The sequence below is a fragment of the Streptomyces sp. NPDC046881 genome (genome assembly GCF_040645015.1).
In the GTDB taxonomy this organism is placed as follows: Bacteria; Actinomycetota; Actinomycetes; order Streptomycetales; family Streptomycetaceae; genus Streptomyces.
This window is the reverse complement of the sequence record NZ_JBEYXJ010000081.1, coordinates 1-40,716: the sequence shown is the minus strand read 5'-3', so window position 1 is coordinate 40,716 and position 40,716 is coordinate 1. Positions and strand designations below refer to the sequence as shown.

Genomic DNA, 40,716 nt, shown 5'->3' with positions numbered 1-40,716 from the left:
GGAACCGGTGAAGCCCTCCTCGCGCAGTGTCTCCGCCGCACGTAGCCCGGCCAGCGAGGCACCCACGATGACGATCCGTCCGCTCGCCCGGAACTCGCGCACCAACTCCGCGACCGTCGCCCTCAAGGTCATGACGTCGTGTTCCCCTCCGCGCCGTCCACACGGGCGATCACGATCGCCTGCACCGGGCACGCCGCGGCTGCTCGCTCGACCTGCAGGCGCCGCTCGTCATCGGGGTTCGGCTCATAGGTGAGCGCCTCCTGAGCGTTCAACCGGAAGACCTCGTGCGCCAGGTACACGCACTGGGCGTATCCCTGACACCGGTTCAGGTCCACGACGATTCGCATGGGCAGACTCCTTCGGGCAGGCGCGCTTCTCGGGGCAGGAGGGGCCCGGGACGTGCGGCCCCGTGATGGACCGCACGTCGACACGCTCAGTGGATTCCTCGATCAGTGGCCGCCACCACCGCCGTAGCCGCCATGGTCTCCACCGCCGTAGCCGCCGTGGTCTCCGCCGTAGCCGTCGTCATCGTCGTCGCCTCACCAGCCGTGACCGCTGCTGTAGGAGCACCGAACACTTGCGCGCGGCGTACAAGACCGCCGCGGCACAGCCACTTGGCGCCCTCTACGAACGGGGATCTGTACGCAGGTGCAGCCACGGAAGACACCAAGCACCAGCCGAGACAGCGTATTCCTCGCCCGGGATCACGGTCCTACTCAGACGCTCCGTCAGCAGAGACCGCCGATAAGCCGAACTGACAGGATTTCACCGTCGTGCGGGCCGGACACAACCTTCGAACTCCCAGGTGTGCGACTGCTCGTGGTCGTCGCTGACGTCCACCAGCATGGTCGTGGCAGTGGGCACCGGCGGGGGCGGCGGTTCGGCTTCGTGCGCTTCAAGGAGTCGGACCACGTGTCGCGGCAGCCGGCTTGGGCCATCACGCAGGATGCCGCCAACGGGCTCGGCCTGTTCCTCGTTCGGGCTGCTTGCGGGCATACCCGGCCGTATCAGCGCTTTCACTGCGTCGGCCACCCCAGTAAGAACCTGATGACTGGTACCGCTGACGGCTCGACCGTCACACAACACCCTGTTCCAGGGTAGCGATTCACGCCAAAGGGCGCGGTGACGCAGGTTGTGACCGTTCCGCTTCCGCTGGATCTCGCTCGCAACCCGGTAGGCCGACAGCAGCGTCGCGCCATGGCGAGCCGGGTCATCTACTCCGTGACCGCATAGAAGACCCGCCTGCTCCGCTTCTGCTTCGGCCTCGAGATCCGCACTGTCCCGTTCCCAGTGGTTGTACAGCAGGTAGACAGGCACGCATCGGACCTTCAGAGCGTGCTGGAGCAACAGCGCACACTGGTCGGCATTCGTACCCTTGACCACGTGCGCGAAGGGGTATCTTCCCTGCTTGCTCGCCTTTTTGGCCTGGATGCGTAGGCCAACTCCATGAGACCGGTTGTGGATCCACAGCTCCCAGTCCGCTCCGTTCTGCCGCTCCTGATCCTTGTTGAACTGAAAGATCTTGACGCGGTCGCCGAGGAACTGGCGCAGGTGGCGGATGTGCATGTCGGTGAGGCTCTCCTCACCGGGCGCGGGAGGGTAGTGGTGGTGGCCGTTGTACAACCAGTGGAAGGTGTCGCCAGCCATCCACAGCAGTACGTCACACAGCGACGGCTGCTGAACCGTTCTGGCGGCATTGGCCGATATGAGAGCGCGTCCGATCACGCCCATCAGCTAACCAGAGGCCACCGACAGACGGAGCCGAACAACCGCGCGGGCTCACGCCGTTAGGCACCGCTGCCGCATCTCGCACATCCGTTCGTGAAACGGAGCCGCCCGCTGAGCCAGTATCTGCAGTGGACGACGAACGCATCGCCGCCCAGACCGCGATCCGGGACCGGCTCAAGACCGCACTGCGCCGCGCAACCGGCGACCGGATCCGGCCGGTGGCCTGACCGCCCGCCTCACTGCAGAGATTCGGAAGAGCCGGCCCCTCTTCGCTCCGGTGGACACACGTGCCCGAACTGCTCCGCCGGGTCAAGTTCTCCCGGCTGCTCGAGGACCCGCCGCCGTACCGCGCCAACGCCGTACTGCGTGGCCCCCGCCACCTTCCCGTGGCGATCGAGGGACTGAGCCATGCGGCCGGTGCCGACCTGAAGGCGGCCCCGGACGAGGAGTCCGAGGCCGAACAGAGCGCCTGCCCGGGGAAGAAACCCCAGATCAGAGCGGTAACGCGCGGTGCCCCCGGCAGCATTCGAACCGGCGGCACCCGCTTGGGACGCTTTCCCTGGGTGGGGTCGTGGCCTGCGGAAACAGGGAAAGTGGTCGGTCAGGGCGCGTCCGCCAGAGCCTGCGCATCCGCCTCGGGCCCCTTCGACGCGGTGGACGCCGTCTGGTCCGGGCCGCCGCCACGGCTGAGGTGCACACCGATCGCTGACGTCGCCAGGCTCAGTACGGCGGCTGCGCCCCAGGCGATCCGGAAGTCGTGACGTGCGGTCTCAACGACGTGAGAGCCACCGACCACGGTAACCAGGACCGCGACGCCGACCGTGGCCGAGATCTGGCGGACAGAGTTGACCAGCGCCGACCCGGTCGCCGCACGGTGCCCCGGCAGGGCGTGCACACCGGCGGCCACCAGAGTGCCCAGGGCCAGACCGACGCCCGTACCGGTCAACAGCTGGCTGGGCAGCAGGTCACGCACATAGTCCGGCGTGACGGACGCGAAGCAGGCGCGCCAGACCATGCCGCCGGTGAACAGCAACCCGCCGACGGTGACCAGCGGACCGTGCCCGAAGCGCTGCGCGGCGCGGGCGGTCAGAAGGGTGACGACCGGCACGAGTGCGGGACCCGGGACCAGGGCGACACCGGTGCGCAGAGCGCTCCAGTGCCAGATTTCCTGGCACCACAGCACGTTCGAGAGCAGCATGATCGCGAAGGCGATGCCGAACACGAGGCTGCCCGCGTTCGCCGCTCCGAAGCGCGGCAGCCGCAGCAGGTCCAGCTCGAACAGCGGGCGGGGGTGCCGCAGGGACCTGGCGACGAACGCGGTGCCGCTGATCACGGCAACGGCCAGGAGCAGCACGGTCCTGCCGCTCGTCCAGCCCCAGTCCGGCGCCTGCACCAGCGCCCCGGACAGTGCCGCGATCGACGAGATGAGCAGCGGGGCGCCGAGGAGGTCGGGCAGCGGCCCGGCCTCCCGGGTGGCCGGCTTCGGCAGCACCGCTCGGCCGGCGAGGATCGCCGCGATACCGATGGGCACGTTGACGGCGAAGACCCATCTCCAGTCCACCTCGACCAGGAGGCCGCCGGCGACGGGCCCGGCGGCCGCGGCGAGTCCGCCAACCGCAGCCCAGCTCCGGGTAGCGTGGGTACGGCGCTCGGCCGGCACCGTCGCCAGCAGCAGGGCCAGGGATGTGGGGATCTGGGCGGCCGCCCCGGCGGCCTGCACCACCCGGGCCGCGACGAGGGTCCCCAGGTTCGGGGCCAGGGCACAGCCCAGCGACGCGAGGGTGAAGACGGCGATTCCGGTGAGGAACACCGGCCGCTGGCCCATGCGGTCACCCGCACGCCCGGCCACCACCAGCAGCGCGGCGAAGGTGATCGCGTAGGCGTTGAGGACCCAGGAGAGCGAACCGAGGCTCGCGCCCCTGCCGCCCTCGGAGAAGCTCGCTCCGATGGCCGGAAGTGCGACGTTGACGATCCACAGATCCAGGTTGGTCATGAAGACGGCCACCAGGACGACCGCGGTGGCCGTTCGAGGGCGGTTTGAAAGTCCAAGCATCGTGGGCATGGAGCAAGCCAAGCACGGGGTGGTTTGGAAATCAAACCCTGACGGGGTGATACTGGGGCCGTGACCAAGCGCATCGATCCTGAGGGCATGACCGGACGCCCCTGCTCGCTCGCAGCCGCCCTGCAGGTCATCGGCGACCGATGGGCTCTGCCGGCGATTCGCGAGGTGATGCTCGGCAACCACCGGTTCCGGCAGATCGCCAGGAACACCGGTGCCCCCACGGACCGTCTGGCGGCGCGCCTGAAGGCGCTGGTGGAGAGCGGTGTCCTCGAACGGCGCCCGCTGCCGGACGACGCACGCCACAGCGGCTACTACCTGACCGAGGCCGGACGCGACCTGGCGGGCATCACCCGCGAGCTCATCGGCTGGGGCGACCGCTGGGCCGTCACCACGCCGCCCGTTCGGCTCCTTCACCAGAACCACGAACTGGTCACCCGCACCGTCTGCGAGACCTGCGGCGAACAGGTCCACGCCGAGGACGTCCACCGGGAGGAGATGATCCCCGGCTGGGACCGCTCCGGTCCGGTGCAAGCCCCGTAGACCGTGCGGTGGTCGTCGATCGCGCACCGGAACGGGCGTGTGATCGCCCCGGAATGGCGCGCGAGGGAGCAGTGAGATCTAATGCCGTACTTGAAGGAGATGTGATGCAGGTAGCCGTGGTCACCTTCGACGGGTTCAACGAACTCGACAGTTTCATCGCATCCGCGCTGATCAACCGATGCCGTAAGGATGGCTTGGAAGCCTTCATCACGACGCCGACACCGGTGGTCACATCGATGAACGGTGTAGAGGTGACAGGGCAGCGCCCGATGGAGTTCGTGACCGACGCCGAGGTCGTGCTGATCGGTAGTGGCGTGAAGACACGAGACGTGGTCGCCGACGACCGGCTGATCTCCCGGCTGCCGCTCGACCCTTCGCGACAGCTCGTCGGTGCGCAATGCTCCGGTGCGCTGGTCCTCGCCCGGCTGGGGTTGCTGGACGGCATGCCGGCTTGCACCGACCTGAAGAGTCGGCCCTTTGTCGAAGCCTGCGACGTGACCGTGCTGGACGCGCCCTTCCACGCTGCGGGGAACATCGCCACGGCAGGGGGCTGCCTGGCGTCCCAGTACCTCGCCACCTGGGTGATCACCCGCATGCTCGGGGAGGACGCCGCGCGCGACGTGATCGACTACGTGGCTCCGGTCGGCGAAAACCAGGAGACCATCGAGCGCGCCATGCGCGCCGTCCACACGGGCGAGGTCGCACTGCGCTGACGCCCGGCGATCAGTCTCGGCACAATGAGATCCACCAGCTTCGGTGATCACGGGTCCACGGATTCCCCTGGCGTGAGGCACCTGTCCGTGGACTTGGGCGGGAGAGCGTTTCGCCTCTTTCCCCGTGCACCTGCTCATCGCCCCCGTGATCGGCGCCCTCGCCGCGGGCAACGCAATCGTCGCCAAGCCCAGCGAGCCGGCCCCAGCGACCTCCGCGCTGATGGCCCGGCTCATCCCGGCCTATCTCGACACGGGCTTTTGGTCAGCACAGAACCAGCACGGGAGTCAGCACGGCGGCCATCAGATCACCCCGAAATACGCCTTTCGGACAGCGCTCGTTTCGACCGCTTCGAGCGGCCCATCCGCGCTTCTTTAAGCTGGCATGGTGGCCGCACGCATAGCCGGCCCTCCAACTATGTTGCCCCACCACATGTGCGCCTGACCTGCGTGTTTCTACGGTGTGCCGAAACGTACCCGTCCCCACCGCACACGAGGAAGTGGCGCACATGGCCTCCGGAACCACCGCTCCCCCACCCCCCGCCAGCCTCCCCAGAATCGTCGCCGCCAGCCTCATCGGGACCACCATCGAGTGGTACGACTTCTTTCTCTACGGCTCGGCCGCCGCGCTGGTGTTCAACAAGTTGTTCTTTCCGGACTCCGACCCGCTCGTCGGGACACTGCTGTCGTTCCTGACGTACGCCGTGGGATTCGCGGCGCGGCCGTTGGGGGCGCTCGTGTTCGGGCACTACGGTGACCGGCTGGGGCGGAAGAAGCTGCTGGTGCTGAGCCTGGTGCTGATGGGCGGCGCCACGTTCGCCATCGGGCTGCTGCCCACGCACGCCACGGTCGGTACCGCCGCGCCCGTACTGCTCACCCTGCTGCGGCTGGTGCAGGGCTTCGCGCTCGGCGGTGAGTGGGGTGGTGCCGTCCTGCTGGTGTCGGAGCACGGTGACGCGCGGCGGCGCGGCTTCTGGGCCTCGTGGCCGCAGACCGGCGCGCCGGCCGGGCAGTTGCTCGCGACCGGTGTGCTGTCGCTGCTGACCGCCGTGCTGTCCGACGACGCCTTCGGGTCGTGGGGGTGGCGGATTCCGTTCCTGCTCTCCGGGGTGCTCGTCGTCGTCGGGCTGTGGATTCGGCTGTCGGTCGACGAGTCGCCCGTGTTCAAGGAGGCGTTGGAGCGGGCCGAGGCGCGCCGGGCCGACGCGGAGGAGAAGCTGCCGCTCGTCTCCGTGCTGCGGCACCACTGGCGGGACGTGCTCGTGGCGATGGGCGCCCGGATGGCGGAGAACATCAGCTACTACGTCATCACCGCCTTCATCCTCGTCTACGCCACCACCTCGGCCGGTGTCTCCAAGCAGACCGCCCTCAACGCCGTGCTCATCGGCTCCGCCGTGCACTTCGCCGTCATCCCGGCCTGGGGCGCGCTGTCCGACCGGGTCGGCCGGCGGCCCGTGTACCTGCTGGGTGCGGCCGGTGTCGGGCTGTGGATGTTCCCGTTCTTCGCACTGGTCGACAAGGGGTCGTTCGGGTACCTGGTCCTCGCCGTGACCGTCGGCCTGGTGCTGCACGGCGCGATGTACGCGCCGCAGGCCGCGTTCTTCGCCGAGATGTTCGCGACCCGGATGCGGTACTCGGGCGCGTCCATCGGCGCCCAGTTCGCCTCCGTGGCGGCCGGTGCGCCCGCCCCGCTCATCGCCACCGCGCTGCTCTCGGACTACGGCAGCTCCACCCCGATCGCGCTGTACGTGATCGCCGCCGCCGTGCTGACCCTGGTCGCCGTGGGTGTCGCGCGCGAGACGCGGTACCGGGATCTCGCCCGGGTCGAGGAGGACGGCGGCGAGTCCGCTGCCGCGGCTCCGGCCGAGGCACGGACCGTCTGACCGGCCGCCCCCGACGGCCTCCGTACCGACCGGCCCCGCGCGGGGCCGGTCAGTGCCGTCCCGGCGCGGACAACCGGTGCAGTCTCAGGGCGAGTTGGATCTCCAGGGCCCGGGCGGGGGTCTGCCAGTCGGCGCCGAGCAGGCGGCCCACGCGCTCCAGCCGCTGCGCCACCGTGTTCACATGCACGTGCAGCGCGTCCTTGGTGCGCGCCGGGCTCATCCCGCCCTCGAAGTACGCGTCCAGGGTGCGCAGCAGTTCCGTGCCGCGCCGCTCGTCGTAGGACACCACCGGGCCGATGGTCCGCACGACGAAGCCGGCGATGTCCCGTTCACCGGCGAGGAGCAGGCCGAGGAAGCCGAAGTCCTCGGCCGCCGCGCCGTCCCCGGCCCGGCCCAGCAGGTGCAGCGCGTCCAGGCAGCGGCGGCCCTCGGCGTAGGCGGCGGCCACGGTTTCGGGGTTCCCTGCGAGGTCCGTGACGGGTGCCGAGGCGCCGACCGTGACCGGCTGGTGGACGGCCGTACCCAGATGGCGGGCGGTGCGCCGGGCCGTCTCGGTGGCCGTGTCGCCGGCGCGGAGCGGCAGCAGCAGGACGGTGCCGCCGTCGCGGGCCGCGGCCAGTCCGTGCCGGGTGGCCGCGAGGTGGGAGGCGGCGGACCACAGCCGGCGGCGGGCCGCGGCCTCCTCGTCGGCGTCGGCCGCCGGGCCGTCGAGGCGGGCGGCGAGGACGACATGCGTGGCGTCCAGGTCCGCCTGGAGGCGGCTGGCGCGCTCGCGCAGCAGGCGCGGATCGCGGTCGCGCGCGTCGAGCAGGTCGTCCAGCAGCTCGCCGCGCACGCGCTGTTCGGCCTCGGCGGCGGAACGGCGGGCGAGCAGCAGCAGGGACGTGACCATCGCGGCGCGCTCCAGGGTGCGCTGGTCGACCGGGTCGAGGCCGGGATGGCCGCGCAGGACCAGGGCGCCGAGGAGTTCGCCACCGGCGGCCACCGCGGCGATCCAGTCGCTGCCGTGCCGTACGGCGTGTCCCTCGGCCCGGGACGCCTCCAGTGCACCGGCCGGTGCCGCCGCGGCCTCGGTGAACTCGACGGTGCCGTCGAGGACCTGGGAGACGGCGGCGGCCACGTCGTGGACCCCGCCGCCACGCAGGACGAGCTCGGCGAGCCGGTCGTGGACCTCGGAGGCGCGCTCGATGACGGCGCTGCGGTCCCGGATGATCTCGTTGGCGCGCTCCAGGCCGGCCAGCGCGGCCCGGGTCTCGGCGAGCAGGTTGGCGGTGTCGATGGCCGCCGCTGCGAGCGCGGCGAAGGAGCCGAGCAGGGCGATCTGCTCGCGTTCGAAGACCCGCGCGCGCCGGTCGGCCGCGAAGAGGACGCCGATCACGTTCGGGCCCAGCATCAGCGGGACGCCGAGGATGGCGACCAGGCCCTCGTCGCGGACGCCGGCGTCGATGGAGTGTGTGTGCTGGAAGCGGCCGTCCTGGAAGTAGTCGTCGGTGACGTACGGCCGCGCGGTCTGGGCGACGAGTCCGCCGAGCCCTTCCCCCATGCCGAGGCGCAGCTGCTGGAAGCGGGCGGAGACGGAGCCCTCCGTGACCCGCATGTAGGTGTCGCCGCGGGCGGGGTCGTTGAGGCTGAGGTAGGCGATGTCCGTGCCGAGCAGGGAGCGGGCGCGCTGCACGATCGCCTGCAGGACGGCGTCCAGGTCGCGCAGTCCGGCGAGGTCGTGGGCGGTCTCGAAGAGCGCCGACAGCTCCGCCTCCCGCCGCCGGCGGCCTTCGAGCTCCGCGCGGACGCGCAGGGCGAGCAGTCTGGCCTCTTCCAGCGCGGCGATCCGGCCGGCCGGCTCGCCCGCGGCTCGGGCGAGCAGCACGGGACGCTCGTAGGCCTCCACGGAGGCGTGGCGGGCCAGCAGGTCGAGGTACGGGGCCTCGGCGCTGCCGCTGGGTGGCGACTGCAGGTGATCGCGGGACATGGTCACAGGATTCCGTATCGGCCGGCCGGCCCGGCAGGCCTGTGGAAAACTCCCCGAGCCAGAGCCAGAGCCAGAGCCAGAGCCAGAGCCGGAGCCGGAGCCGCCCGGCCGGTCAGTGAGCCGTCCACCCGCCGTCCAGGACGAGCGAGGTGCCGGTGACGAAGGACGCCTGCGGGCTGCACAGGTAGGCCACGGCCTCGGCGACCTCCTCGGGTTCGATGAGCCGTCGTACGGCGCTGTCCTTCAGCAGGACCTCGGAGAGCACCTGTTCCTCGGGGATGCCGTGCGCCTGTGCCTGGTCGGCGATCTGCTTCTCGACCAGTGGGGTGCGCACATAGGCCGGGTTCACACAGTTCGAGGTCACACCGTGGGCGGCGCCTTCCAGTGCGGCCGTCTTTGACAGGCCTTCGAGGCCGTGTTTGGCGGCCACATAGGCGGACTTGAAGGCTGAGGCGCGCAGACCATGGACGGAGGACACGTTCACGATCCGGCCCCAGCCTTGCGCGTACATGTGCGGGAGGGCGCCGCGGATGAGGCGGAAGGGTGCCTCCAGCATCACGGTCAGCACCGTGTGGAACACCTCGGGCGGGAACTCCTCCAGGGGCCGCACCAGTTGCAGTCCGGCGTTGTTGACCAGCACATCGGTGCCGGCGGCGGCGCGTTCGGCGGCGTCCAGGTCGGTGAGGTCGACGACCAGCGGTAGGACGGTGCCCGCGAGGCCGTCGGTCCGCTCCGCCTGCTGGGCCAGCTCGGCCAGGCCGGCCGCGTCCCGGTCGACGGCGCGCACCTCGGCCCCGGCGGCGGCCAGCCGCAGCGCGCAGGCGCGGCCGATGCCGCTGGCGGCGCCGGTGACGAGCGCGGTGCGGCCGTCGAGGTCGAGCGCGAGGGCCTGGGGTCGGGCGTCGGGACCGGGCAGGGGGGTGGGCGAGGTCATGTGCCGACCCTAAGCGGAGCCCAATGGTCACCACATGTGGTGACCACCCATACTTCAGCTGGCAGCCATAGGGTCAAACCATGTGGGTGCATCCGACAGGGCTTGCTTGATCCGGAAGAGCCCGAACTCGTGCAGTTCGGGCAGCGCGTCCACCTCGAACCAGCCGACGTCCAGCGACTCGTCGTCGTTGACCCGGGCCTCGCCGCCCACGGCCCGGCAGCGGATGGTGATGTCCATGTACTGGCAGACGTCACCGTTGGGGTAGGTCACCGGATCCAGGGCCTGGACCAGAACGATCCGCTCGGCGACGCAGTGCACCGCCGTCTCCTCGAAGACCTCCCGCACGGCGCACGCCGCGGGCTGCTCGCCCGGATCCGGGATGCCGCCGATCACCGACCACTTGCGCGTGTCGGACCGGCGGCCGAGCAGCACCCTGCCCTCGTCGTCGAAGACGATCGCGGAGACCCCGGGGAGCCACAGCAACTGTCGGCCGGCGGTGGCCCTGAGCGTGCGGATGAATTCGGGAGTAGCCATGGGCCGACCCTAACGGGCCGTCGCACCACGTCCCGGCCGGTTCGGGGGTAGTACGACGGTCGTACGGCGGTCGCACGAAGGTCGTACGAAAGTGGTACGGCTATGCGTCACCGGCGCGCCGGGCGCGCAGTCCGGACCCGATCGCCCAGCCGATCCCGCCCGCGGCGACCAGCACCAGGGCGATCTCCGGGAGGAGGCCCAGCTCGGTGGCGGGCGTGGTGGACGTGCGCAGCGGCACCTTCTGGACGAGATAGGCGGGCACGAACATGCCGGTCCGCTGGGTGATCCGGCCGTCCGGCATGATGACCGCGCTGACGCCGCTGGTCACCGGCACGGTCACGGTACGGCTGTGCTCGACCGCGCGGATCCGGGACATGGCGAGCTGCTGGTACGTCATCTCGCTGCGGTCGAAGGTGGCGTTGTTGCTCGGCACGGAGATCATCTCCGCCCCGTGCGTCACCGTGTCCCGCACGGCCCAGTCGAAGGCGGCCTCGTAGCAGGTGGCCAGGCCGACCTTGGCGCCGTCGATGTCGAACACGCCCGGCTCGGTGCCCCGGTCGAAGTCCTGGTGGGCCATGTCGGTCCAGCTCTTGTTGATGGCTCCGACGAGCGAACGGAGCGGGAGGAACTCGCCGAAGGGCTGGATCTGCCGCTTGTCGTAGGTCTGCGTCGGCCCTTTGGCCGGGTCCCACAGGATCTGCTCGTTGAGCAGCTTGCCGTCCCTCTCCACCACCGCGCCGACGGAGACGGGCGCACCGATGTCCTTGGCCGCCTGCTCGATGACGAGGGAGGCGTCGGCGTACTCGAACGGGTCGATGTCGGAGGAGTTCTCCGGCCACAGGACGTAGTCCGGCTTGGGGACCTTGCCCGCCCTGACGTCGGCGGCGAGCTTGTGCGTCTCGCGCGCGTGGTAGTCGAGCACGGCCCGCCGCTGGGCGTTGAACTCCAGTCCGGAGCGCGGCACGTTGCCCTGGATGAGCGCCACGGTGGCGGTGCCGTCCTCCGCCTTGTCGCTGACCAGCGCGCGGGCCCCGAGGGCGCCGCCCAGCGGTACGGCCACGCTCAGCAGCGCGGCGGTCGCGGCGGCCGGCCGCACGGTGTGCGTCCGGCGCCGCTCGGCGATCAGCCGCCCGGCCTCGTACAGGCCGAAGCCGCAGAGGACGACCGCGAAGCCGAGCACCGGGGTGCCGCCCACCGCGGCGAGCGGCAGGAAGACGCCGTCCGCCTGACCGAACGCGATCTTGCCCCAGGGGAAGCCCCGGAAGGGCACGCGCGCGCGTACCGCTTCGCCCGCGATCCACAGGGCTGCGGCCCACACCGGCCACGCGGGCAGCCGGGAGACGGCGGCGACGCCGACGCCGGCCAGCGCGACGAAGACCGCCTCGATGGCGACCAGGGCCAGCCAGGGCCCCGGGCCGACCTCCACGCCGGTCCACACCAGCAGCGGCAGCAGGAAGCCCAGCCCGAAGAGGTAGCCGAGGCCGAGCGCCGCCTTCCAGCTCCGGCCGCGCAGCACCCAGGCGAAGCCTGCGAAGGCGGGCAGGGCCAGCCACCACAGGGTGCGCGGCGGGAAGCTGACGTAGAGCAGCACTCCGCTCAGTGCGGAGGCGGCGGCCGGGACCAGGCGCAGGATCCGGCCGCGGCGCGCGCCGGTGGCGGGGCGCGGCTCGAGCTGGTCCGGCTGGTCCACGGAAGTTGCGGTGACGGTCACCCGGGTGAGTGTACGGCGGTCGGCAGCACCGCCGACAGCACGGCCGGGCACCTGACACCGGCGGTTGTCGCTGGTGGGACGCGTGGAAGACGGCCGAGCGCCCCGGCCGGGGGGATCGCCGGTATGGGGCGGAATCACAGCGTTTCCCCGCGCCTCATCCCCAAACCGCCCATGAGCCGTTACGGTGTGGCCAGCTTCGGCGGCGCGGCCGGAACCGGTACGCCGCCGTGGCCTGCCACAGGTCGGGGGACCGGGTACGAGGGGCGACGGGTGGGGTCGACGGGGACGGGATCCGTGACCGGTGCGTACGGTGCGGACCTCTACAGCACGCGAAGAAACGTTTCCGACGGGACGGGCATGCTCCTGTTGGGGGCCTGCGCCGGGTGGTCGCTGATCACCGCGGCGGCCCACGACGGACGGCCCGAGGGCATGCTGCTCGCGGTGCTCGCCGTGGCCGCCGGCTACGCCGCGGGCCGGGTCTCCGGTGCGCTGCTGCCGGTGGCCGCGCCCTGCGCCGGCGCGGTGGCGGGGCTCGCCCTGACCGTGGCACGGCCCGGGCTCTCCCCCGGTCCCTGGTACACCGCCCCGCTCGGGCACGCCGGCGCCACGGCCGCGCTGCTGGCACTGGCCACCGGGGCCGCGTGCTGTGCCGCCTGGGCGACGCCCGTACCGGCCCTCCGGCACGGGCTGCGGGCGCTGGCCTGCGCCGTCGTGGCCGCCGGGGCCGTCCTGGGATCGACGGCCGGGTGCGCGGCCAGCGCAGCCGTCCTGCTGTGCTCGCTCGCCGCGGGCGCGGCGCGCGGCCGGGGCGCGTGGCTCGCCGGACCGGCCCTGGCGGCGGGCCTGGCCGCGACCGTGATCTGGGCACTCGCCGCGGACGCACTGCCCGGCGGCCTCACCGGGGCGCTCGACGACCGGTTCGCCGCGCGCCGGGCAGGGCTGTGGCGGGACGCCCTGGGGCTGGCCGGCCGGCACAGCGGCCTGGGGGTCGGCCCCGGCCGGTTCGGCGAGCTGAGCACGGCGGCGCCACGGACCCTGATGTCCGACGGCAGACCGCACTCGGCCCCGCTGCAGCAGGCCGCCGAGCAGGGGCTGGTCGGGGTGTTCCTGCTGGTAGCCGTGTTCTGCTGGGTCCTGTACGCGCTGTGGCGCACCCCCCGCTCCACACCGGTGGCGCTCACGGCGGGCGCGGCCCTGACCGCTGTGGCCGCCCTCGCCTCGGTGAGCAACGCCCTGAGCTTCACGGCGGTGACGGCGGGCGCGGCGCTGCTGGCCGGCTGGGCCACGGCCCGGCCCTGGGCGGGCGTCGGCACGGCACCGGGGCGCTGAGCGGGAACCCGGACGGGCCTGATCAGCCGGCCGTGCCCGGGGGGATCGTCCGCAGGCGGTCCCTGATGATCCTGACCGCCGACTCCGCGTTGTCCACGGTGATGGTGAACGTGTGGCCGTCCCACAGGCGCAGCACGATGCCCTCGCCACGGCGTACGACGACGGCGGTGCCCTTCTCGGGGCGCCAGCGGTAGCCCCAGCCGCCCCACTGGCGGGGGGTGACCAGGGCGGTGAAGTCGGCGCCGGCCACGTGGGAGAGCGGGATGCGGCGGCGCGGCAGCCCGACGTGCCCGCACCGCACCTCGACGCACTCCCTGTCGAGTCTGAGGTCGACGTGCACGAAGGCGAGCGTGCCGAAGAGGACCAGCAAACCGGCCGCGATGCAGCCCACGACGGACATCACCAGCGGGGCGGTGCCGGAGGTCCAGGCCGAGTCGACGGCCAGTTCGATACCGAGTGCCATACAGGCGGCACCGACCAGGGCCAGCAGCCACTGGACCCGGTTGGTGGCGCGTCCCGTCCAGACGTCCGGGGGCGGAGTGTCGTCGGCGTCGGGGTGGTCCCTCATGTTTACGAGGTTACTCAGGTTTCGCTGCGCGGGGGGCCGCTCGCGGTGGGTGACTGCTCCGTGCGGCCCAGACCGGGGCCGGGCCGCCCCGGACGGGCGCCGGAGCGGTGCGGGTCAGCTGCGGTCGGCGAGCGGGCCGGTGGCCGGCAGCAGCCGTCCCTCGGCGTAGTGCAGCGCGGGCGCGGGCAGCGGGCCCGGCCGGCCGCTCAGCAGGACCGTCAGCGTACCCTCGGCGGGGGCCTCGGGGGCGGGGAGTTCGCCGAGCCGGCGCAGGGCCTGGGCGGCCACCGCTCCGGCGGAGCCGTGCAGCACGAGCGGGGCCGTGCCGGGGCGCTGGACGGCGGCGCGGATACGTTCCGCCACCAGCTCGTAATGGGTGCAGCCCAGGACGACGGTCGTTACATCCTCGGGCGTGAGTGCGGCCGCCGCGGCGACGGCCGCGTCGATGGCCGCCTCGTCCGCCTGCTCGACCGCCTCGGCCAGCCCCCAGCACGGCACCTCGGCCACCCGCACGCCGTCGGCGAACTCCTCGATCAGGCCGCGCTGGTAGGCGCTGCCCGTGGTGGCGGGGGTCGCCCAGATGGCGACGGGTCCGCCGCCGGCCGCGGCCGGCTTGATCGCCGGGACCGTGCCGATGACCGGGATGCCGGGTTCCAGGCGGGCGCGCAGCGCGGGCAGGGAGTGCACGGTGGCCGTGTTGCAGCCGATGATCAACGCGTCGGGCTCGTGCGCCGCGGCGGCCTCGGCGACGTCCAGCGCACGCCGGGTGACGTCCTCGGAGGTACGCGGCCCCCAGGGCATGCCGTCCGGGTCCAGGGAGAGCACGAGATCCGCGTCGGGCCGCAGGCGCCGCACCGCGGCGGTGGCCGCCAGCAGGCCGATTCCGGAGTCCATGAGCGCGATCTTCACCCGGCCACGATAGACGATGCCGCCTTGGAAGCCGGACGGGTGGGGCAGACTGCGGCCGTGAGCGCCTTCCTGTGGATCACCGTCGTGTCCCTGGCCGCCTGGTGCTGGCTGCTGCTCTGCCAGGGCTTCTTCTGGCGCACCGACGTCCGGCTGCCACCGCGCCGGGAGCCTGACGAGTGGCCCGCGGTCTGCGTGGTCGTACCGGCCCGCGACGAGGCCGCCGTGCTGCCCGCCAGTCTGCCGTCGCTGCTGGCGCAGGACTATCCGGGGCGGGCGGAGGTCTTCCTGGTGGACGACGGGAGCACGGACGGCACCGGGGAGCTGGCCCGGGAGCTGTCCCGGCGGCACGGCGGGCTGCCGCTCACGGTGGGCTCGCCCGGTGAGCCGCCGGCGGGCTGGACGGGCAAGCTGTGGGCGGTGCGGTACGGCGTCGAGGCGGCACGCGCGCGTGATCCCGAATACCTGCTGCTGACGGACGCGGACATCGCGCACGCGCCGGACAGCCTGCGCGAGCTGGTGGCGGCGGCCCGCACCGGGGGCTTCGACGTCGTCTCGCAGATGGCGCGGCTGCGGGTGGCGAGCCTGTGGGAACGGCTGGTGGTCCCGGCTTTCGTGTACTTCTTCGCGCAGCTGTACCCCTTCCGCCGGATCGGCCGCCAGGGGGCGCGCACGGCCGCGGCGGCGGGTGGCTGCGTCCTGCTGCGCGCGGACACGGCCGAAAAGGCACGCATCCCGGAGGCGATCCGGCACGCCGTCATCGACGACGTGGCGCTCGCGCGCGCGGTGAAGGACACCGGCGGTCACGTCTGGCTGGGGCTGGCCGACCGGGTGGACAGCGTGCGCCCCTATCCGCGGCTGCGCGACCTGTGGCGGATGGTCTCGCGCAGCGCCTACGCCCAGCTGCGGCACCACCCGCTGCTGCTCGTCGGTACGGTCGCCGGGCTCGCGCTGGTCTACCTGGTGCCGCCGGCCGCCGTGGCCGTGGGCGCGGCCGGCGGCGGTACGGCGGCCGCGCTCGTCGGGGCGGCGGCGTGGGCGGTGATGGCCGGCACCTACCTGCCGATGCTGCGCTACTACCGGCAGCCGGTGTGGCTCGCGCCGCTCCTGCCGTTCACCGCGTTCCTGTACCTGCTGATGACGGTCGACTCCGCCGTGCAGCACTACCGCGGGCGCGGGGCCGCCTGGAAGGGCCGCACCTACGCCCGCCCGGGCGCCGTGCCCGACGAGGGCTGAGCCCGGCTCACTTGCGGCCGGGCGTCCAGTTCATGCCCCAGCCGTAGGCGCGGTCTATGGTGCGCTGCGGGCTCGATCCGCGTTCCGGCACCAGGTAGCGCGCCTCGCGCTGGACGAGGAGGTCGCCGCCGGTATTGGTGATCAGCGCGAGCGCGCACACCGGGGAGGCGACGGTGCACTCGTCCAGCGAGAACTCGATGGGCGCGCCGTGCTGGGGCTGGAGGGTGACGGTGGCGTGCAGGTCGGCGAAGGAGCGGGCGCCCTCGTAGATGGTGACGAAGACCAGGATGCGCTGGAAGTCGTGCCGGTGGTCGAGGTTGATGGTGAGGTTCTCGCCGCTCGCCACGGCGCCGGTGCGGTCGTCGCCGTCGAGATGGATGTACGGCGGCCGGTGCAGCGAACCGAAGGAGTTGCCGAGGGCCTGGACGACTCCCTTGCGGCCGTCGGTGAGTTCGTACAGTGCGCACAGGTCGAGGTCGACCTCGCCCTGGCCGCCCCACCGGCTGCCCCAGCCCGGGAACTGTTTGCGCATCTGCCAGTTGAGGTTCACCCGCATGGCACCGGAGGTGCCGCCCTGCTTGGCCAGCGAGACGGACGGGGCCGCCTTGGTGAGGGTGACCTTGGACAGGCGGACCGGCTGGGGCGCGGGGGCGGGCGCGGGCGGCGGTGGCGGGGTCGCGGCCGCGCGGGCCGGTGCGGCCGGAGCGGCGGCGGGGCGGGGCGGCGGGGTGGCCCGGGCCGGTGCCGTGGGCGGTGCGGTGTGCTGCGGCTCGTCCACGGTGATGCCGAAGTCCGTTGCCAGGCCCTCCAGTCCGCTGCTGTAGCCCTGGCCGACGGCGCGGAACTTCCAGCCTCCCTGGCGGCGGTAGAACTCGCCGAGCACGAAGGCCGTCTCCACGGTCGCGCCGGGGCTGTCGAAGCGGGCGACGACCTGACGGCCGGCCGCGTCGGTCACCTCGATGTAGAGGTCCGGGACCTGCCCGAACGTCCCGCCGTCCGCGGAGGCGGCCAGCACGATCCGGTCGATGCCGCCCTCCACGCGCGTGAGGTCGGCCAGCAGGGTGTCGGTGACGCGTCCGCCGGCCGCCCGCTTGCCCTCGTGGCGCACCGCGCCGGAGGAGTGGGCGGGCTGGTTGTAGAAGACGAAGTCCCCGTCGGAGCGGACCTTTCCGGCCGCGAGCAGCAGAGCCGAGGCGTCGGCGTCCGGCACCCCGGGGCCGGAGCGCCAGCCCAGTTCGACGCGCAGCGCCGTGGTCGGCACCGGCGTGTTCGATCCTTTCGGCATTGACATGTCCGCCCCCATCACCTGTCGGCTTCCGGTTTTCGCCCTTCGGGCCGTGTCGTCTCCGCCCGCGCGTCCCGGTACCTGCCATCCCTACCCGCCCAACCTATTCCCGGGGACCGCGGGCGGCCACGAACGGCACAGCAAGATCGACGGCCAACCGCCGGTAACCCCGAAGGAACTCGGCTTTTACACGATCCAAACGTTGATCTGCGTCCCTTTTTGCCGAGTTCGCTCGGATTGGGGATACCAGACCACTGGCGACACGGAAAACAACCCTCTTATCGGTCTCCCCAACCAGCACATCGTGGGCTTAACTTATGTGCCATGACCTCCCCCCGCTCCACTTATGGCGGCGGCTACTACTCCGCCTCCTTCCCGGACACCCCGATCTACGACTCGCTCGTCGCCGAGCGTGGCACCCCGCAGATCGCCCCGATCCGGGTCCCCGCCGCCTACGACACGGGCAGCAGCCTGCCCGCCCTGCCGTCGGCCCTCCCCGCCCTCCCGGCGGCTCCGTCGCAACAGCAGCCTCCCGCCTACGGCTACCCGCAGCAGCAGCCCGCGCCGCTGCAGCACGCGCCCACGGCGTACATCCCGCAGCAGGCGAGCGCCCCGCGCGGCTATCCCGGCCAGCAGGCCCCGCAGCAGCAGCGGCCGATGGCGCCGGGCAACGGGTACGAGGCCATGCGCCCGGCCGCTCCGCGCCCGGCGCCGACGCCCTACCAGGACCCGTACAACAACCAGCAGTACCGCGGCTACTGACGGCGCGCCCCGGCTGTCGGTGCCGCCTGGCACGATGGACGGCATGGGAAACGCCGAAGTGGAGTCGCTCCACATCCATCCGGTCAAGGCGTTCCGGGGCATCTCGCCCCGGGAGGCCGTGGTGGAGCCCTGGGGCCTGGCCGGAGACCGACGCTGGACGCTGATCGACCACGGGGGAAAGGTCGTCACGCAGCGGGAGCAGCCGCGCCTCGCACTGGCCGCCGCCCAGCCACTGGCCGGCGGCGGCATTCGTCTGTCCGCGCCCGGCGCGGACCCGTTGACGGTCGAGGTGCCGGAACCGACGGCGACCGTGCCGATGAGCGTGTTCGGCACGAAGGTGGAGGGGGTCCCGGCCGACGCGGCCGCACACGCCTGGTGCAGCGCCTGGCTGGGGAGCGAGGTCCGTCTGGTCCACATGGACGATCCGGCCACCCGCCGTCCCGTCGACCCTGCGTACGCACGGCCCGGCGAGACGGTGAGCTTCGCCGACGGCTACCCCCTGCTGGTCACCGCGTCGGCCTCGCTCGAGGCCCTGAACTCCCGGATCGCCGAGGGCCCCAACGCCCACGAGGGACCGCTGCCGATGAACCGCTTCCGGCCCAACGTCGTCGTGGCCGGCACCGAGCCCTGGGCCGAGGACGGCTGGACGCGCATCGCCATCGGTGAGGTGGTCTTCCGGGCCCCGAAGCCCAGCGGACGGTGCGTCGTGACCACCACCGACCAGACCACCGGCGTACGGGGCAGGGAACCGCTGCTCACGCTGGCACGCCACCGCCGGATCGGCGGGAAGCTGCTGTTCGGCCAGAACCTGGTACCCCTCTCCCCCGGCACGATCCGGGTCGGCGACCCGGTGCGGGTGCTGGAGTAGCCGCCAGCGCGCGGGCGGCGGGCCCGGAGCGCTCCGGTGGTGATCCGCCGGACCGGGAACCCGGCAGCACCCCCCGGTCGTTGGATGTCTGAGAGATTCATGAGACGCCGCGTGCTCCGGGTCCGCGGCTGACGTGACGTCGCCCTCTCCCGTCCGGTCCGGGAGTCGGGCGCCGACGCCGGGGGTTGTGACGGACCGGAAGGGGGTGGGGACATGCGAGCACTCACCGGGCTGTGGCGCTGGCGGCACAATCCGCTGCGCCGTACGACCGATCTGGCCGAGGCGTGGGTGGCCCTCGTGGCGCTGCTGCTGGTCGCGGTGGGCGCACCCGTGGCCGGCTGTCTGGTCGGTGCCGCCGCCCAGGACTCGCTCCAGCGGTCCGCGCGGCAGCAGCAGCACGCGCGCCACCTGGTCACGGCCACCGTGGTCCGCGACCTGGGCCAGGCCATGCCGGAGACCGACCCCGACACCACATCCGCACGCGGGGCCCACAGCCGCGTCCTCGCGAGCTGGACCGGGCCGGACGGCACCGCGCGGCACGGCGCGGTCCTCGCGGACCTCAAGTCACCGCACCGCGGGGACCGCTTCGGCCTCTGGACCGACCCGCACGGCCGAATAACGACCCGCCCGTTGGACTCCGCCACGGCGACGACGCACGCGGTGCTCGCCGGGCTCGGCACGGCCCTGCTGACGGCGGGCCTGGTCGAGGTCGGCCACCGCCTGACCGTGTGGCGCCTGGTCCGCCGGCGGTACGCGCGCTGGGACCAGGCATGGGACCGGGCGGGCCCGGACTGGGGCAAGGCGGGCACCGGCAGCTGACGGCCTTGCAGCTCTGGTCAACCGGGCGTGCACGCACACGCTACGGTGGACCGGCCGAAGCGCTTTCGGCGACGAACCGCGGGTGCGTGAACCCCGGGGCGCGCAGGTGACCGGGGGCGCGAACGCGCTCACGCCCCTGGGGCCGAGCACGGTCGCCGCCCGGGCACCGGCGGCAGCGAGCCATCAGTACGACGAGGTGGGGGCACGGCAACGCCATGGCACAGGGCACGGTCCAGGTGACGCACACCGGTACTTCGCGGTGGCGGCGCCGCACGGGTGAGTACGCTTCGCTCGCCGCCGCCCTGGAGGCCGCCGCCGACGGCGACGTCCTCACGATCGCCCCCGGCACCTACCGGGAGAACCTCGTCGTCGAGCGGACCGTGACGCTCCGTGGGCCCGAGGGCTCCCCCGGCTCGGTGCGGCTCGCGCCCCTGGACGGGGTGCCGCTCACCGTGCGGGCCTCGGCCGTCGTGCAGGACGTGCACGTGGAGGGCCAGGACGCGGCGGCGCCCGCGGTACTGATCGAGGACGGCACACCCGAACTGAGGGATCTGCGGATCGTCACCCGGTCCGCCGCCGGCATCGAGGTGCGCGGCGGCGCCCGCCCGACCGTGCGCCGGTGCACCGTCGACAACCCGGCCGGCATCGGTGTCGCCGTGCTCGACGGCGGGAGCGGGGTGTTCGAGGAGTGCGAGGTCGTCGCGGCCGGGCAGGCGGGCGTGGCGGTGCACGGCGGTGCCCACCCGCGGCTGGAGCGCTGCCGGGTGCACCACGCCTCCGGCACCGGGCTGACCGTCACCGGCGAGAACTCCGCACTGGAGGCGGTGGGGTGCGAGGTGTACGAGGTGCGCGGCTCCGGGGTGCAGGTCACCCAGCGGGCCACCGCGCACCTGACCGACTGCGACGTGCACCGCACCACCGCCGACGGCATCACCCTGGACACCGACGCGGTGCTCACCCTCGCCGACTGCCGCATCCACGACATCCCGGAGAACGCGGTCGACCTGCGCTCCCGCTCGGTGCTCACGCTGACCCGGACGACGGTCCGTCGGTTCGGGCGCAACGGCCTGTCGGTGTGGGACCCGGGGACCCGGGTGGACGCCAACCAGTGCGAGATCTTCGACAGCACCGGTGACTACCCGGCGGTGTGGGTGAGCGACGGGGCCACCGCCGTACTCGACTCCTGCCGGGTGCACGACGTGCCGGACGCGCTGTTCGTGCTGGACCGCGGTTCCCGCGCGGACGTGGTGGACAGCGACCTGTCGCAGGTGCGCAACACGGCCGTGTCGGTGAGCGACGGGGCGACCGCGCAGCTGGACGACTGCCGGATCAGGGAGGCGGCCACCGGTGCCTGGTTCCGCGACCACGGCAGCGGCGGCACGCTCGACAACTGCACGCTGGACGGCACCCAGACCGGCGTGATCGTCACCAAGGGCGCCGACCCGACCATCGAGCGCTGCACGGTCGACTCCCCCGCCGAGGCCGGTTTCTACGTCTCGGCGGGCGGCCGGGGCAGCTTCCTGAACTGCCGGGTGACCGGCAGCGGCGGGTACGGCTTCCATGTGATCGACGGCTGCCGTACGACGCTGCGCAAGTGCCGCACGGAGCGGTGTGCGCGCGGCGGGTACGAGTTCGCCGACGGCGGCCCGGACGCGGGGGCCGGCACCGGGCCGGTCGTGGAGGACTGCACCAGCGACGAGAGCGGCGGTCTGCGGGCGCCCGCGGCCCGCGAGGCGGCCGTGCAGACGGTGCCGCAGTCCGCCGGCCTGCTGGGCGCGCTCCCCGGGCAGCGGGCGGCGGAACAGCAGCCGCCGGTCGCCGCCGTGGCGCAGGACAAGCCGCAGCGCACGCCGAAGGACGTGCTCGGCGAACTCGACGCGCTGGTGGGCCTGGAGAGCGTCAAGCGCGAGGTGCGGGCGCTCACCGACATGATCGAGGTGGGCCGGCGCCGGCAGCAGGCGGGGCTGAAGGCGGCCTCCGTCAAGCGGCACCTGGTCTTCACCGGCTCCCCCGGCACCGGCAAGACGACGGTCGCCCGGCTCTACGGCGAGATCCTCGCCTCGCTGGACGTGCTGGAGAAGGGCCACCTGGTGGAGGTGTCCCGGGTCGACCTGGTCGGCGAGCACATCGGGTCCACGGCGATCCGCACCCAGGAGGCCTTCGAACGGGCCCGCGGCGGCGTGCTGTTCATCGACGAGGCGTACGCGCTCTCCCCGGAGGACGCCGGACGGGACTTCGGCAAGGAGGCCATCGACACGCTGGTGAAGCTGATGGAGGACCACCGGGACGCGGTTGTGGTGATCGTCGCCGGGTACACCGCGGAGATGGAGCGCTTCCTGTCCGTCAACCCGGGCGTGGCCTCCCGCTTCTCCCGCACCATCACCTTCGGCGACTACGGCCCCGAGGAGTTGCTGCGGATCGTGGAGCAGCAGGCCGACGAGCACGAGTACCGGCTGGCGCCGGGGGCGTCCGAGGCGCTGCTGAAGTACTTCACGGAGCTCCCGAAGGGCCCGGCGTTCGGCAACGGCCGGACCGCCCGGCAGACGTTCGAGGCGATGGTGGAGCGCCACGCGGGCCGGGTCGCCCAGCTGGCCGACCCGACCACCGACGACCTGACCCTGCTGTACGCGGAGGACCTCCCGGAGCTGCCCTGAACGGTCCACGGTCTCAGCCCCGGTCTCCCGGGTCCGGGCGCTGGCCGGGCAGCCGCGGGCGCAGGCGGGTCAGGAGGCGGGCCCGTTCCCGGGTGAAGACGGGGTCCGACTGGTAGTCGGAGTGGCCGAGGATCGGGGCCGGGAGCGGGTGGTCGGGGCTGCGGCCGTAGGCGAGCGGGTCCCGCAGCGGCTCGTGGTCCACCGCGGGGACGGTGTCGTCGGGGACCCGGGCCGGGACGCGGACGGGGCCTCCGATGGGGTCGGTGCGGCGGTAGAGGTTGCGCCAGCAGGCGATGTCGTGGTGCAGGGCGGCGAGCGCGGGCGGGCCGAAGTGGGCCGGGAACCAGCGGCCGTACAGGCGCTCCAGCGGGGAGCCGTAGGTGAGCAGGGCGACCCGGGCGCGTACGGGCGGCGGCAGCTGCCAGGCCGCCGCGGCGGCGAGGACGCTGCCCTGGGAGTGGCCGGACAGGACCAGCCGGCCGCCGGTGCGCCGGGTCCAGGTGGCCATGCGCCAGGTCAGGTCCGGAACGGCGCGTTCGGCGTAGCAGGGCGGGGCGAAGGGGTGGGCGGCGCGGGGCCAGAAGGTGCCGACGTCCCAGAGGATGCCGATGGTGCGCCGTGCCGAGGCGTCCTTGTAGGCGCGCCGGCCCCAGGTCACGAACAGCAGGAAGCCGAGGCCGACCAGCCAGGAGCCCAGCGCCTGCGAGGTCTCGGCCGCGGCCTGGACGAGGTGGTGGGCGTGGCGGGCCGCCCCGTCGGGCGTCTCCCTGGTGGTCAGGGCTCCGGTCAGCGCCGCGCTGCCCAGGACGAGGGTGGTGGCGGTGAGCACGGCGACGACGAGGGGCGCCCGGTCGGTCAGGGTGGCCATGGCCCGGGCGTGGGCGATGGCGCGGGTGCGGGGCTGGTCCTCAGGTTCGCCCGGGTGCTCGCGGCGGATCCGGCCGCGTTCGGCGCGGGCGAGCCGGGCGGTGCGCGTCGCGAGCGCGGCGGTCAGGAGGAGCAGGACCGCGAGGAGCGGCGGGATGGCGGACGCCTGCCAGGTCAGCAGGACCGGCGGCCCGGTGAGCAGGGCGCGGGTGCCGTCGAGCCAGTCGGCGACCCGTTGCGCGACCCCGCCGGAGATCACTCCGCCGAGCGCGCAGGCGAGCAGCGCGACGGCGGGGCCGCCGAGGCCGCGCATTCCGGCGCGGGGGTCGGGGCGGCGCCGGTGCAGGTACCCGGCCACGGCGGCGAGGGCGAGGACGAGCACTCCCTGGGCCAGCATGAGAGCGCCGAAGGCCGGGTCGCCGGGGAGCCGGCCCGCGGACTGCCAGCCGGGCCGGGACCAGCCGGCGTAGACCAGGCCGAGCGCCAGCAGGGCCGACGCGGCGAGCGGCAGACCCCGTACGAGGTGCCGGTCGAGCCGCTGGTCCAGTCGGCGCTCGCTGCGGCCCCGGCGGCACACCACGCCCACGACCGCGGCCCCGCAGGCGAGCAGGGCCACGGCCAGCAGCCGGCCGAGCAGGTCCAGCACGCCGGACCCGCCGCCCCGGTGATCGAAACGCACCGCCGGCGTGACGACGGCACCGGCCACGGTGAGCAGCCCCGCCGCGGTGTGCGCCGCCCGCAACCGTGCGACCAACCGCCGCCCGTACCAGAACCCGGGCCGAGCGAGCGCACTGCCGTGCGGGGTTTGGTCATCGGCGTCCTGCTCGGGGCTGTGAGCGCCAGGCACGGGGCTGGGGGCCTCCCGCTCGGGGTCGGGGGCGTGGGGCAGGGGGGCGGGGGCACTGCGCTCGGGGCCGTGAGTGCCGGCCACCGGCCCGTGGGCGCCTGACACCGGGGTGTCGGTGTCCGGGCCGAGGCCATGGGCGCCCGCCATGTCGCCCTGAGTCTCCCGCTCGGGATCGGGGGCGTCGGTCTTGGCGGCCGGCTCGTGGCCGTGAGCGCCCGCCACCGGCCCGTGGGCACCCGGCACGGGAATGTCGCTGTCCAGGTCGAGACCGTGGGCGCCCGGCACGGCGATGTCGGCGTCGGGGTCGAGGCCGCCCGGCACGGGGCCATGCGTCTCCCGCTCGCGACCGCCCGTGTCCGGCAGGGCTCCGTCGGCTCCCGGCAGGGGTTCAGCACCCAGCGCAGGACCCTGAGTCTCCCGCTCAAACCCGCCGGCGTCCGGTAGGACTCCGTCGGCTCCCGGCAGGGGTTCAGCGCCCGGCACGGGCCCCTGAGTCTCCCGCTCAAGACCGCCGGCGTCCGGTAAGGCTCCGTCCGCTCCCGGCAGGGGTTCGGCGGACAGTGGCTGGTGGGATTCGTAGGCGCGCCAGGTGCGGTGTGAGAGGTACCAGAGCAGGGCCGTCAGGGCGGTCGGCAGGACCGCGGCGAGGGCGAGCCGGCGGCCCGGGGCGCTCCACCAGCCGCCGGATCCGGCCGGCGCCGCGGGGCCCGCGGGCTCCAGGAAGCCCAGCCAGGAGTGGCGGCGGGCGCAGGCGTGGGTGCCGGCGCACTGCCAGGCGACCAGGTCGAGAGCCACCTCGCAGGCCGCGGCCACCAGCAGCACGGTCAGGGTGAGGGCGGCCAGGCGCACCAGGAGGCCGTAGAGCCGGACCATGCGGGGCCGGGCGGGCGCGGCGGGCCGCATCCAGTGGGCCAGGTTGACCACCATGAACGGCAGCAGCAACAGCCACAGGGCGCGGCTTCCGTCCCCGGACGTGAGGTTGCACCAGACGTACGCCTCGCGGACCGGTCCGCCACGGGGGTGCCGCCCGGCCGGCCCGGGCTCGGTGTCCTCGGCGCGCCGGAAGACGGCGGCCGTGTCGTCGCCGGTGACCCGCACCGTGCGCGGATCGCCGAGCATCTTCTGCGGCGTGGTGCCGCCGACCCCGTGCACCAGCAGTTCCAGCTCGTTCTCCGGCTCCGCTGGCCGCTCCGCGCGCTCCCGGCGGCCGTCCGGACACGGCCGGGCACACCCTTGGCACCGCCCGGCCAGCCGGTTCGCGTGCTCTCCGGAACCCTCCGAGTACGCCCCGGCATGCGCCTCGCACCGCCCGGCCGACCGCTCCCCACACGCCCCGGAACCCTCTGGACACGTCCCGGCCCGGCGCTCTGCGGGGCGTCCGGCCGGCAGGCCCCCGGGCCCCCCGGAATCCGTCGGCCCGGTGTCGCTCTCGCACCGCCCAGCCGGCCGGTCCGCGTGCTCGCCGGAGCCGTCCGGGCACGCCCCGGCATGATCCTCGTGCTCGCCGGCCCGCTGGTCCGCGCGCTGCCCGGCGGCGCCGTCCCGTGTGCGTTTCACTGGTCGCGCACTCCCCCGTGACGCCCTGACGTCTGTGTCGTGCGGGCTTCAGGATCCCGCCTCCGGCGGGCGTGTACAGCTCTCGTCACGGAATCTCCCCGAACCGGGTCACGGCGGACGCTCCGGGAGGCGGTGGCGCAACCGTGGCCGACCCGTGAAAAGATGGGACGCCCGTGCACTGCCGGACGGCTGGAACGTCCTGGTCGGAGCCGGTGCACCGGGCGTGTCGGACGGATGGCGGCGAAAGGACCGGAGCGTACGTGAGTGAGAATCAGAACCTCCTCGCGGAGCAGCGCCGCGCCTTGATCCTGGACGAGGTCCGGCGCCGGGGCGGGGTACGGGTCAACGAGCTGACCCGCAAGCTCGGCGTCTCGGACATGACCGTGCGCCGCGATCTGGACGCGCTCGCCCGCCAGGGCGTGCTGGAGAAGGTGCACGGCGGTGCGGTGCCCGTCGTCGAGGCGAGCACGCACGAGCCGGGGTTCGAGGCGAAGTCGGGTCTGGAGCTGACCGCCAAGGAGGACATCGCGCGCGCCGCGGCCCGCCTGGTCGGCCCGGGTGCGGCGATCGCCCTGTCCGGCGGTACGACGACGTACGCGCTCGCCCAGCACCTGCTGGAGGTGCCCGAGCTGACCGTGGTGACGAACTCGGTGCGGGTCGCGGACGTCTTCCACGCGGCGCAGCGCACCTCGGGGCAGCGGCAGGGTTCGGCCACGGTGGTGCTGACCGGCGGGGTCCGCACCCCCTCGGACTCGCTGGTGGGGCCGGTGGCCGACCAGGCGATCGCCTCGCTCCACTTCGATCTGCTCTTCCTCGGGGTGCACGGCATATCGGTGGAGGCCGGCCTGTCCACGCCGAACCTCGCGGAGGCGGAGACCAACCGGCGGCTGGTGCAGTCCGCGCGCCGGGTCGTGGTGGTCGCCGACCACACCAAGTGGGGTGTGGTGGGGCTGAGTTCGTTCGCCGCGCTGGAGCAGGTCGACTCGCTGGTGACCGACGCGGGCCTGCCCGCCGAGGCGCGGTCGGAGATGTCGGAGCACCTGCGCGTGGTGGTGGCGGGCGAGCCCGAGGACGAGGACGCCGCAGACATCTGAGGACCCCTCAGCTAAGGTGACGGGGCCCGGTCAATCACCCTGCCGTAGCGTCACGAGGGGGAATCGTCCATGGCTCGTCGTCTGCGTCCGGTGGGGGTCGACTTCGTCGGGGCCGCGCCCGTACGTCTGGTCTTCGCGCGGAACATCTCGGCGCCCCCCGAGCAGGTCTTCCGCGCGCTCGCCGAGGACGTGCCCGGCTGGACGGAGTGGTTCTCGGCGGTGACGTCCGCCCGGGCCACCGACGGCGGCGCCGGGCGGGAGATCGGGCTCCGGGGCGGGACGCGGTTCGCGGAGACGGTGCTCGTGGCGAAGGCGCCCGAGGTGTACGCCTACCGGGTCGACACCACCAACGCGCCGGGCGCCCGTGCCCTGGCCGAGGAGTGGCATCTGGTTCCGCAGGGCACCGGCACCCGGGTGCGGTGGACCTTCGCCGCCGACGGGACGGCGCCGTTCCGGTTCGCCCTCGTGCTGGCCCGGCCCGGACTCAAGCGGGCCTTCCGCGACGCGGTGACGTCCCTGGACCGGCGGCTGTCCACGCGCTGATCAGTCGCGGGCGTGGTGCGCCTCGGTGACGACCGCTGCCATCAGTTCCGCGTCCAGCAGGGATACGTCCGCCAGGCGGGAGGCGGCGGACAGCGAGTTGAGCAGGGTCTTCGTGACGCGCAGGGCCGCCGGGGGACGGCGGACGACGGGTCTGGCCCAGGCGGCGACGGCCGCGTCCAGCTCCTGCGCCGGGACGACCTTCTGCAGGATGGACAGGGACTCGGCCTCCGCCGCGGTGAAGGCCCGGCCGGTGAGGACGAGTTCGCGGACCCGGGCGGCGCCGACCTCGTTGACGAGGCGGGGCAGCAGGCCGCCCCACGCGGTGGGCAGCCCGAGGGCCAGCTCGGGCAGCCGGAAGGTCGCGTCCTCGGCTCCCACCCGCAGATCGCAGGCGAGTGCCAGGGCCATGCCCGCCCCGATGACCTTGCCGTGGACGCGGGCGATGGTGACGGCCGGGTTCCCGGTCAGGGCGTCGCAGACGCGCCGCGCCTTGGTCCCCGACATCCGGATGCCGCTGCCGGCGGGGTCGTCGGCGAGGTGCCGGGTGTACTCGCCGCGGTCCCCGCCGAGGCAGAAGTCGTCCCCGCTCCCGGTGAGCACCAGGACCCGGACGTCCGGGTCCTGGTGCTGGAGGACCGCCAGGAGGTCGTCGAGCAGGGCGTCGGTGACGGTGTTGCCGTGCTCGGGGGTGTTCAGCTCGATGGTGAGGACGGGGCCGTCCCGGTGGGTTCGCAGGGTCTGCTGTGCGGGGCCGGCCGCGAGGGCCTCGAAGGAGAGGGCGGTCATGTGGTCACTTTCAGGGAGGTGACGCGCCGGAAGACCATCCGGGGCGCGTAGGTCGGGGCCGAGGTCGGCCGCAGGGTGGGGAATCGTTCCAGCAGCTGGGTGAGCAGCAGGCGGGCCTCCAGGCGGGCCAGGGCCGAGCCCAGGCAGTAGTGGGCGCCGCCGCCGAAGGTGAGGTGGCCGCCTCTGCGGCGGATGTCGAAGACGTGCGGGTCGTCGTTGCGGCGCGGGTCGTGGTTGGCGGCGCCGTACAGGACGTGGACGGTGGTGTCCCTGGCAACGGGTACGCCGGCGAGCACGGTGTCCTCGGCCGCGTAACGGGAGTTGAGGTGGATGGGCGGGTCGTAGCGCAGCGTCTCGTCGATCGCGTCGTCGATGTGCTCGGGGTGCCGGCGCAGCCAGTCGGCCCGGGCGGGGTCCCGGGTCAGGAACCACACCGCGTTGGCGAGCAGGGTGGCGGTGGTCTCCAGGGAGGCGATGGTGATGAACATCGTCAGGTCGTAGAGCGTCTGGTCCGCCGCCGCGCGGTCGTCGGGGTAGCAGGCGTCCCAGTGGCGGATCCAGCCGGAGAGGACATCGTTGCCAGGGCGCGCGCGCCGGTCGGCGATCAGGCGGGTGAAGAAGTCCCTCATCTCGGCGGTGGCCTGGGCGGAGGTCGCCAGTTCGCTCTTGGTGGGGAGCAGTTCCTGGGCGTGGACCTGCCGGTGGGTGAAGTCCAGGATGCACGGGTAGTGCTCGGCCGGGACGGCGAGCCAGTGGCCGACGGTGTGGATCGGGAGCTGGTCGCCGACCAGGGGGACGAAGTCGGCGGTGCCGTCGGTGCGCAGGTGTGACGCGAGGCGGTCGAGGAGCCCGGTGACGTGGGCGGCGATCCGGGGCCGCAGGTTCTCCAGGGTGCCGCGGTCGAAGAGGTTGCCCAGAGCGCGGCGCTGGAAGGTGTGCACGGGCGGGTTGAGGCGGGAGAGCGTCCGGGTCATCTCCAGGGTCGCCGGTTCCCGCCAGCGCGCGGTGTCGGCCTGGCGCTGCTGCCAGTCGAAGTCGGGGACGAGCCAGTTCCTGCCGCGCAGGACCTGGCTGCACGCCTCGAACCCGGTCACGAAGTAGCCGCCCCAGGGGGCCGGCACCACGTCGCCCAGCGCGCGCAGCTCGTCCCAGACGGGAAGCGGGTCGGCCTGTCCCTCGGCGGACCGCAGGCGACGGAGGAGGGGGATGACGGCTCGGCGGTCGGTGGTGGTACCGCTGATGACGCCAACGGCGGTCACGCGAAGCTCCTTTGTGGCTGGGCGCTACCGTTACCGCCGGAACCTACCCTTCCCCTCTCCTTCGTCATGCGCCTGACAGTGTTGCTCCCGTCACATGCCGCACATCAGACCCGGAAGATGTCCAGGAAGCTGCTCCAGAAGCCCTTCTTCCTGGCCGGTTCCTGACGCGCGGCGGCGAGCGGAGCCATGGCCGGCGGCTGGTCCGGCGCCGTGACGGTACGGTTCTGCAGCGCGGAGACCATGCGGGTGGCCGGGGTCGGGCTGAAGGCCACGGGCAGCGCGACGAGCGCCCGGTGGAACGGCCCGGGCCGCCACTCCAGCTCCTTCTCGTGGACCGCCAGCGTCAGGTCCGGCAGCGCGTTGAGGATCTTCTCGATCGCGGTGACGGCGATGACCTGCGCCGGGTCCTTGGCGGGGCAGGCGTGCGGACCGGCTCCCCAGGCCAGGTGGGCGCCCTTGCTGTGCATGCGGCGCGCCTCGGCCAGCGCGGGGTCGCTGTTGGCCGCGGCGAAGCTGATGACGACCGGGGTGTTGGCCTGCGCCACCACTCCCCCCAGGTCGACGTCCTGGACCGGGTAGTGGGTGGCGTAGTTGGCGATCGGCGTCTGGTTCCACAGCACGTGGTCGATCGCCTCCTCGATCAGCAGGCCGGAGTCGCGTCCGCTGCTGCCGGGCGACAGCAGCAGGAGCAGGGCGTTGCCGATGAGGTTGCGCTCGGGCTCCACGCCGGCGCCCATCAGCATGACCAGCTGGTCCTTGAGTTCCTCGTCGGTGAGGCCCGCGGGGTGCTGGATCAGCCAGGAGGTGACGTCGTCGCCGGGCCGGCGGCGCTTGAGCGCGATCAGCTCCATGAGGCAGGCGGTGAGCTCCTCGTTGGCGCGCAGGGCGTCCTGGCCGTCGAAGATCGCCGACATGGCGCTGGTGAGGGTGTCGCCGATGTCCGCCGGGCAGCCGAAGAGCTTGTTGAACAGCAGCAGCGGCAGCAGTTTGGCGTAGTCGTTGAGCAGGTCGGCCCGGCCCCGCTCGCTGAACTGGTCGATCAGGTAGTCGGCGAGGGGCTCGACGTCCCGGCGGATCCGGGTGATGTTGAGCCGGGCCAGGCTGTCCGTGACGGCCTTGCGTAGCCGCAGGTGCACGGCACCGTCGGTGAACAGGCAGTTCGGCCGGTACGCCATCATCGGCAGCACCGGGTTGTCCAGCGCGATGCGCCCGTCGTTCAGGGCCTTCCAGCGGCGGGCGTCCCGGGCGAAGAGCGTGGAGTTCTGCAGCACGCGCAGGGCCGTCTCGTGGCCGACGACCAGGGTGGCGTCGACACCGGGGGCGAGTTCGACCGGCCCGGCGGGACCGTGGGCGCGCAGCCGGTCGTAGACCTGGTGGGGGTCGGCGGCGAACGCGGTGTCGTGCATGGGGCATCTGCCGCCGGCGGGGGCGGGGGCTGACTGGCGGTCCATGGGGTTCCTTCTGCTGGCTTCGGGCCGGTGGTCCGGGGGATGGGGGTGTCAGGCGGCTCGGGTGAGCAGGTGACGCACGAGCGCGATCAGCGCGTGGGCGGAGGACTGCCGGTCGCGGGCGTCGCAGTAGACGACGGGCGTGTCCGGGAGCAGGTCGAGGGCCTCGCGCACCTCCGCCTCCTCGTACACCCTGCCCGACTCGAAGCCGTTGACGGCGATGGCGTACTCGAGGCCGTACCGCTCGACGAGGTCGATGACGGGGAAGGTCTCCTCCAGCCGGGCGGGGTCGACCAGGAGCAGCGCGCCCAGCGCGCCGCGCGCCATGTCCTCCCACAGCTGCATGAACCGCTGCTGGCCCGGGGTGCCGAACAGATACAGCACGAGGTCGTCGCTGAGCGTCAGCCGGCCGAAGTCCAGGGCCACGGTGGTGGTGGTCTTGTCCGTCACGCCCCTGAGGTCGTCCACGTGGAGCGACGCCTGCGTCATCTTCTCCTCGGTGCGCAGCGGGGTGATCTCCGACAGCGAGCCGATGAAGGTCGTCTTGCCCACGGCGAAGTGCCCGACGACCAGGATCTTGGCAGCGTTGGTCACCGCACTGGAGACGTATATGGAGCCGGGGGCCGTCTCAGCCGATGAGGGATTGGAGTCCATTCAGAACCTTTTCCAGGGTCGCTCTGTCAACGTTCTGAGCCCGGGGCGGCTCGGCTCGGCGCAGCAGGTGGCCCTGCTCGAATAAGTCGGTCAGCAGCAGTCGGGCCACCCCCACCGGCAGGCCGAGGTGGCCGGCCACCTCGGCGACCGACAGGTAGCCGCCCGCGCACAGCTTCCAGATCGCCGTCACCTCGGGGCCGGCTCCCAGCGGGGGTGTCCGGTCGGGAGCCAGGGTGACCAGGGTGTGCAGCGCCAGGTCGTCGGTGGCCGGCAGGGTCCGGCCGCCGGTGATGACGTAGGAGCGGACGAAGTCGCTGGTGACGGAGGCTTCCTCGCCGGGGCTCGTCATGCGCCCACGCCGTGGTCCGAGCGCGGTGCCACGCTCATCGCCTTGCTCAGGGCGGACACCGTCTTCTGCATGCGGAAGGACATCGCCTCCATGTCGACGTCCAGCGCGGCCGAGACGGCGAGGTAGGAACCCTGGCCGGCCGCGATCAGGAAGATCCAGCCGCCGTCGTACTCCAGCAGCGTCTGCTTCCAGATCCCGTGTCCCGCTCCCACGAACCCGGCGACGGCCCGGCTGAGCGACTGCATGGAGCTCATCGCGGCGGCGTTGGTCTCGGCGTCGTCCCGCCCGATGTCGTCCGAGCGCTGCAGCAGCAGGCCGTCGCCCGAGACGAGGATCGCGTGCCGGGCTCCGCGTACCTCGAGTACGTCGTTCAGCACCCAGGACAGGTCGATGTTCACTTGTTGTCAGGTCCTTCCGTGGTGTTCGTGGTGCGCCCGAGCTGTGTTCCGCGCGCGAACGCCCCGAGCCGCGACGCCGTCACCTCGCTGACCGGTTCGGCCGGCGCCTCCCGGCCGCCGGCGTCGAGGGACGGGACCACCGTGACGGGGCCACCGCGCCGCCGGCGTTTGGGCAGCCCCCCGGAGGTCGTCCCCACCACGTGCGAGGGGCCCACGACCGGGACCGGCGCCAGCCGCTGGGGGGCCGCCTCCCGGCCCTCGTCGTCCTGGACCTCGGCCGCGGGGGACGGCGCGTCGGCCGCGAGGAGACTTTCGGGCACACGAATCACTGCACGCACTCCGCCGTAGGGGGACACGGAACCGACGGAGACGGCGAAGCCGTAGCGGGCGGCGAGCATGCCGCACACGGCGAAGCCGAACCGCGGCGGGTCGCCGAGACCGGTGATGTCGACGGGACCGTCGACCGACAGCAGCGCCGCGGCCCGGTCCTTGGTCTCCTGGTCCATGCCGAGCCCGGCGTCGTCCACGATGAAGCAGACCCCGGTCGGTACGGCCTGGATGTTGACCTCGACGGGGGTGCCGGGCGCGCTGTAGTTCGTCGCGTTGTCCAGCAGCTCGGCCAGGACGACGGCCACCGGTTCGACCGCCTTGCCGACGAGGGAGACGTTGACCTGGGAGTGGACGCTGACCCGGTCGAAGTCCCTGATCCTGCCCTGCGCGCTGCGCGCGACGTCGTACACCGTGGCGGCGCGCTCGCGGCGGCCCAGCCAGCCGCCGCACAGCACGGAGATGCCCTTGGCGCGGCGGCTGAACTGGCTGCCGGTGTGGTCGACCGTCATCAGGTCGGCCAGCACCTCGGTGGTGTCGCCGTACTTCTTCAGCAGGCTGTCCAGGAGCACCTGCTGTTCCTCGGCGAGCGACTGGAGCGTTCCCATCGCGGACTTCAGCACCGCCTTGGTGGCGGCCTCCGCGTCGGCGCGTACGTCGGCGAGGTCGCGCTGGTGCTGCGCGGTCAGCGTGGCGATGTGCGCGTGGAGCTGACCGACATCGCCGCGGGCCTCCCCCAGCCCGGTCTCCAGGTCCTTTCTCGTTCTTCGGAGCGCCATGTTGGTTCTCCGGGCCCGCATCACTGCGGCAACCGCAGCGACGAGCACCACAATCAAGATCCACAGCAGTGGATCCTGGGTCAATGACGTCATGAGACTCTCTTCAAGTCGCATCGCGCCAGAAGCGTGAGCAGCGCGATGGTGCCTTTGAGACTGTCCCCCCGGACGCGTTCATGACACGCCGTCAGCCCACTGAAAAGTGGGATGATCTTATCAGTCACACAGGCACAACCAGCGTGCGCAGAGCCTTAATTGAGCCGACACGAAACCCACACAGACCCGCAACCCGCCCGTCGTACGACGGCTGCCGCGGGGGCGGCTCAGGCCGGCCACGCACCCGTCGTCAGGAACGAGTCGAGCACCGCCGCGTACGGCGCGATGTCCAGGCCCTGCTCCGCGAGCCACGCGTCCGAGTAGTACTTGTCCAGGTACCGGTCGCCCGGGTCGCACAGCAGGGTGACGACACTGCCGGTACGCCCCTCGGCCACCATCTCGGCGACGATCTTCAGCGCGCTCCACAGACCGGTGCCCGTGGAGCCGCCCGCCTTGCGGCCGATGGCCCCCTCCAGCGCCCGTACGGCGGCGACGCTGGCCGCGTCCGGGACCTTCATCATCCGGTCGATCGCGCCGGGCACGAAGCTGGGTTCCATGCGGGGCCGGCCGATGCCCTCGATCCGGGAGCCGCAGTCGCAGGTGACGTGCGGGTCGCCGGTGGTCCAGCCGTCGAAGAAACAGGAGTTCTCGGGGTCGGCGACACAGATCCGGGTGTCGTACTGCATGTAGTGGACGTAGCGCGCGAGGGTCGCCGAGGTGCCGCCGGTGCCCGCCGTGGCGACGATCCAGGCCGGCTCCGGGAACCGCTCCAGCTGCAACTGCCGGAAGATCGACTCGGCGATGTTGTTGTTGCCGCGCCAGTCCGTGGCCCGTTCGGCGTAGGTGAACTGGTCCATGTAGTGGCCGTCGGTCTCCACCGCGAGGCGGGCCGACTCCTCGTACATCTTGCGGGAGTCGTCCACGAAGTGGCACCGTCCGCCGTGGAACTCGATGAGGCGGATCTTCTCGGCGCTCGTCGTGCGCGGCATGACCGCGATGAAGGGCACGCCGATCAGCTTCGCGAAGTAGGCCTCGGAGACGGCCGTCGAGCCGCTGGACGCCTCGATCACCGGGCGGTCCGGGCGGATCCAGCCATTGCAGAGGCCGTAGAGGAACAGGGAGCGGGCGAGCCGGTGCTTGAGGCTTCCGGTGGGATGGGTGGACTCGTCCTTCAGGTACAGGTCGATGCCCCACCGCTCGGGCAGCGGGAAGCGCAGCAGGTGCGTGTCGGCCGACCGGTTGGCGTCCGCCTGGACCTTGCGGACGGCTTCTTTCAGCCAGACTCGGTAGGCGGCGTCACTGCGGTCGACGTCGAGGGTGGCGCCGGTGGTGGTCCGGGGGGTGGTGCTCACGGCGGGGCTCCTTATGCTGATCGCCGACGGCGCCTCACGCGGGCCGGCAGATCGAGCATAGGCAGCTTTCAGACCGCTTCCCACCTGCATAAACGCATCTTTGAGCCGCCCAAAGACGCCCTGGGGCACACGCGTGCGACGCCCTGGGGGGCGCACGGGCACGCGCGCTACGGGCCGCTGTCGCATGCGCCCCGTGCGTACTGGTGCTCCACGCCGTACCGGGGCAGACTGCACGCGACGGGACCACCGTCCCGAACGGGGGCGCACAGGGAACCGAACGGGAACACCGTAAGGGGGCGGCGAGACATGGCGGAGCCGGAGTTCACGGCCACCGGCGTGCGCATCGGCAAACGCCTGCGTTCGCTCACCCGGGCCGGACAGGTCCGGATCAGCGACGGCAGGCTGCAGTTGCTCACCAGCTACGGCAGCGAGATCGACAGCGCGCCGGTGCAGGCGGTGCGCGCGTCCAAGCCGTGGTTCGTGCCGGACGACCGGGCGCTGGCCGACGTCAACGGCACGCGGTATCTGCTGACACTGGGCGAGCACGACCCCGCGCCCGGGCAGCCCGGGCCGCCCGCCGCACGGCGGTTCGTCGAGGCGGTGCGCCGGGCGGCGGGCCGCGGCGGCTGAGCGGCCGGACGCCGTCCACGGTACGCAGCGGTCGGTCGCGGCGAGTTGCGGGAGCGCATCCGCTGCGTCACGCTGGTCTCACGTCACTCTGGGTTTACCGGCGATAACGCTGCGAACCAGCCCGCCGGCCACGACAGCAGGCGGACGTTTGGACGCAAGCACCCTGCTGGATCCGTTGTTCTCCGTGTTCTTCCGGTTCCTCCGGACCTCACATCGGGGAGTCGCAGCCGTGATCAGTCACCCAAGCAGGCACTGCACGGTGGAGCTCCAAGCCCTGCCGTCGCGGATCGGCCAGGTCCGCAGAATCGTATCTGCGCAGTTGCGCTACTGGCATATGGACCCGTTGATAGACCGGGCCGCGCTCGGTGTGACGGAGCTGCTGAGCAACGTCCACCGGCACGCCAGGCCCGACAAGTCGTGCACCGTCGAGCTGGAGCTGCTGCCGGACCGGCTCACCGTCTCGGTACGCGACCACGATCCGCGCCTTCCGGTACCGGCCGACGCCCCCGCCGCGGCGGACGCCACCCCGCTGGCCACCTGCGGGCGGGGCCTGGCCATGGTGGCCGCGGTCAGCGAGAGCTGGGGCGCGCGGCCGGACGGCGAGAACGGCAAGGTGGTGTGGTTCACCCTGCCGGCCACGACAGCACCACGCAGCAACCCGGAACGCCCGCCACGAGACACGACACGACCGACACCGGTGCCTGCGGGTACGGCGGCGGCCGGGGCGGGGGCTTCCTTGCCGGCGGCCGGCGCGGGGGCTTCGGTTCCGGGTGGGGCCGGGAGTTCGGTTCCGGTTGGCGCCAGGGCTTCGGTTCCGGCTGGGGCCGGGGCTTCGGTTCCGGTGGTGGTCGGCGTGGTGAACGGTGCCGCTTCGTCCGCGCGGGCCGCGGTCGGGGCGGGTGTCGTGGCGGACAGTGGGGCTGTCGGCGAGGTCGGCGGCGCGGTGCCCGTCGGGAGTGCGGCTGCGGCCGGTCGTACGGCACCCGTGCCCGGCCATGGCGCGGCACCCGCGCGCACGGCGGTACCGGCGGGAAGCACCGCCTCCGCACCCGCCGGACGTACGGCGTCGGCGCCCGTCACCGCCACGCCTCCGGCGGCTGCCCCCGCGGCGCGACCGGCGTCACCCGGCACCGGGACACCGCCTCCCGCCAGGCCGGCGGTTCGCCGCTGACCAAGTAATGACCTGCCCGGGTAACACCTCCGCAGGCAGCGGAAGATGGACACCCTGGACCCCGGGCAAGGGGCCCGGGGCGTTCTCACTGGGCACCCGGTGACCGGCACCCGGCCAGGGCAGGTGCCGAGGTCGCTCGCCGTGCCCGACGCAGCGTCCCCCAACGCCCCGCAGCGGGGCCCGTGTCCGGTCTCCGGCGCGGAGCCGCAGGGGGTTTCGAGAGCCCCCGGCCGGGAAGGCGACGTCAACGCCGTACAGGGCGCACGACGCGGGCCGCCGCCATGACCGCGGTCGTCATGCCATGCCCCGCTTGCCCATGCGGCCGAACTGTTCGTCCAGGACGGACAGGCGGCGCCAGTACTCGTCCTCGTCGATCTCGCCGGAGGCGAAGCGGCGGCCGAGGAGGGCGAGTGGCGAGTCGCCCGCCGGGCGCCCCGTGTCCACCGGCCGCCAGAGGCCCCCGCGCCGGGCGGTGCGGCGCAGGACGGTGACGGCGCCGATCACGGCGGCCGCCCAGACGAGCGGGAGGAACAGGATCCACGGGCCGGGCCCGCCGTCCCAGTGCGCCAGGGTCTGCATCTCGGGTGTCTCCCTCGGTCGGGGCTTTCGGTGACGCCCCGAGGCTCCCTCCCGCAAGGGGCCCACGTCGTCGTGCGGCCGGCGGCAGTGCGCGTACCACCCCGGGAGTACGGGCCGCGGAGCTGGCGCTCTGTAACTACTAGTATGTACAGTGAGCGCATGAGCACCTCGGAACGACTCATCGAGTCCACCCGCGAGCTGCTGTGGGAGCGCGGCTACGTGGGCACCAGCCCCAAGGCGATCCTGGAGCGCGCGGGAGCCGGTCAGGGCAGCATGTACCACCACTTCAAGGGCAAGCCGGATCTCGCCCTGGCGGCGATCCGGCGCACCGCGGACGAACTGCGGGCCACCGCCGAGGCGGTGCTGGACGGCCCGGGCACGCCGTACGAGCGCATCGAGGCGTACCTGCTGCGCGAGCGTGACGTGCTGCGGGGCTGCCCGGTGGGCCGGCTGACCATGGACCCGGACGTGATCGCGAGCGAGGAGCTGCGCGCGCCGGTCGACGAGACGATCGGCGCCATCCGCGACCGGATCGCGGAGATCGTCGAAGAGGGCAAGCGGCAGGGGCAGTTCGCGCCCGGCCTGGACGGCGCGGAGATCGCCGCCGCCGTCCTCGCGACCGTGCAGGGCGGCTATGTCCTCGCCCGCGCGTCCGGATCGCCCGCCGCTTTCGACGCCGGTGTGCGCGGTCTGCTCTCCATGCTCGCCCCGCCGTCCCCCGGACAGGAGAACTGAGTCACGTGCACATCACCCGACAGCGTCCCGACACCCGTCAGGGTCCGGCCGAGCACTTCACCGGCACGGTCTGGCTGGACGAGATAGCGGCCCCCGCGGCCCCCTCCCGGCTGCGGATGTTCAACGTCCACTTCGCCCCGGGCGCGCACACGGCCTGGCACCGGCACCCGCACGGGCAGGTGCTGCACGTCCTGGAGGGCGAGGGGCTGGTGCAGCGCAGGGGCGGTGCGGTCGAGGAGATCCGCGCGGGCGACACGGTGTGGATCGAGCCGGACGAATGGCACTGGCACGGTGCCGGGCCCCGCACCTTCATGACCCACCTGGCGGTCGTGGAGGCCGCGGCGGACGGCACGACGGTCGAGTGGCACGCGCACGTGACCGACTACCCGGCCTGAGAAGGGAATTGCGACATGCACGCCATGCAGTACGAGTTCACCCTGCCCGCCGACTACGACATGGGGGTCGTCCGCTCGCGCGTCGCCCGGGTCGGGCACCTGCTGGACGACTGGGACGGCCTCGGCATCAAGACGTACGTGATGCGCGAGCGCGGGGTGAACGGCTCGCCGGTGAACCAGTACGGGCCCTTCTACCTCTGGGACACCATGGAGGGGATGAACAGCTTCCTGTGGGGCGGGGCGTTCCAGGGACCGGTCGACGACTTCGGACGGCCCGCGGTCCGGCAGTGGACCGGCCTGGCGTTCGAGGAGGGCACGGCGACCGCCGCCACGCCGGCGTTCGCCGTCCGGCGGCGCCGACCGGTGCCGGAGGGCGTGGAGTTGGCGTCCTTCATGGCGGACGCGGTGGCCGAGACCGGGAGGCTGGCGGGGCAGGACGGTGCGGTGCTCGCGGCGGCCGCCGTGGACACGCGCGCCTGGGAGCTGGTGCACTTCTCCCTCTGGGAGCAGGACGCACCGAAGGCCGACGGGGACGTCTTCGAGGTGCTGCACCTGTCCGCACCCGGCCGGGAGCGGCTCCCGCGCGGCCGGCAGTGGTGACCCGCGTCCGTACGGTCCTCGGGGACGTGCGGCCCGCGGAGCTGGGCGTGTGCGACGCGCACGACCACCTCTTCCTGCGCAGCCCGCGGTTGCCGGGACAGGAGCTGGACGACGTGTCCGCCGCGCGGGCCGAGCTGGCGGCGTTCCGCGCGGCGGGCGGAGCGGCTGTCGTGCAGTGGACGCCGTACGGGATGGGCCGGCGGGCGGCGGAGCTGCCGGCGCTGTCCCGGGCGACCGGGGTGGGCATCGTCTGCGCCACGGGACTGCACCAAGCGGCGCACTACGACGCCGAGTCGCTCGCCCGGCTGCGGGGCGGGCGGCTCGCCGGGCTGTTCGTCTCGGAACTCACCGAGGGCATCGGCACGACCGGGGTGCGGGCCGGTCTGATCAAGGTGGCCGGTGGGTTCCACGGGCTCGACGCGCACGCCCGCTGGACGATGTCGGCGGCGGCGGAGGCGCACCACGCCACCGGCGCGCCCGTCGCCGTACACCTGGAGCTGGGCACCGGCGCACCGGACGTACTCGACCTGCTGTGCGGTGAGTTGGGGGTGCCGGCAGAGCGGGTGATCCTGGGGCACCTGAACCGCTTCCCCGACCCGGTGCTGCACCGGCAGGCCGCCGCGTCGGGCTGCTGGCTGGCCTTCGACGGGCCGTCCCGCGCCCACCACGCCACCGACTGGCGGATGCCGGAGGCGGTACGGGACCTGGCGGAGGCGGGGTTCGGGGACCGGCTCCTGCTCGGCGGGGACACGGTGGTCGCCGGTGCCCGCTCGGTCGACGGCGGGCCCGGGATGCCGTACCTGCTGCGCCGGGTGCGGCAGCGGCTGGCGGAGACGGTCGGCGCCGAGCTGGTGGAGCGCATCCTCGCCGAGCATCCGGGGCGGGCGTTCGGGGCCGGCTGGAGCTGAGCGGTCGTGGCCCGATCCGGTGGATCTTCGTCCCTCCGGATGGTGTCGCGGCGGGCCGTGGTCCGGAGGATGGGAACCGACGACCGCCGACCGCTGTCCGGAGGGACGGGAAAACACATGGCCCTGGAGATGCGCGAGCGCTGCGAGCGCTGCGAGACCGCCGCACTGCCGCCGGACGGCCCGGCCCGCATCTGCTCGTACGAGTGCACGTTCTGCGAGGCGTGTGCCGCGACCCTGGAGCAGGTCTGCCCCAACTGCGGGGGCGAACTGGTGCCCAGACCGCGCCGGGCATCCGCCGTCGAAGCCGCGACATGAGACGTCGGGAGCACCGAGACCGGCCGGCGGGCGGGGCGTGAGGTTCGGCAACACGTCGGCGTGCGGGGCCGGCCCGGCCCCCGCCCCGCTCCACGCGCCGGGCCGAAGGCCACCTGCCCTTCCCCCGCCGCGCCAGGCCGCCCCGGCCAGCACCCCCAGCGAACGGGAGGCGTCACGAGCACCGACGCCGGCCGGCGGGCGAGGCGTGAGGTCGGCAACACGTCGGCGTGCAGGGCCGGGCCGGGCCGAAGGCCACCTGCCCTGCCCCCGCCGCGCCAGGCGGCCCCGGCCAGCACCCCCAGCGAACGGGAGGCGTCGCGAGCACCGAGACCGGCCGGCGGCCGGGGCGTGAGGTTCGGCAACACGTCGGCGTGCAGGGCCGGCCCGGCCCCCACCCGGCCCGACGCACCGGGCCGAAGGCCGCCGCCCTTCTCCGACCGCGCCAGGCGGCCCCGGCCAGCACCCCCAGCGAACGGGAGGCGTCGCGAGCACCGAGACCGGCCGGCGGCCGGGGCGTGAGGTTCGGCAACAC

Annotated in this window: 37 protein-coding genes and 2 pseudogenes; 19 read left to right on the top strand and 20 right to left on the bottom strand. The window is 73.1% G+C overall.

The window, feature by feature from the left end; genetic code table 11:
• Positions 1 to 128: 128 nt before the first annotated feature.
• The 3 genes from ABZ923_RS29905 to ABZ923_RS29895 form a co-directional block, all read right to left on the bottom strand.
• The gene (locus ABZ923_RS29905; RefSeq protein WP_361477571.1) at positions 129 to 347 is read right to left on the bottom strand and encodes a ferredoxin; all 219 of its coding nucleotides are present in this window, start codon (positions 345 to 347) and stop codon (positions 129 to 131) included.
• A 418-nt stretch (positions 348 to 765) separates the two neighbouring features.
• Positions 766 to 1,731 carry a DUF6615 family protein gene (locus ABZ923_RS29900; protein ID WP_361477568.1) on the bottom strand — a complete coding sequence of 322 codons (966 nt, stop codon included), beginning with the start codon at positions 1,729 to 1,731 and terminating at the stop codon, positions 766 to 768.
• Positions 1,732 to 2,329: 598 nt separating this feature from the next.
• Positions 2,330 to 3,781: an MFS transporter gene (locus ABZ923_RS29895; protein ID WP_361477565.1), complete on the bottom strand. Its 1,452-nt coding sequence runs from the start codon at positions 3,779 to 3,781 to the stop codon at positions 2,330 to 2,332.
• A gap of 69 nt (positions 3,782 to 3,850) precedes the next feature.
• On the opposite strand from ABZ923_RS29895, the gene ABZ923_RS29890 reads away from it, so the two are divergent.
• The 4 genes and pseudogenes from ABZ923_RS29890 (at position 3,851) to ABZ923_RS29875 (ending at position 6,923) form a co-directional block, all read left to right on the top strand.
• Positions 3,851 to 4,330, top strand: coding sequence for a helix-turn-helix domain-containing protein (locus tag ABZ923_RS29890; RefSeq protein ID WP_361477562.1), 480 nt, complete (start codon positions 3,851 to 3,853; stop codon positions 4,328 to 4,330).
• A gap of 104 nt (positions 4,331 to 4,434) precedes the next feature.
• The gene (locus tag ABZ923_RS29885; RefSeq protein ID WP_361477559.1) at positions 4,435 to 5,043 is read left to right on the top strand and encodes an AraC family transcriptional regulator; all 609 of its coding nucleotides are present in this window, start codon (positions 4,435 to 4,437) and stop codon (positions 5,041 to 5,043) included.
• A 115-nt stretch (positions 5,044 to 5,158) separates the two neighbouring features.
• A pseudogene (locus ABZ923_RS29880) lies at positions 5,159 to 5,296 on the top strand (aldehyde dehydrogenase family protein); the annotation flags it as partial.
• 253 nt (positions 5,297 to 5,549) lie between these two features.
• On the top strand, positions 5,550 to 6,923 hold the full coding sequence (locus ABZ923_RS29875) for an MFS transporter (protein ID WP_361477556.1): 1,374 nt from the start codon (positions 5,550 to 5,552) through the stop codon (positions 6,921 to 6,923).
• A gap of 49 nt (positions 6,924 to 6,972) precedes the next feature.
• Here ABZ923_RS29875 and ABZ923_RS29870 read toward each other — a convergent pair whose 3' ends face one another.
• The 4 genes from ABZ923_RS29870 to lnt all read right to left on the bottom strand — a co-directional run bounded on the left by ABZ923_RS29870 (position 6,973) and on the right by lnt (position 12,071).
• Positions 6,973 to 8,892: a GAF domain-containing protein gene (locus tag ABZ923_RS29870; RefSeq protein WP_361477553.1), complete on the bottom strand. Its 1,920-nt coding sequence runs from the start codon at positions 8,890 to 8,892 to the stop codon at positions 6,973 to 6,975.
• 112 nt (positions 8,893 to 9,004) lie between these two features.
• Entirely contained in the window at positions 9,005 to 9,826 is an 822-nt protein-coding gene (locus ABZ923_RS29865; RefSeq protein WP_361477550.1) for a 3-hydroxybutyrate dehydrogenase, read from the bottom strand.
• Positions 9,827 to 9,880: 54 nt separating this feature from the next.
• Positions 9,881 to 10,360 carry an NUDIX domain-containing protein gene (locus tag ABZ923_RS29860; protein WP_361477547.1) on the bottom strand — a complete coding sequence of 160 codons (480 nt, stop codon included), beginning with the start codon at positions 10,358 to 10,360 and terminating at the stop codon, positions 9,881 to 9,883.
• 100 nt (positions 10,361 to 10,460) lie between these two features.
• Positions 10,461 to 12,071, bottom strand: coding sequence for an apolipoprotein N-acyltransferase (gene lnt / locus ABZ923_RS29855; protein WP_361477544.1), 1,611 nt, complete (start codon positions 12,069 to 12,071; stop codon positions 10,461 to 10,463).
• A 357-nt stretch (positions 12,072 to 12,428) separates the two neighbouring features.
• Here lnt and ABZ923_RS29850 point away from each other — a divergent pair, with 357 nt between their 5' ends.
• Positions 12,429 to 13,400: an O-antigen ligase family protein gene (locus ABZ923_RS29850; RefSeq protein WP_361477541.1), complete on the top strand. Its 972-nt coding sequence runs from the start codon at positions 12,429 to 12,431 to the stop codon at positions 13,398 to 13,400.
• Between the two features lie 22 nt (positions 13,401 to 13,422).
• On the opposite strand, the gene ABZ923_RS29845 is transcribed toward ABZ923_RS29850, so the two are convergent.
• Together ABZ923_RS29845 and ABZ923_RS29840 are read right to left on the bottom strand one after the other, a co-directional pair.
• The gene (locus ABZ923_RS29845; RefSeq protein WP_361477538.1) at positions 13,423 to 13,968 is read right to left on the bottom strand and encodes a hypothetical protein; all 546 of its coding nucleotides are present in this window, start codon (positions 13,966 to 13,968) and stop codon (positions 13,423 to 13,425) included.
• A 114-nt stretch (positions 13,969 to 14,082) separates the two neighbouring features.
• Positions 14,083 to 14,877, bottom strand: a complete 795-nt coding sequence (locus ABZ923_RS29840; protein ID WP_361477535.1) for an aspartate/glutamate racemase family protein — start codon at positions 14,875 to 14,877, stop codon at positions 14,083 to 14,085.
• A 39-nt stretch (positions 14,878 to 14,916) separates the two neighbouring features.
• Between ABZ923_RS29840 and ABZ923_RS29835 the strand changes: the two genes are divergently transcribed.
• Positions 14,917 to 16,110, top strand: coding sequence for a glycosyltransferase (locus ABZ923_RS29835; RefSeq protein ID WP_361477580.1), 1,194 nt, complete (start codon positions 14,917 to 14,919; stop codon positions 16,108 to 16,110).
• Between the two features lie 7 nt (positions 16,111 to 16,117).
• Here the strand turns inward: ABZ923_RS29835 and ABZ923_RS29830 are convergent, their stop codons facing one another.
• Entirely contained in the window at positions 16,118 to 17,395 is a 1,278-nt protein-coding gene (locus ABZ923_RS29830; protein ID WP_361477532.1) for a TerD family protein, read from the bottom strand.
• Between the two features lie 324 nt (positions 17,396 to 17,719).
• On the opposite strand from ABZ923_RS29830, the gene ABZ923_RS29825 reads away from it, so the two are divergent.
• The 4 genes from ABZ923_RS29825 to ABZ923_RS29810 all read left to right on the top strand — a co-directional run bounded on the left by ABZ923_RS29825 (position 17,720) and on the right by ABZ923_RS29810 (position 22,498).
• Positions 17,720 to 18,157 (top strand): DUF6643 family protein, encoded by a 438-nt coding sequence (locus ABZ923_RS29825; RefSeq protein ID WP_361477530.1) that lies wholly within the window; start codon positions 17,720 to 17,722, stop codon positions 18,155 to 18,157.
• A gap of 43 nt (positions 18,158 to 18,200) precedes the next feature.
• On the top strand, positions 18,201 to 19,025 hold the full coding sequence (locus ABZ923_RS29820; RefSeq protein ID WP_361477527.1) for an MOSC N-terminal beta barrel domain-containing protein: 825 nt from the start codon (positions 18,201 to 18,203) through the stop codon (positions 19,023 to 19,025).
• A 213-nt stretch (positions 19,026 to 19,238) separates the two neighbouring features.
• Positions 19,239 to 19,844 (top strand): hypothetical protein, encoded by a 606-nt coding sequence (locus tag ABZ923_RS29815; protein ID WP_361477524.1) that lies wholly within the window; start codon positions 19,239 to 19,241, stop codon positions 19,842 to 19,844.
• A 215-nt stretch (positions 19,845 to 20,059) separates the two neighbouring features.
• Positions 20,060 to 22,498: a right-handed parallel beta-helix repeat-containing protein gene (locus ABZ923_RS29810; RefSeq protein ID WP_361477521.1), complete on the top strand. Its 2,439-nt coding sequence runs from the start codon at positions 20,060 to 20,062 to the stop codon at positions 22,496 to 22,498.
• A gap of 13 nt (positions 22,499 to 22,511) precedes the next feature.
• Here the strand turns inward: ABZ923_RS29810 and ABZ923_RS29805 are convergent, their stop codons facing one another.
• Complete coding sequence (locus ABZ923_RS29805; protein ID WP_361477577.1) at positions 22,512 to 25,331, bottom strand: hypothetical protein; 2,820 nt, start codon at positions 25,329 to 25,331, stop codon at positions 22,512 to 22,514.
• A gap of 698 nt (positions 25,332 to 26,029) precedes the next feature.
• Here ABZ923_RS29805 and ABZ923_RS29800 point away from each other — a divergent pair.
• Both ABZ923_RS29800 and ABZ923_RS29795 read left to right on the top strand, forming a co-directional pair.
• Positions 26,030 to 26,863, top strand: coding sequence for a DeoR/GlpR family DNA-binding transcription regulator (locus tag ABZ923_RS29800; protein ID WP_361477519.1), 834 nt, complete (start codon positions 26,030 to 26,032; stop codon positions 26,861 to 26,863).
• A 69-nt stretch (positions 26,864 to 26,932) separates the two neighbouring features.
• A complete protein-coding gene (locus tag ABZ923_RS29795; RefSeq protein WP_361477516.1) occupies positions 26,933 to 27,406 on the top strand; it encodes an SRPBCC family protein in 474 nt (157 codons plus the stop codon).
• Here ABZ923_RS29795 and ABZ923_RS29790 read toward each other — a convergent pair whose 3' ends face one another.
• The 8 genes from ABZ923_RS29790 to ABZ923_RS29755 all read right to left on the bottom strand — a co-directional run bounded on the left by ABZ923_RS29790 (position 27,407) and on the right by ABZ923_RS29755 (position 34,851).
• Positions 27,407 to 28,192 (bottom strand): enoyl-CoA hydratase/isomerase family protein, encoded by a 786-nt coding sequence (locus ABZ923_RS29790; RefSeq protein ID WP_361477513.1) that lies wholly within the window; start codon positions 28,190 to 28,192, stop codon positions 27,407 to 27,409.
• Positions 28,189 to 29,451, bottom strand: coding sequence for a cytochrome P450 (locus ABZ923_RS29785; RefSeq protein WP_361477510.1), 1,263 nt, complete (start codon positions 29,449 to 29,451; stop codon positions 28,189 to 28,191). Before ABZ923_RS29785 ends, ABZ923_RS29790 begins: the two co-directional genes overlap by 4 nt.
• 104 nt (positions 29,452 to 29,555) lie before the next feature.
• The gene (locus tag ABZ923_RS29780) at positions 29,556 to 30,857 is read right to left on the bottom strand and encodes a cytochrome P450 (RefSeq protein WP_361477574.1); all 1,302 of its coding nucleotides are present in this window, start codon (positions 30,855 to 30,857) and stop codon (positions 29,556 to 29,558) included.
• Between the two features lie 93 nt (positions 30,858 to 30,950).
• Positions 30,951 to 31,553 carry an ATP/GTP-binding protein gene (locus ABZ923_RS29775; protein ID WP_361477507.1) on the bottom strand — a complete coding sequence of 201 codons (603 nt, stop codon included), beginning with the start codon at positions 31,551 to 31,553 and terminating at the stop codon, positions 30,951 to 30,953.
• Positions 31,528 to 31,902 carry a DUF742 domain-containing protein gene (locus ABZ923_RS29770; RefSeq protein ID WP_361477504.1) on the bottom strand — a complete coding sequence of 125 codons (375 nt, stop codon included), beginning with the start codon at positions 31,900 to 31,902 and terminating at the stop codon, positions 31,528 to 31,530. The genes ABZ923_RS29775 and ABZ923_RS29770 overlap by 26 nt, the downstream gene beginning before the upstream one ends.
• Positions 31,899 to 32,300: a roadblock/LC7 domain-containing protein gene (locus ABZ923_RS29765; RefSeq protein ID WP_361477501.1), complete on the bottom strand. Its 402-nt coding sequence runs from the start codon at positions 32,298 to 32,300 to the stop codon at positions 31,899 to 31,901. The genes ABZ923_RS29770 and ABZ923_RS29765 overlap by 4 nt, the downstream gene beginning before the upstream one ends.
• Positions 32,297 to 33,499 (bottom strand): ATP-binding protein, encoded by a 1,203-nt coding sequence (locus tag ABZ923_RS29760; protein WP_361477498.1) that lies wholly within the window; start codon positions 33,497 to 33,499, stop codon positions 32,297 to 32,299. Before ABZ923_RS29760 ends, ABZ923_RS29765 begins: the two co-directional genes overlap by 4 nt.
• A 227-nt stretch (positions 33,500 to 33,726) precedes the next feature.
• Positions 33,727 to 34,851, bottom strand: a complete 1,125-nt coding sequence (locus ABZ923_RS29755; protein ID WP_361477495.1) for a PLP-dependent cysteine synthase family protein — start codon at positions 34,849 to 34,851, stop codon at positions 33,727 to 33,729.
• 306 nt (positions 34,852 to 35,157) lie between these two features.
• On the opposite strand from ABZ923_RS29755, the gene ABZ923_RS29750 reads away from it, so the two are divergent.
• Positions 35,158 to 35,481: a hypothetical protein gene (locus ABZ923_RS29750; RefSeq protein WP_208030697.1), complete on the top strand. Its 324-nt coding sequence runs from the start codon at positions 35,158 to 35,160 to the stop codon at positions 35,479 to 35,481.
• Between the two features lie 229 nt (positions 35,482 to 35,710).
• Positions 35,711 to 36,124: pseudogene (locus ABZ923_RS29745) on the top strand (ATP-binding protein); the annotation flags it as partial.
• A gap of 822 nt (positions 36,125 to 36,946) precedes the next feature.
• Here the strand turns inward: ABZ923_RS29745 and ABZ923_RS29740 are convergent.
• Positions 36,947 to 37,231 carry an SHOCT domain-containing protein gene (locus ABZ923_RS29740; RefSeq protein ID WP_361477492.1) on the bottom strand — a complete coding sequence of 95 codons (285 nt, stop codon included), beginning with the start codon at positions 37,229 to 37,231 and terminating at the stop codon, positions 36,947 to 36,949.
• 159 nt (positions 37,232 to 37,390) lie between these two features.
• On the opposite strand from ABZ923_RS29740, the gene ABZ923_RS29735 reads away from it, so the two are divergent.
• The 5 genes from ABZ923_RS29735 to ABZ923_RS29715 all read left to right on the top strand — a co-directional run bounded on the left by ABZ923_RS29735 (position 37,391) and on the right by ABZ923_RS29715 (position 40,184).
• Entirely contained in the window at positions 37,391 to 37,966 is a 576-nt protein-coding gene (locus ABZ923_RS29735) for a TetR/AcrR family transcriptional regulator (protein ID WP_361477489.1), read from the top strand.
• Between the two features lie 5 nt (positions 37,967 to 37,971).
• A complete protein-coding gene (locus ABZ923_RS29730) occupies positions 37,972 to 38,361 on the top strand; it encodes a cupin domain-containing protein (RefSeq protein WP_361477486.1) in 390 nt (129 codons plus the stop codon).
• 15 nt (positions 38,362 to 38,376) lie between these two features.
• Positions 38,377 to 38,961, top strand: a complete 585-nt coding sequence (locus ABZ923_RS29725; RefSeq protein WP_361477483.1) for a DUF4865 family protein — start codon at positions 38,377 to 38,379, stop codon at positions 38,959 to 38,961.
• A complete protein-coding gene (locus ABZ923_RS29720) occupies positions 38,958 to 39,869 on the top strand; it encodes a phosphotriesterase (RefSeq protein WP_361477480.1) in 912 nt (303 codons plus the stop codon). Before ABZ923_RS29725 ends, ABZ923_RS29720 begins: the two co-directional genes overlap by 4 nt.
• 117 nt (positions 39,870 to 39,986) lie before the next feature.
• Positions 39,987 to 40,184, top strand: coding sequence for a DUF1272 domain-containing protein (locus tag ABZ923_RS29715; RefSeq protein WP_361477477.1), 198 nt, complete (start codon positions 39,987 to 39,989; stop codon positions 40,182 to 40,184).
• Positions 40,185 to 40,716 lie beyond the last annotated feature (532 nt).

Coding starts and splice junctions, on each gene's coding strand:
- ABZ923_RS29870 (WP_361477553.1), bottom strand. CDS start 8,892: ATGTCCCGCGATCACCTGCAGTCGCCACCCAGCGGCAGCGCCGAGGCC.
- ABZ923_RS29895 (WP_361477565.1), bottom strand. CDS start 3,781: ATGCTTGGACTTTCAAACCGCCCTCGAACGGCCACCGCGGTCGTCCTG.
- ABZ923_RS29830 (WP_361477532.1), bottom strand. CDS start 17,395: ATGCCGAAAGGATCGAACACGCCGGTGCCGACCACGGCGCTGCGCGTC.
- ABZ923_RS29820 (WP_361477527.1), top strand. CDS start 18,201: ATGGGAAACGCCGAAGTGGAGTCGCTCCACATCCATCCGGTCAAGGCG.
- ABZ923_RS29760 (WP_361477498.1), bottom strand. CDS start 33,499: ATGACGTCATTGACCCAGGATCCACTGCTGTGGATCTTGATTGTGGTG.
- ABZ923_RS29825 (WP_361477530.1), top strand. CDS start 17,720: ATGACCTCCCCCCGCTCCACTTATGGCGGCGGCTACTACTCCGCCTCC.
- ABZ923_RS29735 (WP_361477489.1), top strand. CDS start 37,391: ATGAGCACCTCGGAACGACTCATCGAGTCCACCCGCGAGCTGCTGTGG.
- ABZ923_RS29850 (WP_361477541.1), top strand. CDS start 12,429: ATGCTCCTGTTGGGGGCCTGCGCCGGGTGGTCGCTGATCACCGCGGCG.
- ABZ923_RS29810 (WP_361477521.1), top strand. CDS start 20,060: ATGGCACAGGGCACGGTCCAGGTGACGCACACCGGTACTTCGCGGTGG.
- ABZ923_RS29780 (WP_361477574.1), bottom strand. CDS start 30,857: ATGCACGACACCGCGTTCGCCGCCGACCCCCACCAGGTCTACGACCGG.
- ABZ923_RS29750 (WP_208030697.1), top strand. CDS start 35,158: ATGGCGGAGCCGGAGTTCACGGCCACCGGCGTGCGCATCGGCAAACGC.
- ABZ923_RS29795 (WP_361477516.1), top strand. CDS start 26,933: ATGGCTCGTCGTCTGCGTCCGGTGGGGGTCGACTTCGTCGGGGCCGCG.
- ABZ923_RS29740 (WP_361477492.1), bottom strand. CDS start 37,231: ATGCAGACCCTGGCGCACTGGGACGGCGGGCCCGGCCCGTGGATCCTG.
- ABZ923_RS29860 (WP_361477547.1), bottom strand. CDS start 10,360: ATGGCTACTCCCGAATTCATCCGCACGCTCAGGGCCACCGCCGGCCGA.
- ABZ923_RS29845 (WP_361477538.1), bottom strand. CDS start 13,968: ATGAGGGACCACCCCGACGCCGACGACACTCCGCCCCCGGACGTCTGG.
- ABZ923_RS29790 (WP_361477513.1), bottom strand. CDS start 28,192: ATGACCGCCCTCTCCTTCGAGGCCCTCGCGGCCGGCCCCGCACAGCAG.
- ABZ923_RS29875 (WP_361477556.1), top strand. CDS start 5,550: ATGGCCTCCGGAACCACCGCTCCCCCACCCCCCGCCAGCCTCCCCAGA.
- ABZ923_RS29770 (WP_361477504.1), bottom strand. CDS start 31,902: ATGACGAGCCCCGGCGAGGAAGCCTCCGTCACCAGCGACTTCGTCCGC.
- ABZ923_RS29715 (WP_361477477.1), top strand. CDS start 39,987: ATGGCCCTGGAGATGCGCGAGCGCTGCGAGCGCTGCGAGACCGCCGCA.
- ABZ923_RS29725 (WP_361477483.1), top strand. CDS start 38,377: ATGCACGCCATGCAGTACGAGTTCACCCTGCCCGCCGACTACGACATG.
- ABZ923_RS29905 (WP_361477571.1), bottom strand. CDS start 347: ATGCGAATCGTCGTGGACCTGAACCGGTGTCAGGGATACGCCCAGTGC.
- ABZ923_RS29815 (WP_361477524.1), top strand. CDS start 19,239: ATGCGAGCACTCACCGGGCTGTGGCGCTGGCGGCACAATCCGCTGCGC.
- ABZ923_RS29805 (WP_361477577.1), bottom strand. CDS start 25,331: ATGCTCGGCGATCCGCGCACGGTGCGGGTCACCGGCGACGACACGGCC.
- ABZ923_RS29885 (WP_361477559.1), top strand. CDS start 4,435: ATGCAGGTAGCCGTGGTCACCTTCGACGGGTTCAACGAACTCGACAGT.
- ABZ923_RS29900 (WP_361477568.1), bottom strand. CDS start 1,731: ATGGGCGTGATCGGACGCGCTCTCATATCGGCCAATGCCGCCAGAACG.
- ABZ923_RS29775 (WP_361477507.1), bottom strand. CDS start 31,553: ATGGACTCCAATCCCTCATCGGCTGAGACGGCCCCCGGCTCCATATAC.
- ABZ923_RS29865 (WP_361477550.1), bottom strand. CDS start 9,826: ATGACCTCGCCCACCCCCCTGCCCGGTCCCGACGCCCGACCCCAGGCC.